At 60.9% G+C, this 57,671-nt stretch carries 53 protein-coding genes, 1 pseudogene and 1 riboswitch (2 of these 55 cut by a window edge); of the genes and pseudogenes, 19 read left to right on the top strand and 35 right to left on the bottom strand.

The window, feature by feature from the left end; all coding sequences use genetic code 11:
* From ftsW to asnS, 9 genes are all read right to left on the bottom strand, one after another.
* Positions 1 to 873: the 5' portion of a putative lipid II flippase FtsW gene (gene ftsW, locus ACWHTU_RS03130; protein ID WP_447861573.1), read on the bottom strand. It extends 336 nt beyond the left edge of the window; only the first 873 of its 1,209 coding nucleotides appear in the window; its start codon is at positions 871 to 873; the stop codon falls past the left edge of the window.
* Positions 874 to 918: 45 nt separating this feature from the next.
* Positions 919 to 2,346 (bottom strand): UDP-N-acetylmuramoyl-L-alanine--D-glutamate ligase, encoded by a 1,428-nt coding sequence (murD, locus tag ACWHTU_RS03125; protein ID WP_447861571.1) that lies wholly within the window; start codon positions 2,344 to 2,346, stop codon positions 919 to 921.
* Positions 2,347 to 2,431: 85 nt separating this feature from the next.
* On the bottom strand, positions 2,432 to 3,508 hold the full coding sequence (gene mraY / locus ACWHTU_RS03120) for a phospho-N-acetylmuramoyl-pentapeptide-transferase (RefSeq protein WP_447861569.1): 1,077 nt from the start codon (positions 3,506 to 3,508) through the stop codon (positions 2,432 to 2,434).
* 12 nt (positions 3,509 to 3,520) lie between these two features.
* Positions 3,521 to 4,993: a UDP-N-acetylmuramoyl-tripeptide--D-alanyl-D-alanine ligase gene (locus ACWHTU_RS03115; RefSeq protein WP_447861567.1), complete on the bottom strand. Its 1,473-nt coding sequence runs from the start codon at positions 4,991 to 4,993 to the stop codon at positions 3,521 to 3,523.
* A 96-nt stretch (positions 4,994 to 5,089) separates the two neighbouring features.
* The gene (locus ACWHTU_RS03110; protein WP_447861566.1) at positions 5,090 to 6,604 is read right to left on the bottom strand and encodes a UDP-N-acetylmuramoyl-L-alanyl-D-glutamate--2,6-diaminopimelate ligase; all 1,515 of its coding nucleotides are present in this window, start codon (positions 6,602 to 6,604) and stop codon (positions 5,090 to 5,092) included.
* 36 nt (positions 6,605 to 6,640) lie between these two features.
* Positions 6,641 to 8,353, bottom strand: coding sequence for a peptidoglycan D,D-transpeptidase FtsI family protein (locus ACWHTU_RS03105; protein WP_447861564.1), 1,713 nt, complete (start codon positions 8,351 to 8,353; stop codon positions 6,641 to 6,643).
* Positions 8,354 to 8,686 (bottom strand): cell division protein FtsL, encoded by a 333-nt coding sequence (gene ftsL / locus ACWHTU_RS03100; RefSeq protein WP_447861562.1) that lies wholly within the window; start codon positions 8,684 to 8,686, stop codon positions 8,354 to 8,356. It abuts the gene before it with no gap.
* A 12-nt stretch (positions 8,687 to 8,698) separates the two neighbouring features.
* A complete protein-coding gene (rsmH, locus tag ACWHTU_RS03095; RefSeq protein WP_447861560.1) occupies positions 8,699 to 9,715 on the bottom strand; it encodes a 16S rRNA (cytosine(1402)-N(4))-methyltransferase RsmH in 1,017 nt (338 codons plus the stop codon).
* 285 nt (positions 9,716 to 10,000) lie between these two features.
* Positions 10,001 to 11,293 (bottom strand): asparagine--tRNA ligase, encoded by a 1,293-nt coding sequence (gene asnS, locus ACWHTU_RS03090; protein ID WP_447861559.1) that lies wholly within the window; start codon positions 11,291 to 11,293, stop codon positions 10,001 to 10,003.
* 231 nt (positions 11,294 to 11,524) lie between these two features.
* Between asnS and ACWHTU_RS03085 the strand changes: the two genes are divergently transcribed.
* Positions 11,525 to 12,517, top strand: a complete 993-nt coding sequence (locus ACWHTU_RS03085) for a hypothetical protein (RefSeq protein WP_447861558.1) — start codon at positions 11,525 to 11,527, stop codon at positions 12,515 to 12,517.
* A 47-nt stretch (positions 12,518 to 12,564) separates the two neighbouring features.
* Here ACWHTU_RS03085 and ACWHTU_RS03080 read toward each other — a convergent pair whose 3' ends face one another.
* The 9 genes from ACWHTU_RS03080 to ACWHTU_RS03040 form a co-directional block, all read right to left on the bottom strand.
* Entirely contained in the window at positions 12,565 to 13,650 is a 1,086-nt protein-coding gene (locus ACWHTU_RS03080; RefSeq protein WP_447861557.1) for a WD40/YVTN/BNR-like repeat-containing protein, read from the bottom strand.
* Positions 13,651 to 13,739: 89 nt separating this feature from the next.
* Positions 13,740 to 14,237 carry a YajQ family cyclic di-GMP-binding protein gene (locus tag ACWHTU_RS03075; protein WP_447861555.1) on the bottom strand — a complete coding sequence of 166 codons (498 nt, stop codon included), beginning with the start codon at positions 14,235 to 14,237 and terminating at the stop codon, positions 13,740 to 13,742.
* Positions 14,238 to 14,269: 32 nt separating this feature from the next.
* Complete coding sequence (locus ACWHTU_RS03070; RefSeq protein ID WP_447861551.1) at positions 14,270 to 16,261, bottom strand: carbon starvation CstA family protein; 1,992 nt, start codon at positions 16,259 to 16,261, stop codon at positions 14,270 to 14,272.
* A gap of 124 nt (positions 16,262 to 16,385) precedes the next feature.
* Positions 16,386 to 17,381, bottom strand: coding sequence for a lysylphosphatidylglycerol synthase transmembrane domain-containing protein (locus ACWHTU_RS03065; RefSeq protein ID WP_447861549.1), 996 nt, complete (start codon positions 17,379 to 17,381; stop codon positions 16,386 to 16,388).
* The gene (locus tag ACWHTU_RS03060) at positions 17,374 to 18,843 is read right to left on the bottom strand and encodes a CDP-alcohol phosphatidyltransferase family protein (RefSeq protein ID WP_447861547.1); all 1,470 of its coding nucleotides are present in this window, start codon (positions 18,841 to 18,843) and stop codon (positions 17,374 to 17,376) included. Before ACWHTU_RS03060 ends, ACWHTU_RS03065 begins: the two co-directional genes overlap by 8 nt.
* A gap of 97 nt (positions 18,844 to 18,940) precedes the next feature.
* Positions 18,941 to 19,663 (bottom strand): phosphocholine cytidylyltransferase family protein, encoded by a 723-nt coding sequence (locus ACWHTU_RS03055; protein ID WP_447861545.1) that lies wholly within the window; start codon positions 19,661 to 19,663, stop codon positions 18,941 to 18,943.
* Positions 19,660 to 20,754, bottom strand: a complete 1,095-nt coding sequence (locus tag ACWHTU_RS03050) for a pyridoxal-phosphate-dependent aminotransferase family protein (RefSeq protein WP_447861543.1) — start codon at positions 20,752 to 20,754, stop codon at positions 19,660 to 19,662. The genes ACWHTU_RS03055 and ACWHTU_RS03050 overlap by 4 nt, the downstream gene beginning before the upstream one ends.
* Positions 20,755 to 20,848: 94 nt before the next feature.
* Positions 20,849 to 21,427, bottom strand: a complete 579-nt coding sequence (locus tag ACWHTU_RS03045; RefSeq protein ID WP_447861542.1) for a thiamine pyrophosphate-dependent enzyme — start codon at positions 21,425 to 21,427, stop codon at positions 20,849 to 20,851.
* An 83-nt stretch (positions 21,428 to 21,510) separates the two neighbouring features.
* The gene (locus tag ACWHTU_RS03040) at positions 21,511 to 22,014 is read right to left on the bottom strand and encodes a thiamine pyrophosphate-binding protein (RefSeq protein ID WP_447861541.1); all 504 of its coding nucleotides are present in this window, start codon (positions 22,012 to 22,014) and stop codon (positions 21,511 to 21,513) included.
* Positions 22,015 to 22,136: 122 nt separating this feature from the next.
* On the opposite strand from ACWHTU_RS03040, the gene ACWHTU_RS03035 reads away from it, so the two are divergent.
* From ACWHTU_RS03035 to ACWHTU_RS03005, 7 genes are all read left to right on the top strand, one after another.
* On the top strand, positions 22,137 to 22,703 hold the full coding sequence (locus tag ACWHTU_RS03035) for a hypothetical protein (protein ID WP_447861540.1): 567 nt from the start codon (positions 22,137 to 22,139) through the stop codon (positions 22,701 to 22,703).
* A 162-nt stretch (positions 22,704 to 22,865) separates the two neighbouring features.
* A complete protein-coding gene (locus ACWHTU_RS03030; RefSeq protein WP_447861538.1) occupies positions 22,866 to 23,468 on the top strand; it encodes a hypothetical protein in 603 nt (200 codons plus the stop codon).
* Positions 23,469 to 23,501: 33 nt separating this feature from the next.
* Complete coding sequence (locus tag ACWHTU_RS03025) at positions 23,502 to 24,086, top strand: hypothetical protein (RefSeq protein ID WP_447861537.1); 585 nt, start codon at positions 23,502 to 23,504, stop codon at positions 24,084 to 24,086.
* A gap of 76 nt (positions 24,087 to 24,162) precedes the next feature.
* Positions 24,163 to 25,842, top strand: coding sequence for an isocitrate lyase/phosphoenolpyruvate mutase family protein (locus tag ACWHTU_RS03020; protein WP_447861535.1), 1,680 nt, complete (start codon positions 24,163 to 24,165; stop codon positions 25,840 to 25,842).
* A gap of 133 nt (positions 25,843 to 25,975) precedes the next feature.
* On the top strand, positions 25,976 to 26,623 hold the full coding sequence (locus ACWHTU_RS03015; RefSeq protein WP_447861534.1) for a TetR/AcrR family transcriptional regulator: 648 nt from the start codon (positions 25,976 to 25,978) through the stop codon (positions 26,621 to 26,623).
* Positions 26,620 to 27,810 carry an efflux RND transporter periplasmic adaptor subunit gene (locus ACWHTU_RS03010; protein ID WP_447861533.1) on the top strand — a complete coding sequence of 397 codons (1,191 nt, stop codon included), beginning with the start codon at positions 26,620 to 26,622 and terminating at the stop codon, positions 27,808 to 27,810. The genes ACWHTU_RS03015 and ACWHTU_RS03010 overlap by 4 nt, the downstream gene beginning before the upstream one ends.
* A 121-nt stretch (positions 27,811 to 27,931) precedes the next feature.
* Positions 27,932 to 31,135, top strand: coding sequence for an efflux RND transporter permease subunit (locus ACWHTU_RS03005; protein ID WP_447861532.1), 3,204 nt, complete (start codon positions 27,932 to 27,934; stop codon positions 31,133 to 31,135).
* Between the two features lie 6 nt (positions 31,136 to 31,141).
* On the opposite strand, the gene ACWHTU_RS03000 is transcribed toward ACWHTU_RS03005, so the two are convergent.
* Positions 31,142 to 31,477, bottom strand: a complete 336-nt coding sequence (locus tag ACWHTU_RS03000) for an SCP2 sterol-binding domain-containing protein (protein WP_447861531.1) — start codon at positions 31,475 to 31,477, stop codon at positions 31,142 to 31,144.
* A 573-nt stretch (positions 31,478 to 32,050) separates the two neighbouring features.
* Here ACWHTU_RS03000 and ACWHTU_RS02995 point away from each other — a divergent pair.
* A complete protein-coding gene (locus ACWHTU_RS02995) occupies positions 32,051 to 32,416 on the top strand; it encodes a PilZ domain-containing protein (protein WP_447861529.1) in 366 nt (121 codons plus the stop codon).
* 170 nt (positions 32,417 to 32,586) lie between these two features.
* Here the strand turns inward: ACWHTU_RS02995 and ACWHTU_RS02990 are convergent, their stop codons facing one another.
* From ACWHTU_RS02990 to ACWHTU_RS02955, 8 genes are all read right to left on the bottom strand, one after another.
* Positions 32,587 to 33,054, bottom strand: a complete 468-nt coding sequence (locus ACWHTU_RS02990) for a hypothetical protein (RefSeq protein ID WP_447861527.1) — start codon at positions 33,052 to 33,054, stop codon at positions 32,587 to 32,589.
* Between the two features lie 430 nt (positions 33,055 to 33,484).
* A complete protein-coding gene (locus ACWHTU_RS02985) occupies positions 33,485 to 34,606 on the bottom strand; it encodes a DUF2914 domain-containing protein (protein ID WP_447863300.1) in 1,122 nt (373 codons plus the stop codon).
* Positions 34,607 to 34,706: 100 nt separating this feature from the next.
* Complete coding sequence (locus tag ACWHTU_RS02980) at positions 34,707 to 35,768, bottom strand: hypothetical protein (protein ID WP_447861525.1); 1,062 nt, start codon at positions 35,766 to 35,768, stop codon at positions 34,707 to 34,709.
* A 37-nt stretch (positions 35,769 to 35,805) separates the two neighbouring features.
* Positions 35,806 to 36,444, bottom strand: a complete 639-nt coding sequence (locus tag ACWHTU_RS02975) for a hypothetical protein (protein WP_447861524.1) — start codon at positions 36,442 to 36,444, stop codon at positions 35,806 to 35,808.
* Positions 36,445 to 36,541: 97 nt separating this feature from the next.
* Complete coding sequence (locus ACWHTU_RS02970) at positions 36,542 to 37,192, bottom strand: hypothetical protein (protein ID WP_447861523.1); 651 nt, start codon at positions 37,190 to 37,192, stop codon at positions 36,542 to 36,544.
* Positions 37,189 to 37,620, bottom strand: coding sequence for a hypothetical protein (locus ACWHTU_RS02965; RefSeq protein WP_447861522.1), 432 nt, complete (start codon positions 37,618 to 37,620; stop codon positions 37,189 to 37,191). Before ACWHTU_RS02965 ends, ACWHTU_RS02970 begins: the two co-directional genes overlap by 4 nt.
* A gap of 33 nt (positions 37,621 to 37,653) precedes the next feature.
* Positions 37,654 to 37,998: a hypothetical protein gene (locus tag ACWHTU_RS02960; RefSeq protein ID WP_447861520.1), complete on the bottom strand. Its 345-nt coding sequence runs from the start codon at positions 37,996 to 37,998 to the stop codon at positions 37,654 to 37,656.
* Positions 37,995 to 38,294, bottom strand: a complete 300-nt coding sequence (locus ACWHTU_RS02955) for a hypothetical protein (protein ID WP_447861518.1) — start codon at positions 38,292 to 38,294, stop codon at positions 37,995 to 37,997. The genes ACWHTU_RS02960 and ACWHTU_RS02955 overlap by 4 nt, the downstream gene beginning before the upstream one ends.
* A gap of 178 nt (positions 38,295 to 38,472) precedes the next feature.
* Between ACWHTU_RS02955 and ACWHTU_RS02950 the strand changes: the two genes are divergently transcribed.
* From ACWHTU_RS02950 to ACWHTU_RS02915, 8 genes are all read left to right on the top strand, one after another.
* Positions 38,473 to 39,363, top strand: a complete 891-nt coding sequence (locus ACWHTU_RS02950) for a polyprenyl synthetase family protein (protein ID WP_447861517.1) — start codon at positions 38,473 to 38,475, stop codon at positions 39,361 to 39,363.
* Between the two features lie 103 nt (positions 39,364 to 39,466).
* Positions 39,467 to 40,450 carry a hopanoid-associated sugar epimerase gene (gene hpnA, locus ACWHTU_RS02945; RefSeq protein ID WP_447861515.1) on the top strand — a complete coding sequence of 328 codons (984 nt, stop codon included), beginning with the start codon at positions 39,467 to 39,469 and terminating at the stop codon, positions 40,448 to 40,450.
* An 86-nt stretch (positions 40,451 to 40,536) separates the two neighbouring features.
* Complete coding sequence (locus ACWHTU_RS02940; protein WP_447861514.1) at positions 40,537 to 41,376, top strand: carotenoid biosynthesis protein; 840 nt, start codon at positions 40,537 to 40,539, stop codon at positions 41,374 to 41,376.
* A 42-nt stretch (positions 41,377 to 41,418) separates the two neighbouring features.
* On the top strand, positions 41,419 to 42,039 hold the full coding sequence (locus ACWHTU_RS02935) for a c-type cytochrome (protein ID WP_447861513.1): 621 nt from the start codon (positions 41,419 to 41,421) through the stop codon (positions 42,037 to 42,039).
* Between the two features lie 23 nt (positions 42,040 to 42,062).
* Positions 42,063 to 42,374, top strand: coding sequence for a DUF5666 domain-containing protein (locus ACWHTU_RS02930; protein WP_447861511.1), 312 nt, complete (start codon positions 42,063 to 42,065; stop codon positions 42,372 to 42,374).
* A 19-nt stretch (positions 42,375 to 42,393) separates the two neighbouring features.
* Positions 42,394 to 42,795 carry a phage holin family protein gene (locus ACWHTU_RS02925; protein ID WP_447861510.1) on the top strand — a complete coding sequence of 134 codons (402 nt, stop codon included), beginning with the start codon at positions 42,394 to 42,396 and terminating at the stop codon, positions 42,793 to 42,795.
* Positions 42,796 to 42,844: 49 nt separating this feature from the next.
* Positions 42,845 to 44,668, top strand: a complete 1,824-nt coding sequence (locus tag ACWHTU_RS02920; protein ID WP_447861508.1) for an ATP-binding protein — start codon at positions 42,845 to 42,847, stop codon at positions 44,666 to 44,668.
* Between the two features lie 133 nt (positions 44,669 to 44,801).
* Positions 44,802 to 45,170, top strand: a complete 369-nt coding sequence (locus tag ACWHTU_RS02915; RefSeq protein WP_447861506.1) for a hypothetical protein — start codon at positions 44,802 to 44,804, stop codon at positions 45,168 to 45,170.
* A 59-nt stretch (positions 45,171 to 45,229) separates the two neighbouring features.
* On the opposite strand, the pseudogene ACWHTU_RS02910 reads toward ACWHTU_RS02915, so the two are convergent.
* The 4 genes and pseudogenes from ACWHTU_RS02910 to nikR all read right to left on the bottom strand — a co-directional run bounded on the left by ACWHTU_RS02910 (position 45,230) and on the right by nikR (position 48,801).
* A pseudogene (locus ACWHTU_RS02910) lies at positions 45,230 to 45,681 on the bottom strand (DNA-3-methyladenine glycosylase).
* A gap of 86 nt (positions 45,682 to 45,767) precedes the next feature.
* Positions 45,768 to 47,828 carry a TonB-dependent receptor gene (locus tag ACWHTU_RS02905; protein ID WP_447861504.1) on the bottom strand — a complete coding sequence of 687 codons (2,061 nt, stop codon included), beginning with the start codon at positions 47,826 to 47,828 and terminating at the stop codon, positions 45,768 to 45,770.
* Positions 47,829 to 47,955: 127 nt separating this feature from the next.
* The gene (locus tag ACWHTU_RS02900; protein ID WP_447861502.1) at positions 47,956 to 48,381 is read right to left on the bottom strand and encodes a DUF3842 family protein; all 426 of its coding nucleotides are present in this window, start codon (positions 48,379 to 48,381) and stop codon (positions 47,956 to 47,958) included.
* A 3-nt stretch (positions 48,382 to 48,384) separates the two neighbouring features.
* Positions 48,385 to 48,801, bottom strand: a complete 417-nt coding sequence (gene nikR, locus ACWHTU_RS02895; protein ID WP_447861501.1) for a nickel-responsive transcriptional regulator NikR — start codon at positions 48,799 to 48,801, stop codon at positions 48,385 to 48,387.
* Between the two features lie 493 nt (positions 48,802 to 49,294).
* A riboswitch (SAM riboswitch) is annotated at positions 49,295 to 49,399 on the top strand.
* Positions 49,400 to 50,343: 944 nt separating this feature from the next.
* Between nikR and ACWHTU_RS02890 the strand changes: the two genes are divergently transcribed.
* Positions 50,344 to 50,709 carry a hypothetical protein gene (locus ACWHTU_RS02890; protein WP_447861500.1) on the top strand — a complete coding sequence of 122 codons (366 nt, stop codon included), beginning with the start codon at positions 50,344 to 50,346 and terminating at the stop codon, positions 50,707 to 50,709.
* Positions 50,710 to 51,473: 764 nt separating this feature from the next.
* Here ACWHTU_RS02890 and ACWHTU_RS02885 read toward each other — a convergent pair.
* From ACWHTU_RS02885 to ACWHTU_RS02875, 3 genes are read right to left on the bottom strand one after another with little or no spacing between them, the layout of a single operon-like run.
* Positions 51,474 to 52,910, bottom strand: coding sequence for a Do family serine endopeptidase (locus ACWHTU_RS02885; protein ID WP_447861499.1), 1,437 nt, complete (start codon positions 52,908 to 52,910; stop codon positions 51,474 to 51,476).
* An 11-nt stretch (positions 52,911 to 52,921) separates the two neighbouring features.
* Positions 52,922 to 55,579, bottom strand: coding sequence for a heavy metal translocating P-type ATPase (locus ACWHTU_RS02880; protein ID WP_447861498.1), 2,658 nt, complete (start codon positions 55,577 to 55,579; stop codon positions 52,922 to 52,924).
* A 47-nt stretch (positions 55,580 to 55,626) separates the two neighbouring features.
* A complete protein-coding gene (locus ACWHTU_RS02875; protein WP_447861496.1) occupies positions 55,627 to 56,274 on the bottom strand; it encodes a DsbA family protein in 648 nt (215 codons plus the stop codon).
* Between the two features lie 47 nt (positions 56,275 to 56,321).
* Here ACWHTU_RS02875 and ACWHTU_RS02870 point away from each other — a divergent pair, with 47 nt between their 5' ends.
* On the top strand, positions 56,322 to 56,909 hold the full coding sequence (locus tag ACWHTU_RS02870) for a Slp family lipoprotein (RefSeq protein WP_447861494.1): 588 nt from the start codon (positions 56,322 to 56,324) through the stop codon (positions 56,907 to 56,909).
* A gap of 40 nt (positions 56,910 to 56,949) precedes the next feature.
* Here the strand turns inward: ACWHTU_RS02870 and ACWHTU_RS02865 are convergent, their stop codons facing one another.
* Positions 56,950 to 57,671, bottom strand: the final stretch of a protein-coding gene (locus ACWHTU_RS02865; RefSeq protein WP_447861492.1) for a TonB-dependent receptor family protein. It continues 1,573 nt past the right edge of the window; only the last 722 of its 2,295 coding nucleotides appear in the window; its start codon lies off the right edge, out of view — the gene reads right to left on this strand; the stop codon is at positions 56,950 to 56,952.

Raw genomic sequence — 57,671 nt, 5'->3', positions numbered from 1 at the left:
CAATTCCTCGCCGACCAACGCCAGCACAAAATCCGTATGGGCTTCCGGAAGAAAGAAGAGTTTCTGCTTGCCCTCTCCCAGCCCGACGCCGAATGGACCGCCGCTGCCGAAGGCAAGAAACGATTGTGTCATCTGAAAGCCGGTATCGGAGGCGTCCTTCCATGGAGAGAGAAACGTCAGCAGCCGTTGTCGCCGATAACTTGACTTCAGCATCAACGCCAAGCCAATCGGCAGGGCGCAGAGAGCTAAGCCCATCAAATGCGTCAGCCGCGCTCCACCCAGAAACAACATGACCGCCGTCATCAGCCCCAGCACGACCACGGTCCCCAGATCCGGCTGCAACAGCACCAGCCCGCTCAGCACTCCGACGACGACGAGGGGCGGCAGAACCCCCTTGGCGAAGAGGCGAATCCTATCCTCCTTCTTCGCTAAATACGCCGCCAGATAGATCACCGAAACTAGTTTGACGATCTCCGCCGGCTGCACCGAAATCGGCCCCAGCCGCAGCCATCGCCTCGCACCCTTGGCTGCCACGCCGAGCGAAGGAATCAACACCAATATCAAAAGCACCGCGGTGAGCCCCAGCATCGGTAGGGCCAGCTTCCGCCACACCGGGTAGTCGATGCGCGAAGCCACATGCAGCAGCACAAAGCCGCAGGCCAGCCAAGCCACCTGCCGCTTTAGGAAATAGCCGGGATCCTGAAACCGGTTTCCCGCCACCACCGCGCTCGCGCTGAACACCATCACGAGTCCGAGCAGCGCGAGCACCGCCGTAATGACCAATAGAGTGCGATCCACGGGTACCCGCTTGCGGGCTTTGCGACCGGATGATGGCCAGGGAAGCGCCAGTGTGCCGGTTGTTTTCTGCGACATTCATGCGCCTCTTAACACATCATGCGCCACGCGTAACACGACCGGTCACGGCAAGGCAGTGACCAACGCCTTGAACTGCCGGCCGCGGTCTTGGTAGTCGGTGAACATGTCGAAGCTCGCACAGGCCGGCGACAGCAGCACGACGTCTCCCGGACTCGCTTCCCGCGCGGCCATCTCCACGGCCTCGCGCAGCGAGGCGGCGCGGCGCACGCGGTCGTATTCCCCCAACGCCTCCTGGATCCGCGGCGCCGCTTCGCCGATCAGAATCACCTGTTTGGCGCGCGCCTGGACGGGATGCCGGAGTTTCGAAAAGTCGGCGCCCTTGTCTCGCCCGCCGGCGATGAGCCAGATTGGTTGGTCCAGGCTTTCGAGCGCCTTCACTGTTGCATCGACATTGGTCCCCTTCGAATCGTTCACGAACCGGACGCCGCCGCGCTCGCGCACGAACTCCAACGCATGTTCGAGTCCGGGAAAGGTCTTGAGCACACGCCGAACGGCGTCCAGCGGGCAACCGCAGAGCAGCGCGAAGCTGACAGCCGCGAGCGCATTCTCGAGATTGTGCGCGCCGAGCAGTTTCAGCTCGGTCCGCCGGCAGACTTCCTGCCTGTGCCCTGTGACCGTCGACACGATCAGATCGCCCTCCAGAAACGTTCCGCCGCTGAACTCATGGCCGATTGTCCCGGTTCGGCTGAAGCCGAGCGCCGCAGCGCGAGTCCGAGCCCGCAGACGCATCACGCGCTCGTCATCCAGGTTGAACAGCGAGTAGTCGCCGGCCGTTTGATTGTCGAGTATTCTAGCCTTGGCGGCGACATATTCTTCCATCGACTCGTAACGGTCCATGTGGTCCGACGTGATATTCAGCAATGCGGCCGCCCAGGGATGAAAACGCTCCACGGTTTCCAATTGAAAGCTGGAGACCTCCACGACCAGATAGTCGTACGGCGAAGACGCCCCGCCCGCTTGATACGTTGCGAGCGCAGCCTCGCTCAAAGCCGTCCCGATATTGCCTCCCACGAACACCCGTTTGCCGCTTTCGGCCAGCAACTTCCCGATCAACGTGACCGTGGTGCTTTTTCCGTTCGTTCCCGTCACAGCCAGGACAGGCGCCGCGACAAAACGAGCGGCCAGTTCGAGTTCACCGATCACCTGCACGCCGCGGGCGCGGGCTCGCTGCAATTCGTCGGCGCGGGACGGCACGCCGGGGCTGATCACGATCAGCTCGGGGGACTCGAACGCCGATCCATAATCTGCTCCCACTCGGACCGTGATTGAGCCGGCATCCAGTTCGGCCAGCGCGCGTTCTAGCTCGCTCCGTTCCTTCCGGTCCGCGATAGTCACCCGCGCTCCGGCGGCCAAGAGCAACCGAGCCGCCGCGACCCCGCTCCTGGCCAGCCCGACCACCGTGACCCGTTTCCCGGCGAGGGCCTGCACTGCGGTCGCGGTGTTTGTGACAGTTGGCTTTGCGTCTTGCATTCTGGTCTATCTGGTCTGCCTGGTTCATTTGGTTGGTCCGGTTCTCCGGTTCAACCAAAGAAACAAATAGACCCGACTAACGTCGTCACCGTAACTTCAACGTACTCAGGCTCAACAGCGCGAGCAGGATCGCGATGATCCAGAGCCGAACGACGACCTTCGGCTCCTCCCAGCCCTTCATCTCGAAATGGTGGTGAATCGGCGCCATCAGAAAAATCCGTTTCCCTCTCGACTTGTAGGAGAGGACCTGAAAAATCACCGAAATGGCCTCGATGACGAACACGCCGCCGACCAGGAGCAAGAGCAACTCGTGCTTGCTGATCACCGCCACGGTCCCCAGCGCCGCGCCGAGCGGCAGCGAGCCGACGTCCCCCATGAAGACCGACGCCGGATACGTATTGAACCAGAGAAACCCCAGGCTGGCTCCCAGGATTGCGGCCGTGAACACGGCGATTTCCCCCGCGCCCTCGATGTACGGAATGAGCAGATATTCCGACATGATCCGGTTGCCGGTCACGTAGGCGACGATCGTGTAGGCCATTGCGGCGATCATCACGGGACCGATGGCCAAACCATCCAAACCATCAGTGAGATTGACGGCATTGGAGGCGCCCACGATGACCAGGATCGCAAAGGGGACATACAGCCAGCCCAAGTCCGGCGAGAAGTTCTTGAAAAACGGCACGCTGAGCTTGGTGGTGTAGCTCGGCAGGGAGTACAGGAACAGGCTGATGCCCAAGGCGACCAGAATCTGCGAGGCGAACTTTTGCGCGGCGGTCAGCCCCTTGGACCGGGCCTTGACGAATTTGAGGTAATCGTCCACGAAGCCGACCGCGCCGAAACCGATCGTGGCGATGATGACCAACCACACGTACCGGTTGGTGAGATCGGCCCAGAGCAGGGTGGAAAGGACCACGGCGAACAGGATCAAGAGGCCGCCCATGGTCGGGGTCCCGCTCTTGGCCAGGTGTCGCTTGGGCCCGTCGTCCCTCACCTGTTGTCCCAATTTGAGTTCCTGCAGCTTGCGGATAAGCCAGGGCGCCAGCACGAACGCGATCAGGAACGCCGTCACCGCCGCATAGATGATGCGGAAGCTGAGGTAGCGGAAGACGTTCAGGAAGGAAAATTCCGTGTGCAGGGGATACAGCCAGTTATACAGCATGGGAACTCGGCGCTACCTCACCGCCTGACGATGTCCTCTCAGCCTCTGTCCGGATCCTGCCAAAGCCTCGACGACCTGCTCCATCCTCATGCCCCGTGAGGCTTTCACCAGCACCACGTCGCCCTTCCTGACCAGAGATTTCACGGCGACCGCCGCGGCGCCGGCGTCCGGCACCTCCAGAATCCGGTCCGCTGCCATTCCGCCCCGCCTGGCGCCCTCCGCGAGACTCTCTCCGAGCGCACCGCAGGCGACAAGCAGTGAAATGTTCCGCTGTGCCAGAAAGGCCCCGACGTCCTCGTGCAATGCCCGAGCTTCCGGACCCAATTCGAGCATGTCACCCAGCACGGCAATTGTCCGCTTGGAGGAGCCCAGTTCTGCCAATAATTCAATGGCCGCCTTCATTGACGCCGGATTGGCGTTGTAACAGTCGTCGATGACCCGCATGCCGCGGTGGTCGGCAACCCGAGACCGCATCGCCGCCGGGCGGAACCGCGCCAACCCCTGCGCAATCGCCGCGCCGCCCAGCGACAGCACATGCCCCACCGCCGCCGCCGCCAAGGCATTCAAGACATTGTGCGCCCCATGGACTCGAAGCGCGACCGCCGTGGAGCGGGCCTTGCCCGGCAGCGCCAACCGAAACGCAGCGCCCGTGCGGGCATCCGTCCGCACGTCCAGCGCCCGCACATCTGCCTTGGGTGAAAGCCCGAAAGACACGACCCGGCACTGGGCCCGCGAAGCGAGGTAATCGAAGTACGGATCGTCGGCGTTCAGCACGATCGCGCCGTCTTGCGACATCTGATCGAGCAACTCCGCTTTGGCTTGGGCAGAAGCCTCTATGCTGCCGAAGAACTCCAGATGGTCAGGGCCAATATTTGTGATCAGCCCGATCGTCGGCCGTACGATCTCGCACAGCCTGGTAGTCTGTCCCTTCTGATCGACGCCCAGTTCGACCACCGCGGCCTGATGCCGCGGCGTCAATCGGAACACAGTCTGCGGAACTCCGATGCGGTTGTTCAGATTGCCTTCGGTTTTGAGCACCGTCCAGCGCTGAGCCAGGACGCTGGCAACCATTTCCTTGGTGGTGGTCTTGCCGTTGCTGCCGGTGACCGCGACGACGGGAATCGTAAAACGGCTGCGATGGTGGGCGGCCAGTTGCTGATAGGCGAACAGGGTGTCCCGGACGCCGAACAGGAGCGGCTCTGTCCTTTTGGTCCCCTGCTTGTTGGAGCTCGTGAGGCTCGCGGCCGGAGGGCGATACTGGTCCTCGACGATCGCCCCGATCGCACCCAGTCGGAGCGCGGCTACCACAAACTGATGACCGTCGAACTGCTCTCCCTTTAAGGCGACAAAGAGATCGCCACGACGGACTGAGCGGGAGTCGGTGCAGAGTCGGGCAATGCGCCGTTTGAGCCAACCGTCGCAGCGCCCGGCGAGCACTTTCACGCTGATCACTTCGAGCAATTCTTCGACGGTAAAAAGCGACATGGTAAGGTTCGCGCTCGGATGGGTGATCCATGATCGGCGCCAATGAGAAATGACCTCTGATGAATGCGCCGCTCCTCACGGATTATCCGTCATTCATCACCCATCCCTCATCACACCTCTGTTCAGGATGGCCTCTCTCGCCACCTCGCGATCGTCAAAATGAAACTTGGTGGTGCCGATGATCTGGTAATTTTCATGCCCCTTCCCGGCAATCAGTACCATGTCCCCCGGCCGAGCCTCGCGGACAGCCGCCTCAATGGCCTGTCGGCGGTCCGCGATCATCTCGTACCGGACATTGGATTTGGCCGCCAGCGCCTCTCGGACGCCGGCCTCCACCTCCCGCAGGATCGCCATCGGATCTTCGGTACGGGGATTGTCGGAGGTCAGCACCACCACATCGCTGTACCGGACGGCCGCGCGCCCCATCTTGGGACGTTTTCCGCGATCCCGGTCGCCGCCGCAACCGAAGACCGTGATGATCCGGCCGGTCTTGAGCGACTGTGCCGTCGTCAGGAGCCGCACCAGCGCATCTTCCGTATGCGCATAGTCCACAACGACCGTGAAGTCCTGTCCGGCCTCCACGCGCTCGAACCGGCCGGGAACATCGCGCACCTGCTCGAGGCCACTGCGCACCTCGTCCGGCGACAACCCTTCCTGCAGAGCAACCCCGATGGCTGCTAACACGTTGTACACATTGTGCTCTCCGACCAATCGACTTTCGACCGGAAACCTACCAGCCGGCGTGACAGCCGTGAATCGCGTACCGTCCAGGGAGAGGTGCACGTCCTCGGCGCGGATATCCGCCCGGTTTCGGATGGAATAGGTCCAGACCGGCACGGCACAGGCGGCGCGGACCAGTTCCCCGCGCGGATCATCCGCGTTGACCACGGCCCGCTTGGACATTCCTTTGGTCCCGCTGACCGAGAGGCCGACGAAGAGCTTCAATTTGGCCTGAAAGTAGTCATCCATGTCTCTATGGAAGTCGAGATGGTCCTGCGTCAGGTTGGTGAAGACTGCGACGTCAAACTCGCAGCCGACGGTGCGATCGAGCGCCAGCGCGTGCGAGGACACTTCCATTACCGCGGAGTCCACCCCGGCGCAGACCATGCGGGCCAACAGCGCCTGCAAGTCCAACGCGCCGGGCGTCGTATGGGAGGCGGGGATCACCTCGGTTCCAATCAGGTACGCCACCGTGCCGACCAGCCCGACCCGCCGGCCGATCGCTTCCAGAAGAGCCTTGCAGACATAGGTGACGGTCGTCTTGCCGTTCGTTCCGGTCACCCCGATCATGCGAAGCCGGGAAGACGGGTTCCCATAAAACCGGCTTCCGAGCAAGCCTAATGCCAGGCGAGAATCCTTCACGCGAATCAACGGGATCTCGCAATCGACCACCTCGCTCTGAACCACCACGGCGCCAGCGCCGGACCGAATCGCCGATCCAATGTAGGCATGACCGTCCGCTCGTTCGCCCCGGACGGCAACAAACAAGGCCCCCGGCTTCACGCGTCGCGAATCGTCGGTCACATCGGCGATCGGCACCTGAAGATCGCCTCTCCGCTCGACGATCTGGAGTCGATCTTTCAACGGCTCGATCAGTTCGTCCAGCGTCATGGTCCTTTATCCCAACGAGGATCCGGCTTGCGCCGTTCACATCGCCATCGCCAACTTGACCGTTTCGTTGGACGTCACCCCGAGATATGGGAGCACCTGTTCGGCGACCCGACGGAAGACGGGAGCGGCCACCGCGCCGCCCCAGGCCTCCGTCTGCGGCTCATCGATGACCACGATCATCGCCAGCCGTGGATCTTCGGCCGGCACATACCCGACGAACGAGCCGACGAACTGCGTCGGCGAATATGCGCCGGTTCGTGGATCGATTTTCTGTGCCGTACCTGTTTTCCCCGCGACGCGGAATCCAGGAACCGCCGCTTTGGTCCCCGTCCCCTCCGTCACCACTCCTTCGAGGATACGGGTCAGCGTCCTGGCCGTCTGCGCAGAGATAATCCGGCGTTTGACCTGCGGGACGGACTGCTTGACCAGTCGCCCTCCGGCGTCACGGATCTCGGATACGATGTACGGCTTCATCAGGAGGCCCTCATTGGCCACCGCCGACACTGCGGTGATCAGTTGCAACGGCGTCACACCGACCTCCTGACCCATCGCGATGGATGCGAGCGAGCGGCGTCCCCAGCTACGCGGATTCTTCAGGAGGCCAGTCGCTTCGCCGGGCAGGTCGATGTCCGTGCGCTCACCGAACCCGAAGGCTTGCAGGTACCGGTAGAAGCGGTCCGGCCCCAAGGCCATGGCCGCCTTCGCAGCCCCGATATTGCTTGACCGTTGAATGACCTGGGCAAAAGTCATCCAGCCCGACTTCTCATGATCGTGGATGACCGTGTTCGCGACCGTCATCCGCCCATATTCGCCGAACACCAGGGTCCCGGGCGTCATGACGTGTTCTTCGAGTGCCGCGGCGGCGACAATCACTTTCATCGTTGAGCCCGGCTCGTAGGCGTCGGTCAGCGCCTTGTTGCGCCAGCGATCAGGAGACAGCGCCGCTACCGCGTTCGGGTCGAAGCGAGGACTGACGGCGAGGGCCAGTATCGCGCCGGTCCGCGGTTCCATGGCAACGAGAATGCCCGACTTCGCGTGGGCGGTATTGACGGCTGCTTCCAGCTCCTTCTCCGCCACATACTGAATGACTTCGTCGATCGTCAGTGTCAGACTGTGCCCGGGGGCCGGAGTCTGTTCCCTCAGATCTTTCGGAAACACGGTGCGCCCCAGCGCATCGCGCTGCAGCACGACCATCCGTTTTTCTCCGTGCAGATAGGTTTCGTACCGACGTTCCAACCCCTCCAACCCCTGCCCGTCCATTCCGGCGAACCCCAGGACATGCGAAAGCAACGGACCTTTGGGATAAAAGCGACGACCCTCCATAACGAGCCCGATACCATCGAGGGGCATTTGTTCCAGCCTTCTCCCCTGATCCGGATCCAGCTTGCGCGCCAACCAAACAAAGCTGCGGTCCTGTTTGAGCTTTTTTTCGATTTCAGCGGCCCGGACGTGCAGAACAGGAGACAGGTGGCGGGCTACCCCGCTCGGGTCGTCCAGCAAGGTCGGCATACCGAAGACCGACGGCACTTCGACATTGATAGCCAGTACCTTCCCGTGTCGGTCGTAAATGGCACCCCTCGGTCCTTCCAGCGTGACCGTCTTGCTGTGCTGCCGATCCGCCTTCACGGTCAGCTCGGCCGCCTGCAGCACTTGCAGGGTGAACAACCGGATCAGGACGGCGGCAAAGCCGGCTATGAACACCAGCGCGACCGCGAACCGCCGCCCCCGATAGGAAAAAGCATCCGCCATTTACCGCACCTTCCTCGACACGTCGTGCTTAGCCAGTTTGATTTCGAACTCCGCCAGTGAAGTGGGTGACGGCGCCTCAGGCTCCAAGCGGACCACCACCACCTGATCCTGCCGAGGCGGAACCATACCCAATTTTTCCGTTGCCACCTTCGCGATCCGCGCCGGCGACGTGAGCGACGAGACTTTGACCCGCAATTCATCCCGCTCCCGTTCGAGGCGAACCTTGTCCGATTTAAGCCGCTCGATTCGGTAGCCGAGTCTCACCATGTCGACCCGTTCCCAGACAAATGCGAGCAGGAGCGACATGGTCATCAGGAGCGTCAACGTTTTCATCGGCGCATCCCCTTATGGCAGGCGTTCGGCCGCGCGCAGCTTTGCGCTGCGGGACCGCGGGTTCCGACTTCTTTCTTCTTCGGTCGCCGTTCGCGGCTTTTTGGTCAGAACGGCCAACCGAGCGTCCGGTCCCCGCGATAACGACCGGAACGCCTCCTTCACAACGCGGTCCTCCAGCGAATGGAATGAAATCACGCACAGTCGACCCTTGGGGGCCAGCACATCGACGGCGTCGCGGATCGCGGGGCCGAGCACGGCCAGCTCTTGATTCACGGCGATCCGCAACGCCTGGAACGTGCGTGTCGCGCAATGAATGCGCCCATGAGCGTACGAAGCCGGCACGGCTTGCTGGATCACACCGACCAACTCGGACGTGGTGCGAAACGGTTTTCTTTCACGAGCCTGCACCACCGCTCTCGCGATCCGCCGCGCGTACCGCTCTTCGCCGTAGCGATAAATCACATCCGCCAGATCGCGTTCAGGCAGACGGTTGACAAGCTCTTCCGCCGTTGCCCCGCGTGTTCGATCCATCCGCATGTCCAGGGGACCGTCGGCCATAAAGCTGAATCCTCGCTCAGGCTGATTGAGTTGAGCCGAGGAAACGCCGAGGTCGAACACCACTCCGTCGACCTGTTCGATGGCCAGTGAACGCAGGCAGTGCTTCAGGTCGCTGAAGTTCGCCTTCATCAGGCGCACCCTGTCTTCGAAGAGGCGGAGTCTACGCCGTGCGGCCGCAACCGCGTCGTCATCCCGATCTATTCCGATCACCATTCCATCCGGTCCGCAACGCTCGAGGATCGCAGCCGCGAATCCTCCCTGTCCCACGGTGCAGTCGAGGTATCGTCCTCCGGGACGACACGCCAGGTAGGCCAACACCTCTTGCAGCATGACCGGAACATGGCTGTAATTCTGTTCGCTTATAGTCTTTCCACTATCATCCACTTTTTCCCACTGCGGGTTGGAGTATACACTCCGGAAAAGACTTGTCAATAGAAATTTCATAGACTTGGAAACATCTTTGAGATCCAAATTTTCCGCTCGACCGCGTGCCAGTGCCTGAAGATTTCAGTTTAGAGTTTTTCTTGCCTTATCCATGCATGGACTCCTCCCGACGCGCCGTGATGTTGGCCAAGATTCCGGCACTGCAAGACCACCGGCTCCTGTGGGAAGCGTCGGCTTCTTGTGCCCGAGAGGGGATGAGCGAAAGAATGGTCCGGGCGCGCGGGACAATTCAGCTCGTACAAGAACGAGGAGGAAACCAGGTCCATAACCGCGACCCCGCTGTTCAGGGACATCGCGAAGAGAGAATCTCCTTCAGGGGTAGAGCTTGTACAACAAGCGGGGGAAAGGAATCGTCTCGCGCACGTGGTCGAGGCCGCAGATCCAGGCGACCACGCGCTCGATCCCCATACCAAATCCGGCGTGGGGCACGGAACCAAAGCGCCGCAGGTCGAGATACCATCGAAAGGCGTCTTCCGGCAGCTTATGCTCTCGAATGCGAGCGAGAAGCTTGTCGTATTCGTGGATGCGCTGTCCGCCGCCGATGATTTCACCGTACCCTTCCGGCGCCAACACATCCATGCAAAGCGCCAATTCAGGCTTGACGGGATCGTTCTGCATGTAGAAGGCTTTCAATGCGGTGGGGTAGCGGTGGACAATGACCGGACGATCGAATTCGTTCGATAACAGGGTCTCCTCGTCTCCGCCGAAGTCGTCTCCATGCTGAATCGGATTGCCCTTTCTTCGCAGGAATGAGACGGCTTCTTCGTAGGTGATGCGGGGAAATGGACGCTTCACCCGTTCAAGTTTGCCGACATCGCGCTCCAATGTCGCCAGTTCGGCACGTCGAGCGGAGAGAACCCGCTCCACAATGTACACGAGGAACTCTTCGGCCAGATCCATCATGTCCGGCAGTTCCGCAAAGGCGACCTCCGGTTCGACCATCCAGAATTCCATCAGATGACGGCGTGTCTTCGATTTTTCCGCCCGAAACGTCGGCCCAAAGCAGTACACCTTGCCGAACGCTGCAGCGGCCGCTTCACTGTAAAGCTGCCCGCTCTGGGTGAGATAGGCCGTCTCGTCGAAATACTGGGTCCGGAACAGCGTGGTGGTGCCCTCGCACGCATTCGGCGTGAAGATCGGCGCATCGATGAGCACGAAGCCCCGCTGGTCAAAAAAGTTGCGGCAGGCGCGTATGATTTCGTGCCGAATTCTCAGAATGGCATGTTGGCGGCTGGACCGGAGCCAGAGATGCCGATGTTCCATCAGGAACCCGACGCCGTGCTCCTTGGGCTGAATCGGAAAGGGTTCGGCAATCTGGATCGGCTCGATGCGCGAAACCTCCAATTCGTACCCGCCGGGCGCCCGCGAGTCCTGCCGCAATCGGCCGGTCACCATCACCGAGGATTCCTGGGTCAGTCGGGCGGAGACGCTGAACTGCTCCTCTCCCACACTCCCTCTGCTGACGACAGCCTGCAGGTCTCCAGTTCCATCCCGAATGATCAGGAAGTGCAGCTTACCGCTCTCGCGGCGATGCCTCAGCCACCCGCGGATGGTGACTTCCTGACCGGCATAGCGAGCCACATCTTCAATGTAGACCACCGCCATCTCGTCTCGTGAGCCCTTGATTTTCCAGGATCTTTGCGGCGCTGGCAGCCTATCTGATTCCGGCCAAGCTTTTCAAGGCTGCTCAAAGCGCTTCTTTCGTTGACATTTCGTTGAGCTGGAGATGACAATGACACCGTGTCGGATCGCGTACCATGCCGCCTCACGCTACCGCTACGGGGTCGTGTTCTCGTAGCCTTCGCGATTGCCGCCCATGGGGCATCTCTAGAGCTCGTGCTGGCCAAAGAGTTCAAGCTCGATAACCCGTTGAATGCGCCTCCCTCTGTCTACTGGTGTCCGAACCGGACACCCGATCAGCAAATCGCTGTAAAACCGGAACCTGGCTGCAAGCCGTTGTACGACGAGCAGGAAGAGGTACGGTTTAGGAAACAGGCGGAGCAGAGGGGAAAAGAATTCCAGGACCGCGAACTCCTTAAAGTGGTCGAAATCCAGAATGCTGCCTCGGCCTTCGCTAAGCAATACCGGGACTTTCTGACATGCTGCGCTACCAGGGTCGCTTCCGTTGAAGAGATCGATGACTTGATTGACGAAGCGAATTACATATTGAAGTCGGTCCAGCAAAAGGGCATTTTTAATTCAACAGGGTTTGGAATCGGCTTGGGAAGCGATGGCCTGGGGGGTGGCCCTGGAGAAAGTCCCAAGCTAGGTACGTTCGCCCGACAATGGACGCTCAGCGAGATTATCGGCACAGTCGCCCGCGCGCGAGACGATCTCTCCAAGCTTCAGGTTAGGTTGCAACAACTCGGCGAAGCGAAGGAGAAAGTTGAAACGCTAGATTTTGAATCCGCCGGGCGTGAACGATACAGAATTCAGCAGGAGGAGGAGGCCATCGGAAAAGAGTTTCGGGCCAAACGGCCACCTCCTGCCGCCGCAACCGGTATGGAGATTCAAGATACAACACTGCCGACACGGATTGGCGGCGACATCGAAGACACGACCCTTAACCCGAACTTTGGAGCCGATATCGGTTACACCGTCTCACCTTATAGCAACGTTGGAGAATCCTTGAAGCCGAGAAGGGGCGAGGATGTTCAAGACACAAACTTACCGAACCGTTTCGGCCCAAGCACGCAAGACACGACCTTGCCCTACAGTTTTGGTTTCGAAATCGATAAGGCCCAGAACCCTGAGGGATCCTCGACCGTTCCCCTGCGCGGCATTGGGCCAGCCATCGGCGATTCAAGCCTGAACGACAAGCGCAAGTAACCTCAAACTTTCTCACCTTCGTCAGTCACTTCCTGATGAGAGACTGATCACGGGGGTATCTCTCCGGTCTCCTTCACCGGCGGCATCGGCTCCCATGTCTCGCCGCCGTCGCGGCTGCGATACAGACCACTTCCGTTGGTTCCCACAAAAAAGGTCTTTGGATCGAGCGGACTTTGGGCGATCGAGCGGACGTTTAGCGTCGCCAAACCGGTGTTGAGCGCTTTCCATGTTGCGCCGCGATCCTCACTCCGAAACACTCCTTCTCGGCCGATCACGTACAGTACACCGGCGCGGGCTCGGTCGAGCAGTAGAGAAATGATCATCTGGTCCGGCAACGACTCCCCGATACGAGTCCACGATCGAGCCGCGTCGGTCGATCGGTAAAGCCCGCTCAACGTGGCAGCGTACACCGTATTCGGTTCGTAAGGATCCACTTGAATCGCCGTCACATTCAATGCGCGGGAAGATTTCACCATTTCCGGCGGCACCAGGCCGTTGTTGACCTTTTCCCAATGCGCCGCTCCATCGACCGATTTATACACGCCGCCACTCGTCCCCGCGTACAGGATCGACGGACGGTTCGGATCGAGGCAGAGGCTGACGACCATTAGCACTTCCTTCATCCCCTCCATCCGCTTCTCCCAACTCTCCCCGCCGTTTTTCGATTCGAACACCCCCATCGTCGTGGCCACAAAGAGATGGGTGTTATCGGACGGGTCGAACACGAACTGATTCACCACGGACGTGATCGTCGCATCGTCCAGCCCCGCCCGTAGGGACGTCCACCGCTGTCCCCCGTCGTAGCTCTTATACACCGCGTCGCCTTTGGTCCCGGCGTAGACCGTCGCCGGATAGGCCGGATCGACGGCCATCGAGATGACGCGGGAATGACTCATGCCCTTGGAGATGTTCCGCCAGGTCCGCCCGCTATCCCTGGTCTTATAGATATAGTCGTTCGTCGCGACGTACATGATGTTGGGATTCGTCGGATGAAGCTGAATGACGACGATCGGATCGCTCCGACTGCAGCCGGTCAGCACGATGACGGAGCAGCACAAGACCGCGACCGCCCACCTGCGGAAGAAATTGCGGGCGGCAGTCGCCGGCGCCGCAAAAGGCCAGAACGCGTGCACGTTCGAACGCCACGGCGTCCGCCGCCGTCTTACGGCAAAGGGAGGGAAGCAACCGGGGACACGGTTGGGGGCCGTTCCAGCATACCGGTTCAGCGGTAATTCACGAACTGGAGATCGATGCCGAAGTCTTTCTGCTTGAGCAACGCGATCGTCGCTTGCAGTTCGTCTTTGCTCTTGCTCAAGACCCGAACTTGATCGCCCTGGATCTGTGTCTGGACCTTGAGCTTGGCGTCGCGAATCTCTTTGGAGATCTCCTTGGCTGTTTCCGAGGGAATTCCACTTTGGATCGTGATCACCTGCCGCACAGTTCCGCCCAGCGCCTCCTCGACCTTTCCATAGTTCAACGCCTTCAGCGAGACATTGCGCTTGACGCATTTGGTTTTCAGGATATCCAGGACCGCCTTGAGCCTGTATTCGTCATCGGACACCACGGTCAGCTTCTTGTCTTTTTCCTCCAGCGTTAACTCGGTCTTGGAGTGCTTGAAGTCGAATCGCTGCCGAATCTCCTTCAGGGTTTGATCCACCACGTTCTTCATTTCCTGCATATCCACGCGCGACACAACATCGAATGAGAACTGATCCGCCACCGGAACGCCTCCCCGTCAACACCACGATCGATCTAACAGCAGCCGTTGATGGGAAACTGCGATCCTCCGCACGCTGTCGGATGCGCCCGCGCGGCCGACCCGCCCCCCATCACGACCACTTCGCTGCTGGTGAAGGGCCGCTTCAAGACCAGGTACCCGTACCATTGCACCGCGCTATCCGCCAGCGCGATGACCGCCAATGACGCCACGGCTGCGACCAGCCCGGCGTCCAGATAAAGCGCAACCGCTTCTCCCGCCTCGCGGGCCATAGCCGCCTTCCCCAGAAACAGACCAAACATCTCATAGCAGCCGGTCAGCGTGATTGCGCCGACGAAGACCATCGGCACTGATGTCACCCACAAGAATCGCCATTTCCGCATCTTAATCAGCACCGTCGTCCCGATACACAGCGCCAATGTCCCCAGCAACTGATTCGCCGCGCCGAACATCGGCCAGATTGTCGAGATGCTCCCAGTCGCGATGAGATATCCCCACGCCACGACGACTGCGGCGCTGCTGGCGATCACCCCGGGCCACCAACCGATGTGCCCCAACGGCGCATAGACCCGCCCGCCCAACTCCTGGATCAGATACCGCGCCACGCGGGTGCCGGTGTCGATGGTCGTCAAGATGAACAACGCTTCAAACACCAGCGCGAACTGATACCAATACGCCATCAGGCCGGCCATACCGGGCAAGGCCGCGAAGATGGACGCCATGCCAACTGCCAGCGACACGGCGCCACCGGGCCGACCGGCCACCTCGACCTCGACCAGCCGCGAGAGGTCCTGAAGACGTGCAACGGGAAACCCCATCGCCGCCAGCGCATCGGCGGACAGCGTCGTGTTGATCGCCAGGTAGTCGCCGGGGATCAACACCGATGCCGCGATCAACGCCATCACTCCGACGAAACTCTCGAGCAACATCGCGCCGTAGCCTATCGGCGCATGCGACTCGCGTTCGATCATTTTCGGTGTCGTGCCGGATGAGACAAGCGAATGAAAGCCGGAGATCGCCCCGCATGCGATCGTGATGAAGAGAAATGGGAATAACGCGCCGGGAATGATCGGCCCGCCGCCGTGGGCGAACGCCGTGAGGCGAGGCATTTCCACCGTCGGAGCCATCGCGATCACGCCTAGGGCGAGCAACGCCACGACGCCCAGCTTCATGAACGTCGACAGATAGCCCCTGGGGACCAGCAGCATCCACCCTGGCAGAACCGAGGCGAGAAACCCGTACCCGGCCAGCAACCATACCAGCGTGGATCGTTTATATTCGAACCAGTGTGCAACGGATGATTGCGCCACAACCCGCCCCAAGATCACCGAGGCGATTAACAGCACTACGCCCAGCGCCGACACCTCGCCCACCCGACCGGGTCGGAATTTCTGGAGATAAGAGCCCATGAGGAAGCCGATCGGGATCGTCATCGCGATGGTGAAGGTCCCCCACGCATTACGATGCAAGGCGTTCACCACCGCAAATCCCAGACCGGCCAACGCCACGATGACGATAAACAGCACGGCCGCCGCCGTCGCGGTACCGGTCACGGTCCCCAACTCGTCGCGCGCGATCTCCGGCAACGAGCGGCCGTTTCGCCGCATGGAGGCGACCAGAATAACGAAGTCCTGGACCGCGCCAGCCAGCACGGCGCCGATCACCAGCCAGAGAAACCCGGGCAGATAACCGAACTGGGCCGCCAGCACCGGACCCAGCAGCGGCCCCGCTCCGGCGATCGCCGCGAAGTGATGACCGAACAAAATGTACCTGTTGGTGGGATGAAAGTTGACGCCATCGTTCAGGCGGTGCGCCGGGGTGATGCGCAGATCATTCAGTTCGACCACCCGGCGTGCCAGCCAACGACCGTAGAACCGAAACGCCAACACATAGAAGCAGGCCGCCGCGACAACCAGCCACAGGCCGTTCACCCGTTCGCCGGGGTTCACGATACCGGCGACGAAGCCGAATGCCACGGCGCACACCGTCGCGGTCAAAACCCAGACGAACGCCTTCAACGCCTTCATGCGGCGTATCCTAACAAGGCGTCAGATACCTGTAAATGGGAGCCGACGTCCGGCGACTCAGACCCTCCGGCACGATGAAACGAGCGGGCAAGTGCTCTCGCCCTCTCCAACCGGCGATCAGTGATCATGGCCCGACCCGAACCGGTTCCCTCCGGTATCCCAACGCGGCGAGGCACAGCAATCCGATCGCAATCCACACCAACTCCCGAAATCGTCGCAACAGCGCGAAGGTGATGCCCGTGACTTCGCTGTACCCGAAAGCGGTGAGGAGCAGCAGATTGCCGCCGTCCTGGGCGCCCAAGCTGCCGGGGATGAAGAACGTCCCGCCTTTAATGAAAACGGCAAGCGCTCCGATGGAGACAGCCGACAGAAGCTCAGCCGGCCCGCCCAAATAATAAATCATGACGTACACCTCCAACGCTTCGGCCAGCCATCCCAGGAAGAACATGCCTGTCGAGGAATAAAACCCGCGCCGATTGCGCGTATAAAATTCGAGGATCGTCTTGTCCAGGGACCGCAGTTTGTCCTCTCGCGCCTCAAGATAGGCGACATTGACGCCCAGTGCGCGCAGTCTCGTCAGCAGCCATGTAAAAATGCCCCGGCGCTGCACCATAATGAATGCCGCCGCCCCGAACGCGAGCAGGCCGACACTCACGAAAGCCGCCAGAACGGTCTGCCCCGATGAGCTCGCTCCCTCGAGCGACCAAAAAGCGAGCGCCACGCCGAGGAGGATAAAGCACACCTGGGCAACCGTCATCGTCGTCTTGGCGATCACAACCGATGCAAGCCCCTCCACCATCGGGATCCGATGCCGCTTAAGCAGATAGGCCTTGAGCGGCTCGCCGCCGAGGTACGCCGTCGGCGTGGTCATGTTCACGACCTCGCCGGCCGTTCGGATCACCAGCAAGCGCCAGAACGGCACGGCAGCCGCACCGGGACCCAGCGTCAGCCGCCAGCCGTAGGCTTCCAACACATACATCGCCGCCGACGGAAGGAGCATGACGCTTAGTGCCCCGGGGCCGAGCCGCGCCGCCGCGTCATAGATTCGACCTGGCCCGATATGCCAAACGAGCGCGACGAGCGTGAGAAGCCCGAGGAGCAGGAGAAAGAGTTTAACCACGCGAGCCCAGCGAAGGGCGGATGACCCACAGCAGAATCATCCAGAACGCCGTCGACCCGATCGCCGCCAGCCACAAGAACCAGTCGAGCTTGCCGAGCAGCGCAAAGAGCAGCACGACGACCGAGAAATCGCGGCTGGCCACATTCTTGAGCAAGAAATTCGACCAGGCCGCCTGGACGGGATTGTTCCAACCGCGGATTGTACGGATCCGTTGGACACGGCGCACGAGCCAGAACGAGCAAGCGTTCCCCAATATCGCGGCCGCGCCCAGAGCCAACGGGATCCACGCACCGTGGCCCTCACCATGTTGGGTATACGCCCCCCAAGCGATGCCGGCGAAGATCGCCATATGGACGACGTTGTCGGCGGTGATGTCCAGCCAAGCGCCGAGCGGCGACTCGGCGAAGGTCAGCCGAGCTACTTCGCCGTCGCAGCAATCGATGACCGCCGCCAGTTGAAACAGCAGCGCGGCGCCCACGCCGGCCGCGTAGCCGCCGACGGCGAACCCCGCCGCCGCCGTCAAACCGACGACCGTGGAGACGACCGTCACAACGTTGGGGGAAAACCGCAGCGCAAGAAACAGCTTGGTGAAGAGCTTCGAGACCTTCCGGTTGAAATGGCGATCCACGAAGCCTTCGAACTCGCCTTTCAAGGACTGGAACAAGGTCCGCTCGGCCGCTTTCACGCCGGACGCATCCCGCACATCCTGATACCACTGTCCGGATCCCGCTTGCGCGGGCACGACTTTAACCCGGCCGTCAAGGACGGCCTGCTCCAGAATGCGCCTGATCGGATGGGACGTGGACGGTCTTGCGACAGCCGCCAGACTCGAGCGGGAACTCGACGACGGATCCGGCTGGAGCGCAGTGCCGAGCCGGCCGGCCGACACAACCAGAAGATCGGCTGCGATGCACCCCCCGGTCTGTTCCTGAGAAACGGCCAGCGAGACCAGGCGATCCGCCTCATACCGAACGAGAGGGTTGCCGGGGTTCCCCTGTCGCCACGAGTCTGCGGCGCTATACACGACCAGCGCAGCTTCCCCCTCCTGCAGCCCATCGCACAGCCGCTCGATCAATCCCTTGGAGAAAACCGCCTGCACGCTCGCAATCAGGCAGAACCCTTTCACGTCCTCGGCCAACGCCTCCCAGGTTCGCGGATCATCCGGCGGAAATTCGCGGATTGGTCTCCATCGCACCGGAACGGTCACCGTCGGGCCTTGACGCAATGTCCGCCTAAGGGCTTCCTCCTCGCAGCCGGCCAGGACGATCACTTGATTGATCCCCGCACGCTCAAGCGTTAAGACCGCGCGCTGAAACAACGTGAGCCCTCCGACCTTGGTCAGCGGACCGATGTTTTCGGACAGGCTCCTTCTTCTATCGGCGAACAGGCCCGTCGTCGTCAGCAGGATCGCCGTGGTCAGCCCCTGTATATCCGTTCGCTTCTGAACCGCGCTTCCACCCATGCTTCACGCAACGTCGTCCGTCAAACGTCACTCGCGCGGAGATGCACAGGACGCCCTCGCTTGGCGATCGACGGTCGATGATCCCGCCGCCCTGTTTCTATTCCAGCTTCGGTAAGATGTCCCGCTCCGCCCGCACGACATCTTCGGGAAAATCGATCTCGATCCACGGCAGGCCGCCGATTTTCTCGCACCCCACCGTGACGTCCCGAAAGAATTCCAATAGGCCGTCTTCATACTCCATGTCCCACAGACCCCGATCCACATAGCCTTTGAGGGAGTTCACCAGGTGTTGCGCGTCACGGTGCCGGACTTTCAGGAATCCCACCCCCTCGCCCGCATAATCATACTGCAAGGGCATCTGCTTGGTCAGCGCGATCACCCGCCCCCCGCGCACTACGACCATGCATTCCTCTCCCCGCTGCAAGACCGTCTCGTCCATCAGCAACGCGTTGGGCCACGGCGAGCGGACCAGCCGCCGAAGGATCTCCCGATGAAACAGCACGTCCGCGTCCATGATGAGCGCGTCGTCGTCCAGTTCTGTCCGGGCCAGCCACAGAGACGAGATGCTGCCGCGATGGTACTGCTCGTTGACGAGATAGGTGATGCGAACGCCGCAACAAGCCGTTCCCGCAACAGCCCTGATCATGTCTTGCTTATATCCGACCACAATCGTCGCTCGCCTGACGCCCGAGCTTCCCAGGGCATCCAGAGACCGCAGAAGGAGCGAGCGCCCGCCGAATTCGATGAGGCACTTCGGGCGATGCTGCGTAATGGACCACAGCCGTTTACCGACTCCGGCTGCGAGGATGACGGCTTTCATGTGCGAACGGCCGCGCTCTCCAGAACACGCTCAAAGGCCTGCAGAAACTCTTCGATCTGCTGAGGCGCCAGGGCGCCCATATTCGCGACGCGGAAGATCTTGCCTTCCAGTTGCCCCTGGCCGGCGTAGATGACGTAGCCCTGCTCCTTCAGCCGATCGTGCAGGGTCTGGTAGGCCAACCCCGTGGGGAGATAGTAGGACGTGACTGTGTTGGATTGCAGCTCTGGCGGGAGCACCGGCTTGATACCTAGCGCGCTCATCCGCCGGCGGATGAGTGCCGCCGCCTTCGCGTACCGTTGAATCCGGTTCGCCACCCCCTCTTCCAACAGTTCGTTCAACGCCTCATCGAACGCATAGTACAACTGAACCGCTGGCGTGAAGGGAATCGCCTCCCTGCCTTCCTCGTCGAAATAATGGGTGAGATGGAGGTACCAGGAGCGTTTCGGATAACCCTTCATCCGTTCCATAAATCCCCGTCGGACCAAAACAAACGACACCCCGGGAAACCCCTGGATGCACTTTCCCGCCGTTCCGGCCACCATATAGATATGCGATCCGGCGATGTTCAACGGTTCGCCCGCCAGACCGCTCACGGAATCCAGAATGAAGACCCGATTCTGGCCGTCCACCACGTCCGCGATCTCTTTGACCGGGTTGATCAAGCCGGTCGTCGTTTCGTGATGCACCATGGCAACCGCGTGGACCTCGGGATGCTGCCGGAGCGCCACCCGGAGCTTTTCTGGATCAGGCCGCGTTCCCCATTCCAATTTGAACTCCGACACGCCGAGGCGGTGGAGCCCCACTATGTTGGAAATTCGTTCGCCGTATACCCCGTTGTTGACGACCAGGATCCGCTTCCCGTGGGGAATCGAGGAGAGGACCGCGGATTCGACCGCAGCCGTGCCTGATCCTGTCAGGATGATCGCCGCATATTCGGACTCGGCCCCCGGCACGAACGCCTTCAGGAGTTTCTGGCGGATGCCGCGTAGCAAGTCCGCGAACTCGGATTCGCGATGGCAGATATCCGGGCGGCTAAGCGCCTGCCGCACCCGCTCAGACACGTTGACGGGACCAGGATTCAGCAAAATCATAAAAGCCTCTGGCACCAGGCGATGGGTGGAAGGCTATGGGCAGAGGGAACATCCGTCCTTCAGCTTATAGCCTATAGCCCTTAGCCCATGATATTCATGCAATCGCCTTCATAAACCGCCTGGTGATCTCGGGCGGCTCCAGCATCACGCGGCCCGCGTCTTCCGCCATCTCATTGACCTTCACGAGCAGGAAACTCGGGCCGTCTTTCTCCAGCATGTCTTTGAACTCGTACACCAGATCTTCGCGTTCGCGCACCCGTTCGACGTTCACATACCCGGCCGCTTTCGCCACTAGGTCCAGCCGCACGACATTCGAGATCGTCGGCTGGTTACCCGTACTGCCGTAGACTTCGTTGTCGAAGACGATGTGCACAAAGTTCTTAGGACGCAGCGCCCCGACCGTCGCCAACGTCCCCAGACCCATCAGGACATTCCCGTCGCCGTCGAAGATCACAACCTTTTTATTCGGCTTTGCCAAGGCCACGCCCAATCCAATGGCCGGCGCCATCCCCATCGATCCGATCATGTAGAAATGCGTCGGGCGATCAGCGATTTTGAACGCTTCACGGGACGGAAAGCCGTTGCAGATGATCACCGGTTGATCGGTGAGCAACTCCAACGCCGCCGCGATCGCCTGAGCCCGGCTGATAAGCGTGCCTTGTTCCGGTCTCATTCGAATTCCCTTTGTCAACCGTCAACCGGCAATCACCCTCCGATGATCGACGATTGACGAATGGCCACTGACGCACGGTGCCTTCACGGCTGCAGCCCCCTTACCACACCCTTCTTGATCAGCAGGGCCACCGGAATGCTCTGTTGCATAAGGGTTTCCGCTACCCACTTCAGATCATTCATGACCGCCTGTTCCGACAGCGTCCGATGCGGGATCCGCACTGTGTCCAGCAATTGCGTCATGGTCTGCCCCATAACCAAGTGTTCCGGCGCGTCTTTGCCTTGGAAACCCCGCCACGAGACGATTAAGAGACAGGGCTGGCGGTAAATCAGATTGAGCGAGATCAGGGTGTTCAGCGAGGTGCCCAGCCCGGAGTTTTGCATCAACACCGCCGGGATCTTGCCCGCCATATAGGCGCCGGCCGCCATGGCGACGGCCTCGTCTTCCCGCACCGCTGGCACATAAAGGCGCCGCTCCAGGAGTTCGGCGATAATTCCGCCCAGGATGGAATCCGGCACGCCGGTGAAAAAATTGACCCCCATATCCTGGAGCGCCTGAACGAACGTATCGCTTTCGATCACATCCACCCCGCCAGAGAGGCCTCGTGCAAGTCCGCAAAAAAGCGGGTCGCATTATAGCCAAGCATCGGGTCATTCTCAACCAAGGGGGAGTTGCGTTGCCGTCACGCCCATGGTAGCGTGCTCCTGCAATGCAGGAACGTGGCTGCACGGTTTTGATCCGACACCTTCACATCAGCGTCGCGCTCGCCTGCGGACTGATCGCCGTCGGGTGGCTCGTTCCGCAGTTCGGCCTTCTACCGGCCCACGCCGTCGTTACAATGGTGAACGACCCCAAAGGCTTTCACGACATTCCCTGGGGCCTCCCACTCGCTAGCATCCCCAGCCTCACGCTGACCCACGCCGGCATGCTGATCCAAGATTATGAATGGAAGAACGGTCCGCCCAAGCTCGGTGACACGCCCGTCGACAGCATGCGATTCTCCGCCGTCGAGGGGAAGTTCGCGCGGGTCATGATCCGTTACCGCGGGCAGAAAACCCATGAGCAAGTGCTAACCTATCTGCAAACCCGCTTTGGTCGCATCGAGCGCATTCCGGGGCAGATGCTGCGCGGTTTGAGCCAGCAATACACCTGGCGGGGCACGGATACCGAGATCAATCTGATCTATGAGGCCAACGGCGAGCGTGGCTTCGTCTTTTTCGAGAGCCGCACGCTGGCGCCACGGTTCAACGAAGGAATGTCGGAAACCGGCGAATGAATCGCCTGCGACGGAACCGACAGCGGACTTCTGAAACTGGCCGAGAAGAGACGAGAAGAGAATAGCGGAAGGCCGGTGACAAGTTGCGCATCGCTCTGGGCATATGGCGCGCGTGAAGCCCGTCCCGGAGCAGGATCGAACGCAACCGACAAGGGTGCAGACATGGATGCTTTCTTGACGCATCGCCCGATCCAGCACCTGATCCCCCCCTCCGGCCCGGCTCGGCTCTCCTCTACAGCCGTCGTCTTCTTATCAATCTTCTTCTTCGCGGGATTTTTGCTCACCGCATCGCCCGCCAGCGCCGTACCCATGACCAACGATCCCAACGGGTTCGAAGGTATCCCTTGGGGGGCCGTCTTTTCCGAGACCGCCAACTTTGTGGTGGCCGAGGAAGCGGGGCGCATCAAGGGCTATGAACTCAAGGGCGGACCCCCGCCGTTAGGCCCCATCGTCATCGACTCCATGCGGTTCATGACCGTCGACGGGAAATTCGCACGGGTCATCGTCAAGTATCATGGAAGCGACACCCATCAGAGAGTCGTCGAGTATCTCCAGGCGAGGTTCGGTCCTCTCGATGCGACACCGGGACAAATCGCCGGCGGCGCGTTTCAGGAGTATGCATGGCAGGGCGACGAAAGTCAGATCAGTTTGACCTACAACAAGCGACGAGACCTTGGGGTCATCTTCTTTGAAAGTCGGGCCCTGGCATCCTCTTTCGCCGAAGGGATGATGCCGATCCCCGATCTCGGCGGCGCGACGTATTAATCATCGAATTGCGTGCACACACGAGGTAGCGCTATGAACACCTTCTTGCTTCCGCGGCCTTCGCTTTACGCGCACGCCATCCTCGACCGGACCACGCGTGCGCGGACAACCAGTCCTTTGTTCCTGCTCCTCGCCGGGCTTGCGTCATTTCTTCTTGAATCACCGGCCGGGGCCGTGCCCATGACCACCGATCCCAAAGGATTCGAAGGCATCCCCTGGGGCGCGACATTCTCGGAGACGGCCACATTTGTGAAAGTCGAAGAAAGCGGGCGATTCCAGACTTACGAATTGAAAGCGGGAGTGCCGCCGCTTGGCGGGGTCTCGGTGGACTCGATGCGGTTTACGACCGTGGACGGAAAATTCGCCCGCGTCACGGTCCGCTACCATGGTCAGGCCGAGCACGACCGAATCATAGCGTACCTCGAATCCCAGTACGGTCCCCTGGATCGGACACCCGGTCAGATCGCGGCCGGGGCCGTGCAACTTTTCTCCTGGAGCGGACCGATGACCGAGGTCACGCTCCGCTACCGAGGGCGGGAGAGTCAGGGTATTATTTTCTTCGAGAGCCAGTCGCTGCGCTCCTCATTCACCGAAGGCGCTTCCTCCACCGCGCAGTGATGGAAGCGCACTGCAGTGCGGACCCGACGAAACTTTTCATTGACAAGCGGCGAGCGTTTTCGCAAGATGCGTCCCCATGCATAACGCCACGAAGCTCCGCCGTCTCCTGCAACGCCCGGGTATCATCAAAGCCGTCGGCGCCCACGATGCACTCAGTGCGAAGCTGATCGAGCGCGCCGGCTTCGACGCTGTTTGGGCCAGCGGGTTCGCCATCTCCGCCTCCCTCAAGTGCCTCCCCGACGCGAGCTTCATCACCTCAACCGAACAGCTCGAGGTCGAGCGCAATATGGCCGAGGCCGTCACCATTCCGATCATCGCCGACTGCGACACGGGCTACGGAAACGCGCTGAACGTGATGCGGACCGTCACCGACCGGGAACGGGCCGGCGTGGCGGCTATCTGCATCGAGGACAACGTGTATCCGAAACGGTGCAGCTTCTACGCCGGTGTCCGCCGCGAGCTGGTCCCGATCGAAGAACACTGTGGAAAGATCAAGGCCGCCAAGGCGGCGCAGACGGTGCCCGACTTCGTGGTGATCGCCCGGACCGAAGCGTTGATCGCCGGGTGGGGACGGGAGGAGGCGCTGAAGCGGGCCGAGGCTTACGCGGAAGCGGGGGCCGATGCGGTGCTCATCCACTCGAAGTCGCCGACCTTCGACGAACTCAAAGCAGTCGCGAAAGCCTGGTCCGGCCGCATTCCGCTGGTCGTCGTGCCAACGATCTTCGATCAAGTGACCGCCGCCGAACTCGAAGACGCCGGGTTTAAGATCGTGATCTATGCCAACCAACTGGTCCGGGCCAGCATCAGGGCGATGCAAGACGCGCTCGACCTCATCAAACGGGACACGCGGCCGGGATCCGTTAACGACCGGATCGTCGCGCTCAAGGACGTGTACGAGATCGTCGGCGTGCCGCAGATGGAAGAGGACGAGCGGCGCTTCTTGCCGGTCGGCGGCGAGAGGATCACGGCCATCATCGCAGCCGCCGGCTTCGAGAAACAATTGCTGCCGCTGATCGAGGACAAGCCGAAGTGTCTCCTGGACATCAAGGGCAAGACGATTCTCGAACGGCAGATCGCCGCCTTGAACGAGTGCAACATCAAGGACATTGTTTTGATCAGGGGCTATAAGAAGGAAGCCATCGCCCTGCCCAATATCCGGTATTACGACAACGATCGCTACGAAGAGACGGGCGAGCTGTATTCGCTCTTCTGTGCCGAGAACGAGATGAAGGGCCGCACGATCGTTCTGTACGGCGACATCATCTTCGAAACCGCGGTGCTGGAGAAATTGCTGAAAAGCCCGGCGGACATTACGCTGGTGGTGGACCTGGCGTGGCACGACGAGACACAGCGGGGAAGGCCACCGATCCACCTCAATCCGGACCTGGTCATGCTCCAAGACCCGCCGGGGAAAAGCTACCTGTACCGCTACGTTATGCCGGACGAACAGAATCGCGTCATCAAAATCGGCCGGCACCTGCCGCCGGACCAGGCGCACGCGGAGTTCATCGGTATGGCGATGTTCTCGGAAAACGGCATCAAGGCCTTCACCGAGTGCTACCGCCAGGCGATGGGCAAGTACCGGAGCAGGGGCTTCCACGAGTCTGGCAGTTTCCTCAAAGCCTCCCTGACCGATTTGATTCAGGAACTCATCGACACCGGCCACACGGTCAACTGCGTCCCCATCTTTAAAGGCTGGATGGAAGTAGACTCCTTTGAAGAGTACCAGAAAGCCTGGGCCAAACTGCGGCAGTAAGCTTCGTTCGGCTGCCCGCCGGTACGCGCCTCCTCACCGATTGGATCGACATCCCAATAGTCGCGCCGCTTGTTGGGCGCGGGAATCCTGTGATAGCATGCCAAGTGAGTAAACACTTACTCACTTGACCGGTATGGCACGCAACTCCAACGGGGCCCGCGCCTCATCCCGCGAACGGCAGGCCAGCTTGATCGCCGCCGCGGCCTCGCTCTTTGCCGCCAAAGGCTTCAAGGGAACGACGACTAAGGAAATCGCCAGGGCCGCTGGGGTGAGCGAAGCGCTGGTGTTCAAGTACTTTCCCAACAAGCGCGCGCTCTACGCCGCGATTCTGGCCGAAAAGGCAAGCCTCTCCGAGCTGCTCGAAGCGGTGGAGGAGGCGGCGCGGAAGCGCGACGATGTCAGGGTCTTCACGCTGATCGCCGGCTACCGTATCCGGCCCGGCGCCGACCCGACCTTGATGCGGCTGCTTCTCTTCAGCGCGCTGGAGGGTCACGAGTTGTCAGACATGTTTTTTCGCAAGCACCATCGCGTCTTTTACGACTACCTGGCGGGCTACATCAAACAACGGATCAGAGACGGCGAGTTCCGCAGCGTGAATCCACTCCTGGCCGCGCGGGCGTTCATCGGCATGATCGTGTACCATCGCCTGCTGCACGAACTCTTTCATGTTCCCGTCCAACACCCGCACGATGAAATCGTCTCCACCTACGTCACGCTGTTCCTAGACGGGCTGAGGGTCCGCCGATCGAACGGCAGGGCATTGCGACGCAGGGTACCATGAATCGCGTCAGACAACATCCCATTTTGACCCTCGCGGCGCTGCTGGTCGCGGTCGTCGCAGGGCTGGTTGTCTTCCGGTTGACCACCAGCAGCGCAAAGGGCGACGGCCGGAAGGGCCGCGTGATCACGGTCGGAACGGTCACGCCGATCCGGCAGGATTTGGATGTGCGGCTCACGTACACGGCGGACCTCACGCCCAACCAGGTGGTGAACCTGTTCTCGCGCGTGGACGGCTATATCTCTAAGATTCACGTGGACAAGGGCGATTTCGTCAAAGCCGACCAGTTGCTGGTCGAAATCGACCACACCGATTTCATCCACGCGGTCAACCAGGCCAAGGCCAACCTGGCGGCGGCTCGTGCGCGGGTCGCGCAACAGGAGGCCACTCTCCGGAACGCCAAACTGACCCTCGACCGCATGCAAGCCCTCATCAAGGACCAGTTCGTCTCTCAGCAGGATTTGGACAACGCGCAGGTCAATTACGACGCGGCCGTCGCACAGATGGACACGTTTCGCGCACAAGTCCGGCAGATGGAGGTCGCACTGGCCCAGGCCCAGACCAACTTAACGTATTCCTATATCCGGGCACCCTTCGCCGGATACGTGGCCGAGCGCAACCTGGACCCCGGGGCGTATGTCAGCGGGGCGACCGCGAGTACCAGCACCTTTTCGCGGGGAATTCTTAGTCTGCATGATATTGAGACCGTGCGCACGTTGATCGAAGTGGTCGAAAAAGACGTGCCGCTCGTAAAGATCGGGCAGAAAGCGGAGATCAGAGCCGAGGCGTATCCGGATCGGATCTTTGAGGGGACCGTCACCCGAGTGGTCCAGGCGCTGAACCGCGCGACGCGCACGATGACCGTGGAAGTCGACCTGCCCAATCCCGACCACGCGCTCAAAGGCGGGATGTTCGCCCGCGTCGAAGTGATCGTCGGCACGCATCCGAACGCGGTGCAGATTCCGCTGGACGCGCTGACCCGTCTCGAAGACCTTCAGTACGTCTACGTTGTCCGCGAAGGGAAAGCCCGCCGCGTTCCAGTTGAGGTCGGAAATCGGGTCGAGAACCGCATCGAGGTGACGAAAGGCCTGTCAGGCGACGAGGAGATCATCGTCTCGGGGAAGGACCTGGTCACGGACGGCACCGCGGTCCAGACCAGACCGCTTGATACCGAGAAACGTGAGACGTGATGCGGTACGTGCAAACGAGGCGCGAGAACATGCTCGCGAAGCCATCCACCACCTATGACGCATCACCGGGACCCTTTGCATTCCGCCGCGCAATAGGCGCCCTGCGTCACGCCTTCGAATTATGTGGCTGACCCTTCTCGCGCTCAGAAATCGCATCGGGATTTTGATGCTGTCGCTGGCGATGGTCGTGTTGGGCGCGACCTCCCTGGAACGGTTGCCCGTCGACCTGTTTCCTAACATCCAGGTCCCGGTGGCCTTCGTCGGCGTCATCTACAAAGGCGCGCCGCCGATCGACATCGAACAGAGCGTCGTCTATCCCATCGAGAAAGCCGTCAGCTCCGCCTCCAACGTCGAGCATGTCGAATCGTTTTCCAAGCAAGGCATCGGAGCGGTGCAGATTTGGTTCAACTGGGGAGCCGACATCAACGTCGGTCAGATGGAAGTAATGCAGCGCGTCACGCAGATTCTGAATCAACTGCCGCCCGGCATTCTGCAGCCGTTCATCGTCAAGTTCGATGTGTCCAACATCCCCGTGGCATTCGTGACGGTCTCCGGCGGCAACCTGGACGAACGCGCACTGTACGACCTCGCTTATAACACCATCGCCCCGCAGATCGAACAGATCGCCAACGTCGCCGCGGCGACGGTCGAGGGCGGCAAGATCCGCCAGATCAACATTAACCTCGACCCAGCTCTCCTGCAAGCCCGGGGGTTGTCGATTCTCGACGTCGTCAAGGCCGTCAAAGCAGCGAACCTCATCCTGCCCTCGGGCGACATCAAAGCCGGTAATCTGGACTACAACGTCTTCACCAATACTCAGTTCAAGACCATCGAGCCGATCGCGGACGTGGTCGTCAAGGTCAACCAGCAGGGAAATCCGGTGCGGGTGCGCGATCTCGGCGTTGTCACGGACTCATCGGACATTCAGACCAACATCGTGCGCACGGACGGCCAGCGGTCGGTCTACCTCCGGGTGAACAAGCAGCCGGTGGCCAACACGGTCGAGGTCGTCGACGCGCTCCGGCGGGCGATTCCGAAGATGGTAGGCATTCCGCCCGGCGTGAAGCTGGGCATCTCCTTTGATCAGTCCGTGTACATCCGGCAATCGATCAAGAACCTTGGCGAACAGGCCCTGCACGGCTCCGTGCTCGCCGCCGCCGTGATTCTGGTGTTTCTCCGCAACCTGACCAGCACGCTGATCATTTTCGTCGCGATCCCGCTCTCAATCATGGTGACGTTCATCGTGCTCTACTTCACGGGGCAGACGCTCAACGTCTTCACGCTGGGCGGGCTCGCCCTGGGCGTCGGGCGTCTGGTGGACGATTCGATCGTGGAACTGGAGAACATCCAACGCCACCTCAACGCCAATCCCCGTCGGTGGGAGGCCATTCTCGACGCCGCGCGCGAGGTGGCCATGCCGATTTTCGCCTCCACCGTCACGACCGTCGTCGTTTTTCTTCCCATCTTTTTCGTCGTGGGCATCGCCAAGCTGCTGCTGATTCCCCTGACGTTCACGATCGCCGTCGCGCTGTTCACCTCGTTCTTTGTCTCGCGGACCGTCACCCCCGCGCTCTGCTACAAGTTCCTCAAACCGGAACGCGAAGCGCACCGCGCCATGCCCGCGTGGTTCGTCCGCGTCATGGACTGGAGCCGTAGCCGGTATGAAGCGTTGGATCAGGGCTATGAACGGAGCTTGCGGTGGGTTCTGGCCCACCGCCGCACGCTGATCGCCACGATCGTCCTGTTGTTTTTCGGTTCGCTGGCCTTGCTGCCTCACATCGGAACCGAATTTCTTCCCGTGACGGACGAGAGCCAATTTCGGATCGTGCTGCGCGCACCAGTGGGTCAACGGGTCGAGAAGACGGAGCGACAGGTGGCGGAGGTCGAACGGGTCTTGCGGGAAAACATCCCGCCCGACGAACTGGAGACCATCGTGTCCAGCACCGGCGTGCTGGCGCAGGGCCGGTCGTCGCTTTTCAACCCCAACACCGGCCCGCACACTTCGATCATCCAGGTCTATCTGAAGCCTCCGGACAGGCGAAAGCGCAGCCAGATTCAAATCATGAACGACGTGCGGCCCAAAGTGGTGTCGCTCTTCCCCGGCGTCGCCATGTTTTTTGACCCTGGTGGGTTGGTGAAGCGGGTGACCAGCTTTGGCTCGCAGAAGGCCGTGGACGTGGAAATCTACGGGTATGAGTTGGACAAGGCGCGGGACGTCATCCGGCAGGTCGAGGCGATCATGCACCAAACGCCCGGCCTCGCGGATATCGAAGTCAGCCGGGAAGAAAACTATCCCGAGGTGAACGTCCTTGTGGATCGCGAGAAGGCCGCGCTGCTCGGCATCAGCGAAACCGATGTGGCGAATGCCGTGCTGTTTTCTTTGAACGGGAACGGCCAGACCGACCCGATCATCTACACCGACCCACAAAACGGCAACGAATACTACATCAGCGCCTGGCTCGCCGAGGAATACCGGAAGGACCTGACCGATCTGGAAAACATCGTCCTGACGACCAAGAACGGCGAACCGGTCCTGCTGAAGAACGTAGCGTCGCTGAAGCTCAACGCGGGACCCGTGAAGATCGACCGCAAATACTTCCAGCGGGTGGTGCACATCACGGCCAACCCGGTCAACCGCGACCTCGGTTCGATCGCCGCCGATCTGGAGACGGCCTTCGCCGCGCTGCAGTTGCCACCGGGCTTCAGCATCCGGTTGGCCGGCCAGATCCAACAGCAACGGGAGACCTTCGAAGGCCTGATCTTCGCCAGCGCCCTGGCGTTGATCTTGGTCTATATGGTGATGGCCGCCCAGTTCAAATCCCTACTTGACCCCTTCATCATCATGTTTTCAGTCCCCATGGGCTTCCCCGGCGTCATTCTGATCCTGTTCCTCACAAACACCACGCTGTCCACCACCTCCATGATGGGCGTCATCATGATGCTGGGCATCGTGGTGTCGAACGGCGTCCTGCTGGTGGACTACACCAACGTCCTGCGCCGGCGGGGCACTTCGCTGCGCGACGCGGTCGTCCTCGCTGCCCGCACCAGGTTGCGGCCGATCCTCATGACCTCGCTGGCGACGGTCTTCGGCCTCCTGCCGATGGCCATCGGACTCGGCACGGGCGGCGAGACTAACGCGCCGCTTGCCCGCGCCGTCGTCGGCGGGCTCAGCGTCTCGACCGTTCTGACGCTCTTTCTGATTCCGACGTTGTACCTGATTTTGGAGGAGCGTTTCCCCCGCAGGCTGGAGGAAGACCTGTCCGACACGAGCGGAAACGGACGATCGCTCCAACCAGCCGAACTGCCTACGCCGGTCCTTCGTTGACGGGAATTACCGCACGGTGGGAAACAAGGCTTTGAGATGGAGTACTAAGCCGATGTCGCCGCTGATCCGCAAGCGCCCGGACATCGCGACCGAAGCGCCGTCAAGCTGGCCGTTTAAGATCTGAAGACAATCTTCGCCGGACATGGAGAAGATGACGTGCGGATCGGGATGGACGCCCGGACGCACCGCGCAGGCGCCGTCGTGAATCTCCACATAGTACTGCCCGCCCTGAGGTCCGCTCAAATCGAACTGATAGACAGCTGCCAGCCCCTCCGCCGCTTCGGCATCGAACTTGCCCGGCAGCGCATCGAAGAACTCCTTGACCGTTTGCGGCTTCATCATCCCCAGATCCTTGGACAAGACAGAACGCGTTTAGCTTGTGCGGCTCGCCGAGCGAGCCGCAGATGGGGCGGCACTATAAAGCAGCCCCCAGACCATGTCCAGATTTTCACAGGATCGGTCGTTGACAAATTCTCGACCCCTTCGCGAGAATGCCTGTTATGCTCGAAACTCCGTCCGACCAGCCGGGCGAGCCGACTGGCTCGCCCGTCGATCTTCCCGATCGACTCTGCACCTGGTGCAGGGTTCCCATGCGAAAGCGCCTCGTCGGCAAAGGGAGGTTCATCCATTACGTGTGCCCCCGGTGCGTATTCCAGCATACGACCAAGCGCACCGCCTCCGAGAACGCGTAATCGCGGGACGGGTTTCCCCTTCGAGTTCCTCTTCGCGGAGACATGCACACGGCGGAACGCCGTCGGTTACGCACAGAGGAGACCAGCCGGTGTTCCTCTCGCACGCGATTCACGCAACATGCCGTAGGTGTAGACTGCCAGATTCATAAATTGATAGGATAGATGATGTTAGAGAACCCGCTGATCCCGGCAAGGGGATCCGGAGCAGATTTGAGGGCTTGTTGTGGCGGACTCGGACACACGTCGAGACGCTGGCGAATCGTCCCCGCCGTCGTATCGAAGACAATGGCCGCGCGGCGCGCTCGTGACGTCCTGTTCTTATTTCCTGACCGATACGAGCAATCCCGGCTCCGTCCGATACTTGCAAGGCAATGCGCTCTCAATCAACGTGAGTTCCGGTGGCATGTTGTTGCTCGTAGGCCATCCCGCACAAGAACGCCAGATCCTGGAAATCCGCGTGCCGACACCGGCCGGCACGACGATCCCGACGCTCGCCGAAGTCCGCTGGTCCAAATCAATCCCTGTTGAGGAAGGCGAAAGTCTCTGGCTGGCGGGCGTCCGGTTTCTTTTCGCCTCCGCTCGCCCGTAAACGACGACGCGTCCGGTTCCGAAGGCGGTGCGAGCGGAACTACCCGGATACGCCGTCTGCGGTAGTCGGCCCGGAGCACGCAACAACGCTGCAGGAGCCCCTTGTCAGGACCGAGCGGTCGAAACCAAAAAGACAGCGGGGTCAGAAGACGATCTGTCCCGTCGTCGGACTCACGCCACGTCCCGCATGGGCATGGATTGATCGATAAAGAGGTCTCCGTCGTCGCCGTGATTCAACGGCGCATCGCGGAGTTCATCCAGTACGATCACGATGCGCGAGTGCGGGAAGGACAACCGGTTCGGCAATCCGAACGCGTGAATGTGAACGCGCCGCCCGAATTCACCGACCACCCGCCTGTATTCGAACGGTTCGGACCAGCAAGACTCGGCTCGGGCCTCCAAGCCGGTTCGCACGATTGCGCAGACTTCGGCGACGACCGGAGGAAGCGCACGATCGGTTGAGTCCCACAGGGCAACCTGACTGAGCCGACCCGCGAGTTCGCAAGCCCGGCGGTTAATGTACAAGATTTTCATCGTCGGAGCGAGCACCAGAATGCCCGGGCTCCCGTTCTCGCGCGTCAACCGGCTGTTTTGAGCCGTTGCAGGAAACGCATAATTGATGTTGCCCACGGTTTTCATGGTGACCTCCCGTATGACAGGACCGTTATCGCACCGATGAAAGCGATGTGCGACGATGACTCTTCCGAAGAGGCGATGCCAGGCGCCCAACGACTCGAACGCCGTCATGAAAGCTGAAAAGAAGGGTGTCGGAACGGAACGGTCCGAAGGTGTTCATAACCTGAGGAAGGACTGTCGACAGGAGGGTAACGGTAACAATTCGGGTCTCACTGTACAATGCTACGTAAGCGTCAGCCTTCCCTCCAAAGGGTTACGTATTTGCCGGTCACCACAATGAAAGGATTTTCCCGCCAAAAGAGAAGCAGCGAGTACCTCTTAATAATGAAGAGAGTTCGGCGCCGTTCGTCGCAAGCCGCAGGCGTGGTCCAAGAATCCGTTGTCTTCTCAATGCGACAAGTTGAAAAGAGAAGCGTTCCGCTCGGGTGAACAATCAATACGTGATGGTTTTCAACTCCAGCGCTTCTCCCGTCGTCGGCTCCACCCGGAAATTGACCCGCCCGATGATCCGGCCGTCCGCAGCTTCCACATCGACCCGCCATTCACCCGGCGTCAGACGTTGCTTGACGGTGTAGGCACGGTATCCCGCCTCTCGGCCGCCGGAGATGCTGATCGGGATACGATCCGCGGTCACGAACGATCGTTTGCCTCTGGCGCCAGTCGGTCGATATTGCCAGTGATGATAGATAGTCGTCTTGAGATCGACCGGCGCAAAGACGGCGGTAAAGCAGTACGCCGGCTCTTCTCCGCGGAACGGATCGTCCGAGCGTTTCCAGATCTGAAACCACCGGCCCCGCTCAAACGACAGCTCGTACGCATCCGCGACCTTCGTCACGTTGTGGTAGATTCCGCCAAATTTCATGGAGAGCGGGACCGGCGGAATCCAGTTCAGAAAATAGAACCCCACCAAGACGACGATCAGCACGATGGGCGGCAGACTGGTGAGGACGACGTCGCGTCTCGTGTCACGCGGCCTGCCGCGATAGACCAGCGCCACGAGACGCAGCGTCACGAGCCCGGAGAGCACGGCGCCGAGCAGGAAGACGAACGTGTTCATCATCCGGGTGACGACGGGTAAAAAAAACGTGAAGAATCCGAAGCAGACGAGCGCGTATAAGCTGACCAGCAGCCGCAGGTTTGTGAGTCGGTCGCGCAAGAATTCGTTGGCGACCAGCAAGGCGACCAACAGGCCGAAAAACACTGCGGTGCCCGTCAGTGAGGCGCTCCGCGAATAGAAGATCGTGTAGGCGCTGAACAATCCGCCGAAGAAAAACTGAATCGCCATCGGGTAATAGGGCCTGGCGCGGAGGAGCGCGCCGGGAAGGTGCCAGTTAGGGACGCTGTCTGCCTCCTCCAGATCCCTGGTCATCCCGATGCGCCCGACCAACACGATCAGAACGCCAAGCAGCGCGAGATACAGCAGCAGGATCAAATTGTCGAGCAGCCGGTCGATGCGGGTCAGCGTCACGATGTCGTAGGTCACACCGGCGAAAAAAAACACGACCGGCAGAAACGGCTTCGCGAGCGTGGCGCGGATCTTGGCGGCGGGAAGCATCAAGGGCGTTTCTCGCGGAAGTCGTTGGACACTGAATCTCTGTAAGAATAGCAGAACCGCGCAAGAGGGCGGGCGACCGAAGGGAGAGACGACCTCGTTTTCAGGCAAAAGGTGGGAGCGGCGCGTATGTAACGGGCATCCCCAGCAGCCGTTCCAGCCAGCCGGGCATGAGGTCTTCCCGCAACGGCGCCCGGTTCAGACGGACTTCCATCTGAAAGCCCTCATCAGTCCCAATGAGACCGACGACGGCCGACGCATCCTCTCCCTCAGGAAGCAATTTCTGGGTGTGGAACTCGCACAGGGTGGCGTAAAGACGGCCGTACGGCCGAATCGCATCGAGCATTTCCGGCACCTCGTCCAAGGGACAATGGGCGGAGCAGCGGTAGGCCAATCGTGCGTCGGGTAGGATCGCGTGAAATGCTCCCAAGGCTTCCTCAGAAAAACCGGTCAAATAGGCGCGGATATCGGCCGGCTTGCCGCCGTATGTCGCGGCCAACCTGCTGGCGGGCACCAGAAACTCATACGGATCGGCGGTGTTGTATTCGAACTGGCAGGGCCCGAAGGCGTCGGGCCAGGAACAAAAGAACGGCACAGTCTGATCCGCAACCTGCAACACGACGTCGCCCTTTTCGACCGTCGTGCGAATCGGCAGGTCCAGGAGGGTCACGGCTTCCAGGAAAGCCGCGCGGCGTTCCTCGATCCACCGCTCGCGCCGGTCGTCAGATCGGGTCTCGCCCGGTGTGACCACTTCGACCGTGTTCAGACGAACCCGGATGAACGCATGCAGGTGACGGAATCCCAGCCAGAACATGCTTCGTTGATGGTGTAATTCAAGCGGTTCTCGGATCCTCCAGGGATGGCTGATCGAACAGTACGTGCCGACCGCCTGGAATCGCTGATAGACGGAGTGGTATCGGCCGGCCAGGAGGAAAAAATCGCCCTGCCAGCCCTCGCGCACATGAACGAGCGTCACGTCTTCGGTCGACCACGGGTCCAGCCGGTCGAAGTCTTCGAGCGAATCGACCGTCCATTCCTCGATGTAGCAGATGACGTCCTTGGCTGGCGCCGCCGGTTTCAGCCCCAGCGCCGCCAGCCGTTCTCCGATTTCCAGCACCTCGCTGAACGTCAGCTTCGAACGGGTTTCCCAGCGCCGTTCCCGCACCGACTCCACCCCCTTGTCGTCCCAACTCGCGACCCCGTCATTTCAATCGCCAGGCCCGATTCTCGATTTTCGTATCCGCCATGAGCCGATCCAAGCTTTCTTTCAGTGTCTCGTTCAGGAGACGTTGGACATCCCCCAGATCGAACCAGAAGACGGTTTCTGACCGGGAACCGTCCAGGTTCATCGTGGTCGTGCTGCCATCGACCGCGTTGCGCGCGCGGATGACAAACCTCGTTCCCGCGGTGATGGCCGTGGAGAAAAAGCGACTCTTGGCGTTGGCGGAGAACTCCATGACTTGTCCGGTGAGGAGAATGTCCGGTTCACCTTCAGCGGTCGTCACACCCGGCGTCCTGACGCCGACCTTCCAGCCTCGCAGTCTCAGGTAGTCGGCCAGCGCCTGCGCCGCGACTTCTCCCGGCCTGCCGCCCGGGACATTGAAGTAAGTCACCCCGCCCCAGAGATGCGTCCGAAGCCCCAGCTTGCTCTTGTCCGCCCGCTTGTCTTCGAACGTCTCCACGACAATCTTCAGCGGCTCCGTATCGACCGGCTGCACGTCCGTCGGTTTGAACCGCACGTCCAAATGCACCACCTCGCCCGTGCCGGCACAACCGGCCAGCCAGAGGAAGCCGCCCATGACCACGAGTCTGAGTCCCCCTCGCATCGCGTCGCCTTTCACGTGCACCTCCTTGTCCTTAAGGGTTGATGCTCGCTGATAGGGGCTCAGTCTACCCAACTCGCCGCAACGATGACAATTCCACCTGAAGCGACAGAAATCAGGATGACACGATCGGGAGGATCGCTTGAAAGGTCTCTCGACTGATCCGGGGGAGCATCCCTTGCACAACGGCGGGGTCGGCGGGAGGAACGAAACGGAGGATCTTGAAGAACGACCGCTCGGCCAGGACCGCCGCGACCTGGGCCTTCCGGTCATGAGTGATCGGAAGCGTATACCCTTCTCCGCGCTTCCATTCCCACAAAGTCGGCGCCAGCGAAAGGTGGAGCTCACGCCCCGCGACGTGATGAAACCGATCGAGGAGGTTCCGCTTATACTGTCCCACCGCTCTGCCCTCCAGGATCAAGGCAAAGGCGAAGTGGTGCCCCCACCAAAACAGCGAACGGAAGGTGAAGGCTTCGCCGCCGACGAAATGCTTGGGGTAGTCCAGGTACTGATACGGAAAGTCTTCCAGATGTTCGCCTTTGACGAACTGGTACTTGTGCGGATCAAACCCTGGCGGCACTAGCAGTGAGGCCTTGGTCATTTCCTCCCGCAACTCCTCGTGCACAGTTTCCAGCAGCCTCCGCACCTTGCGCGCGATCTCAGCCTTGGCGTGAAAAAAATGCACGTCGGCGATCAACGCGACTTCCTCGATCGTGAATTGCAGGGACGCGGCTGCTCCTTGCTCGACGCGTTTCCCGTCGCTCATTGCTGCCGGGTTTCAAAGGCGGAGACGCTGAGATTGTACAGTCGGCGACAGGCCGCGCACCGCAGACCGACCGAATCCTGGAGGACGTCCATTTCGTGGACCATCAGCGCCGTCGGATGCACGGCAACACAGGCGCCCACACAGGCGACCGGGAGACATTCCTCCCGAGCTCGCGGGAGGTCGGCCGCCTGACTCGCCGCCGGCGTGCGCACGGTCACGACACTGATCGTCAATCGGTGGACCATGTTGCACGAGTCGCAGGTCAGAACGAGGTGTTCCTGCTCTTCAAGACGTGTGAGCGACAGGCAGCGCGGGTGTATGGCGAAACACTGCTGTAAAAAGGCGCCGCTTTTGAAGATGGGAGCCATCGGGAGACTCGTCCCGGAGACGAAGAACGACCAGGTGATCGGCGGCCGGGCGGTTCCCATGCGAAACACCCCGATCGCGCGGGCTGTGATGATTCAACCGGCGGCAAACCGGGCCAATCCCAACAAGAGCAGAACCCCGGCCGTATAGGGTAGGACACACGAGTAAAGCACGGCGCTCAGGGCGTGCTCCGGCGCGGCCGACCGCGACCGCAGTTCTTGATAGACGAACTCGTAGGACAGCACGATAACCGTAACGGTCAGCACCAGGACCCGGCTGGTCTGCGGCCAGGTGTACTGACCGCTCAGCAGGAAATTCGCGGTAAAAAACCCGCTGGACAGCAGGACCACAGGAGCGAGAACGAACCGGACCGTTGCGGCGAACAAGGTCTGCCTCCCCGAGCGGGACAGCGCGCGTCTCCAATCCGAGGAAAACATCATGATCCAACTATCACCTGCGCCTTGGTCTCGACCGCGCGGGAAGAGGCTTCGGCCGTCTCATCCTTTTGCGTCGCCCGGCAAAGCTTGCAGACTCGCGGCCGCAACTTGAAAAACTTCACTTTGCCGCTGGCCAGGCAACTATAGTGGACGAACTCGTCGCAGACCGTGCACCTCGACCACCCGCCGCGGAACAGCGTCTTGTCTCGGTAGAGGTCTTGATGGCAGACTTTGCAGGAACGGGGCTGAATCCCCAGCAGGAGAGGTTCCCATTCTCCGCCTGCTTTGCGGATGCTCATGGCGGCGCAGTATACCGAAGGCATCCGCGAAATGACAAGCCGCCTCTTGGCCGTTTGACAGCCTCACAGCCATTTGTTACTCTCTGCGCGGCCCGAACGTCCGCGAAGGCGACAGATACGCCGTCCGCCGGCGAGCTGGTCTCACCGGCACCCGCTCGCACGGCAGGCTCCACGGCACATGGACATCCGGCACTACCTCGAGCAGAAGCGCGAGGAAATCGATCGGTTCCTCGATTCCGTCATCCCCAGTGCGCAGACCGACCCCAAGACGCTCCACGAAAGCATGCGGTACAGTGTCTTTGCGGGAGGGAAACGCATCCGCCCGATTCTCGCGATCGCGGCCGCCGAAGCCGTCGGCAATCCGCCCAACGCCGTTCTTCGAATCGCCGCCTCCCTGGAATTGATCCATACCTATTCCCTGATTCATGATGATCTGCCCGCCATGGACAACGACGATTATCGGCGCGGGAAACCGACCAACCACAAGGTCTACGGCGAGGCCATGGCGATCCTTGCCGGCGACGCGCTGTTGACGCTGGCGTTCGCGCTCTGTAGCCGTCCGGACCCCGATGACGGGCTCGAGCCGGCACAGCAGGTCCAGTTGATCCACGAATTGGCGCTCGGCGCGGGCAACTTCGGCATGGTCGGCGGCCAGGTACTGGACATCCAGGCGGAAAACAGGGACATCGACCTGGCCATGCTGCGTTCCATCCACAAGCACAAGACCGGCATGCTTATCCGCGCGGCCGTGCGCATGGGGGCCATCGCCGCGGCCGCGACATCGGCGCAACTGGACGACTTGACCGCTTACGCCGACGATGTCGGATTGGCATTCCAAATCGCCGACGACGTGCTGAATGTGACGGGCACCCGGGAGGAACTCGGGAAGAACCCCAACACCGACGCCCAACGCGGCAAGAAGACATATCCCGCCTTTTACGGCGTCGAAGGCGCCCTCGCGTTAGCTAACGAATGCGTGGACCGCGCGACCAAACGCCTGGCCTCTTTTGGTCCATCCGCCGAGCCGCTCAGGGAGATCGCGCGGTATATCACAGCGCGCAAGAACTGACCGTCGTTCGTGAAACGTATCTCGTGAAGCGCATCATCGCTCATCTCGACAATTACTCCCGATCCAGGCGCTTCACGCTTCACGTTTCACGCTTCACGTATTTATGAAGGCTCTCGTCACCGGAGCGACCGGATTCGTCGGAGCGGCTGTGGTCCGCGCGCTGTTGGCGGCCGGTGTCGAGGTCCGGGTCCTGGCCCGACGCGGGAGCGATTTCACCAACCTCCGCCGATTCAAGCTCGAACACGTGTATGGTGACCTGCGGGACCGGGAGTCCCTCCTCCGTGCTCTGTCCGGCTGCCAACAGCTCTACCACGTCGCCGCCCATTATGCGCTCTGGGCCAAGGATCCGTCGATCTTCTATGAGGTCAACGTTGCCGGCACCCGCAACCTGCTGGAAGCGGCCCGCGAGATCGGAACTGAGCGCATCGTGTACACCAGTACCATTGGCGCCATCGGGTTGCCGATCGGAGGAGGAATGGGAACGGAGGACACACCGGTGTCGCTCGACCAGATGGCGGGCCATTACAAGCGATCCAAGTACCTGGCCGAACAAGAAGCGCTCGCGTTCGCCCGCCAAGGGCTGCCGGTGGTCATCGTCAACCCCAGCGCGCCGGTCGGCGAAGGAGACGTCAAACCGACCCCGACGGGCCAAATCATCGTGGATTTCATGAAGGGCCGCATGTGGGCCTACATCGAGACCGGCATGAACCTCATCGACGTGGACGACGTCGCCGCCGGACACCTGTTGGCGATGGAGCGCGGTCGCGTCGGTGAACGCTATATTCTCGGCAACCGAAACCTGACGCTGCGCGACGTGTTCGACATGCTCGCGAAGATCACCGGCGTCCGCGCTCCGTCGGTCAAATTGCCCCGCGGCGTCGTGCTGCCGCTGGCCTACTTGAATCTCGGGTTCTCCTACTTGAGCGGCGTGCCGCCCCGCATCCCCCTCGACGGCGTCAAGATGGCCAAGTACAAGATGTACTATGATTGCGGCAAGGCGATCCGCGAGCTGGGCCTTCCGCAGACGCCCGTTGAGGTCGCCTTGGAAAAGGCGGTGAGGTGGTTTCGCGATCATGGCTACGCCTAGCGCAAAGCGCGCTGTTTTAAACCCTGAGTTCTGAGTGTTGAGTTTTGCTCGAAGAGTTTCCACCTCAGAACTCAGCGCCCGGAACTATGGACACCCTGACCCTTCTGATCAAGACCGTCGAGCTCAGGCCGTACGTCTTCCTCTTTCTCGTCATCTTTTTTTTCTCAGCCAAGGCGCTGATCGGCGTGAAGCGGACGGGGTTGTTTTTCGGCGTCACCTGGGCCACCGCGTTCGCCTGCGAATTCAGTTCGACGCGGATCGGCGTTCCGTTCGGCCGATACTCCTACACAGGCGCGACAGTCGGCCAGGAGCTGTATCTCGCGGACATTCCCTTTATGGATTCGCTGTCCTTCACCTTCCTTCTCTACGCCAGTTATTGCCTTGCGCTGCTCTTTCTGCTGCCGACGCACCAGGGGAACCGGACCGGAAAGACCGCCGCGACCAAGCGGATCTTGCCCCCCCTCGTGTTCGACCCGATCGTTCGATCGAGTTGGCCCACGCGCCTGCTCACCGCCCTGTTCTTCGCCTTCATCGACGTCGTGATCGATCCGGTGGCGTTGAGAGGGGACCGCTGGTTTCTGGGCAAGATCTATGACTACCCCGACGCCGGCATTCACTTCGGCGTGCCGATCGCCAACTACATCGGTTGGATGATCGTCGGACTTATCGCGCTGTCATTGTTCGTTTCGTGCGAGCGCGGGCTTCCCCCGCCGCCCGTTCGTCGGGACGAATCGGTGACGCTTAAGCTGTTAGGAGGCTGCGGGCTTTATTATGGAGTACTAGCCTTCAACTTGTCGGTGACCTTCTGGATCGGCGAACCGTTGCTGGGCGTGACGGGCGTCTTGATCCATGTTCCGACCACCGTCTTGTTGCTCCTGCGTCTGTTCGGGCGAGCCCCCGCTACGCTGTCTCATGAGTGGCGGTAGCACCTCAGAGCTTGTATACTGCGGAAGAAGCGCGGAGGTGCGATGAAGACGCGATCTAAACTGCTCGTGATCCTGTTCCTCTTCGTCGCCACGCTGGCGGGTGTGCTGGGCTGGGTTGGATACCGGTCGTTCAAGACCGGCTTCAGCGCGAAGGCCGAGCCCCATGCGCTGGAAGTCTTGTTGGCCCGCCAGATTCGGCGCCTGGCCATCCCCATCGAGCAACGCCACGCACCCAATCCGGTGCCGCCCAGCCCGGAGGCACTAGCCGAGGCGCGCGCGCATTTCGCGGATCATTGCGCCACCTGTCACGCGAATGACGGCAGCGGGAAGACCCCGATCGGACAGAACGTGTACCCCAAGGCCCCAGACCTGCGTTTGAAGGAGACGCAATCCTTGTCCGACGGCGAGTTGTTTTTCATCATCCACAACGGGATTCGGTTTACCGCCATGCCGGCATGGGGTTCGGGCGATCCTGATAAGGACCTCGACAGTTGGAAGCTGGTTCATTTCATCCGGCACCTGCCGGACCTCACACCCGAGGAATTGCAAGAGATGAAGGCGTTGAACCCAAAGACGAAAAAAGAACTGGAGCAAGAGGCGGCCTTCGACCGTTTTCTGGAAGGCGAGGACGCGCCCGCGCCGGCCTCCTCGCATCGCCATTGACGTGCTCTGGAAGGAGGTGCCCGTTGGCGAAGTTGATCATCGGCCTGCTGGTGTCGTACCTGGCTGTCGCAGGGGTCAAGGCCTGGGCCCATGGGGGCGGCGAGCATGTGCTCGGAACGGTAACCGCGATCGACGGCGGCCGCATCGAGGTTAAGACTCCCAAAGGCAGCACAGTGTCGGTGCGCCTGACCGACAAGACTCAATATCGGACCAAGGGTCAGGCTGGCGCCCAGGAAAGGCCTCAAGTGGGCGACCGGGTCGTGATCGAAACCATCGGGGACGGCCAGGCACTGACGGCGACGGAAGTGCGGTTCGCCAGGCAGAAGGGTAAATAAGCCACTTAACCGAGGCGGAATGAGGGCGTTGCTGATCCGTTTCCTCGTCACCGGTGTCGCGGTGTTTTTGGCCATCACGATCGTACCGGGCATCGACGCGCAGAGTCTTTCCGCCGGTCTCGCCGCGATCCTCCTGCTGTCGCTGCTGAACGCGGCGGTCAGACCCGTCCTTTATCTGTTTTCGCTTCCGCTTATTATCCTCTCGCTCGGCCTCTTCATGGTGATCATCAACGCACTCCTCCTGCAATTGGTGGGATGGCTGGTGAAAGGGTTCGTCGTGGAGGGATTCTGGGCGTCGGTGTGGGGCGCCCTGCTGATCAGTATCGTCAGCTTTATTCTGAACCTCTGGATCAACGAGCAGGGGAGCGTCGAGTTGGTGATTCATCGGTCCCGACCGCCGCGCATCGTGAACCCGGACTAGCAATGGACGGTCCCCGCTGCTACAATGCGGCTCCCATCTCGAGAGACCTGTGGTGGTGACGCCGTCGGCCGAACAGACCAAAGTCTCGCAAGAGACCCATCTCCAGCGAACCTTGACGTCGGTCCTTAACGACTTGCCGGTGGACGCAGCGTTGGCCGCGATTTTTCACCGCGAGAAAGGCCCGCTCGTGGCCCAAGTCTATCGAGGATTCACGCCGCGGGACGTTCAAGCCATCATCAGGACCCTCTCCGTGCCGGAGACCTCGTTCCCACAGCCCTCGTCTCCTGAAGAACCGGACGGCTCCCGAACCATTCGCCTCCGGTTGATCACCCCCGGCGCCAAGTCCTTGCTGGCTGCACCGCTGCGTTACCGCCAGCGGACGTACGGCTATTTGGTCATCGGACGGAAAGAGAGCGTGTCTTTCGCCAAAAAAGAAAAATCGCTCATCGAGACCGCCAGCGAGGAGATCACCAAAGCGCTGGAGCGCGAAGTCCTCTTCGACAACTCCGTGGTCCTGAGCCGACCGCTCGTCGCTCAGGAACCGCTGACCGCCCCGGCAGGAGCCGACCTGCTGGCAGCCTCGCCCTCGCGCGCCACGCCGGAGATGCAGGAACAAGTGGGCGCGGTGCTGGGAGAGATAGCGCCGCTGCTGCCATACGATCGCGCCTGGGTCTGTTGCTATGATCCGCTGGTGGGCAGCGTGGAAGTCATCGCCATCGCCGGAGATCAGAAAGGGGAACATAAGAAGGATCTCCGGCCCGGCCAGCGGCTCGCGCTCGACGCGTCGGCGGCCGGGTGGGCTGTGCGCCACCGCAAACCGCGCGTGGATCACGACCTAGCCTCCACGCAGGGTCGTTTTGTCGACCACAAGCACCTCTATAAGGACCGGTTTCGCTCCTCGTTGGTCGTGCCCTTCTTCGTCCGCGGGCAGGTCGGGGGCACCCTGACGCTCGCTTCCAAAGAATCGGCCGTCTATTCCGTCGCTGATGCTTGCGTGCTCGAACCCGCCATGCTGAAGTTGATCGAGATCTTTCAACACCCGCCGGCCAGCCAACTGGCCAAACCGCAGGAAGCGGCTTCGGGGGATGGTCAGATCGCCGCCCCAGCCGCACCGGCTCCTTCCGAACCCATGATCCGGAAACAAGAGCGGCAAGCGGCGATCGGCGAGTTCAGCGCCTTCCTGGCGACGGAAATACGAGAACCTTTGGCCTCTATCCGAGCCCAACTTGAAGAAGTGACAAGCGAGGGTGTTCTGGATTTCGATCCGCAGACGCGGGTGGAGAACGCCATGCGCGATCTTATCCGGATCGAAGCCATTCTGAACGAGATCCTGGATTTCGCCAAGCCGTTGGAGTTAAACCGGCGGCTCTGCCGCGTGCCGGAAATCATCGAAAACGCGCTGACCGTGGTAGCCACGGAACTGGAAGTCACCCGCATTCACGTCACCAAGGACTATGCGTCCCACGTTAGCCCGGTCCGGTGCGATGAAGCCAAAATGCAGCAGGTATTTCTGAGCATCTTCAAGAACGCCCTCGAAGCCATGACGCCCGGCGGCCACTTGGAGATCCAGGTGGCGAATCAGCGGGCCGGTCGCCATCAGGAGGTTCAGATCCTGATCAAGAACGACGGCGCTCCGATCCCGACGGAACACGTTGGCAAGGTCTTCGAACCCTTTTTCACCACCAAACGGTCGGGAACTGGACTCGGGTTGGCGACGGTCAAGAAAATCGTCGAGGAACATCAGGGACACATTTCTATCGCCAGCGGGCCCGGGCAGGGCACCACCGTCATTATCCGGCTCCCGGCCGCCGGAAGAACCGGTGCTTATCGCCACCGAGGCCGGGGCCGGCGGCCCTCCCGGCGAGCTCATTAAACCAACACGTCCGCGAAGCCGCCGTGGCCTCCTCTTGACACGATCAGGGTGAGACGCTATGATGCCCGCCGCTTGATCGGTTCTTATGCGCTACATGTCGTTCAGCCACCTTCTTCAAAAAAGGAGTAGGGGTATGAAGCTCTTAATCGGCACTGTTGCTGCGCTGTCGGGTGTCCTGTTCGTGCTGTCGTTGGCTTCTGCCAATCCGGCGCTGCTGCCCAAGCATCCCGGATATCCGGCAAAGGAGGCTGTGAGCCCGGTGACTGGCCAACCGTTGGCCAATGACCCGGGCCAGACCAACGCAACGGGTGAGAAGGCGGTCCTCGAATCGGCGGCGTTCGACGATAAGCACGTGAAACAAAACCTGCAGGATCCAAACAACCAGCGGATCACGAAGAAGGAAGGCGCCGGTCGACTCCCGGCGGTCCAGGGTCCGCAGATTAAGATTGAGCCCCCAGTGCAGTCGGCTACCAAGATCGGGGCCGATCGCCAAATTCCGTAACCATCGTTTCCAATTTGCAAGCGGGGCCCTGTCGACCGACAGGGCCCCGCTTTTTTTCGCTACCCGTTCGCTGCGAGCCGACTTCGGTCCCGCGTAGGCCACACCGATTCTCGGATAGGCCGCGATTCGGTCTCTCGACCATCGATCTCCTCGATCCAGAGCATCCGGCCTTGCGTGAGATCGAGCCGGTTGAAACGGCGGTCGATCCGCAGCGCGCGGCACACATGCCCAGGGCCGTCCACCAGACCGGTGTGCAATTCGATTGCCCGGATCAACACCGCAGCCGGATAGCCTTCCCGTTCGGTCACCACGTTCAGGCAGTGATGCAGACCGTAAATCAAGACATAGGCGACGCCCGATCCTCCGGCCCAACGTAGGCCTCCACCTCGACGATCTTCCCGGCAATCTTTCCCTCCTCGTTCTCTCGCACCAGATATTTGCCCAGGAGCGACCGGGCCACCTGCAACGTCGGGCGGTCGAAATAGGCGCAAGGAAGTATCGTGCGTACCATCTCCTTCACAAGGGCTCGAGCGGCGGCGACGCGCGTGAACAGTGTGATTGGTGACGGCTCGCGATGCTTCCCTTTCGCGCGTCGAACTAAAAATACCACGCCAGCCCACCCATCACGAAGCGAGGATTCCCCGGAACGAAATGGATGTCATGGACCGGCGCCGCTTCGTTCGGGAGCCGGGATTCGAACGCAAAAACCGCTTGTTCCCATTTCGTATTGAACAGATTCTGGACAAACAGAAACGCTTCCATCCGGCCGTACGGCAACTTGATGGGGAGTCGGTACCGTTCGCTCACGTCGAATACGAGCCACGACGGCGCCTTGACGCTGCGGTCTTCGATCAGCGGTCGGATGCCAAGATAGGTCGCCTGTACTTGCGACGTCAGGCCTTCTGGCCAGTGAAGCAGCACCGAGCCGTAGGCCGTGTATTCGGGAGCGAGAGGAATCGCATCGCCGTTCCGAAATTCGGCCTGAGTCCAAGTCACGCTGCCGTTGAAATACAGCGGACCCCACACTTGCCCGCGGGCCGCGGCCTCGATGCCATGGCGCCGCGTCGCGCCCCGGATTTCGGTCGTCCCCTCGTCGCCCACAAAGACCAACTCCTGCTTCAGATCCAGAGCCCAGGCCGTGGCGATCAGTTCTATCCCCTCAGGTCCCCAGGGCCTTGAGCGCAGCCCGACCTCATAGGTCTTGGCCCGCGCGAGCGGGGATGAAGCGGGAGCCACGGCCGACCGCGCGTCATTACTGTGAAAACCTTCTCCGTAGTTGACAAACAGTTCCGTAGCGAGCCAGGGTCCCAGAACAAGGTTGGCTTTCGGCAAGACCAGACCGGAGGTCGTCCGTCCCGCCGGTCGCTCGGAGCAATCGGGACAACGATTTCGGACGTTGAACGTAAAGACTTCGCTGCGCACCCCGCCTCCCAGGCGCAGCCACGGCGTCGGTTGAATGTCCGCTTTGACAAACGGTGCATAGGAAGCTTCCTGGATAGCGCTATCGACCGTATCGCCGAGTGGCGCCCGCCTGATCTGCCGCCCGAGCCGCGCGTGAATGGTGTCCACACGGCTTTGGATGCCGATCGTGGCGGCAGCAGGGACATCGAGCAGCGTTCCCGCTTGCCGGTATCCCACATCACCGCCGTAAAGGACCCGTCGGTCGGACTGCAGGATTCCGTCTCCGTTTACCGGATTATGTAAAAAGAACGTGAAGTTGCTATAAAGGTCGAATTTGTAATACTGGACATAGGCATTCGCGAAGAAGCGCCCCCCTGCGGTCGTATCGAAATGATAATTGAGCTGGGCGGTGCCGCGGATCGTTTTTCCCCCCTCGGAAGGATCGATCGCCCCAAAGCGATCGAGCGATCCATCCTGCACCGCTCGTAGGGGAATCTCCCCGGAGCCATTCCACTGCGCTTTATGGAAGGTGCCGGTCAGACTAAGTTCGTCCCGGCCAAGCGGATTCAACGTGGCCTTTCCCAGCAGATTTCCGCGGAAATACCGATTGTCATGGAGAAACGGTCCATTGGTATAGTAGGTCTCTCCCGCGAACAGGGTTCGGACCTTCTCCTTCGTCGGGGACAACATGAGCAAATGCCTCTGGGTATCGAACTGACCGCCAGCCAGTTGCACGACACCCTCCCTGACCACGTCCTTGGTTCTGAAATTCACCGCCCCGGCGGTTGCGAAATCTCCGAATTCGGGCAGGTAGGCACCCTTATAAACCTCCAGTCCCTCAATCGTTTCCGGAATAATGAAATTCAGGTCGGTATAGCCTTGGCCGTGCGCATGGCTCCGGAGGTTGATCGGCATCCCGTCGGTGAAAAAGGCGACATCCGTTCCATGGTCCGCATCGAAGCCGCGCAAAAAATATTGATCGGCCTTTCCTGCGCCGCCGGAATGCTCGACCGTGATGAAGCCGGGAATCAAGCGCAACACCTGCGCCGGCCGTCCTTGCGGCTGCAACAGATACTCTTTGTCGGGGATGAACTGTTGGGAGGAGGCAGCGATCGGTCGGTCGGTTATCACCGCCACTTCCGGCACGGTCACGTCCGGCGCATCGGGATCGTGCGCGAAGGATGAAATGGGGGAAAAGAGGCCGAGCGTCGCAGCCGCAACAGAAATTTGTGCTCGGTAAAGAATATGCTGGATCATCAGCCCACGCGCTCCTTTCATCAAACCGTGGGCTCGATGACGCCCACGACGATCGTGAACGGCCGTTATCTCGGCCGGCTCAGACCCTCGTGGCCTGGCTGTTCAGGGTGCAAAATGGAGATTCCGTTCAGATGCTTGCGGCAGCCCTCAGCACGGTTTGCACTCGGTCAATGGCATAATGGATCAGCTTCTCGAGTGTGAAGGCGTCCGTACCGACGACCTCGACCTTGCAGCCATTGACCGGGAGCAGCAGCTTCCTGGCCGTGGCGCGAAGAATCGCCTCGGCAATACCGGGGGTGATTTCCCCCAACATCGATCCGGGCAACACGACGTTCAGCGACGCCACAATCACACTAACCGCCGGAACAGTCCGCGCGATCGCACCCTCTCCGACATCGACTCGGCAACCTCCGGCGTGTCGCATCGCCGCTGCCGCAGCGCGATTCGTCGCCAGAGCGACGAGTTCATGTTCGCGACCGATGCGAGGTAGCAATCCCAGGATCAGCCGCCGACCGAGTCCGCCGCCACGCCCGTCAATCACGCATACGCGCATGGCTCAGCTCAGTCCTTTGCCAGTCGTCGTCATGGTCAGTTTCCCGTGCTTCACGCCCTTGACGCTGACCAGCGCATCGGAGACCTTCTTGATCTCGGACCCCTTCCCTTTCACCACCAGCACTTCCAGACAGTGATCGTGATCCAGGTGCACGTGCATGCCGGAGAGGATGAGCTTTTGGTACCGGTGCTGGATGTCGGTGAGTTTCCTGGTGAGATCGCGCACGTGGTGGTCGTACACGAACGTGACCGTGCCAACGGTCTCTTTATCCTCATCCCACTCCTGCCCGACTAAGTGATCCCGAATCAGATCCCGCAACGCCTCCGACCGGTTCGTATATTTCCGCCGTTGAATCAACCTATCAAAGTCATCCAGCAAATGATGATCCAACGACACTCCGAACCGGACAAGCTTCTTCATGACAGGCACTTATAAGTGCTACGAATGATCAATTCGTGGCACGCACTTTAGCCGGTATGAAAAGGGATGTCAACGGGCTTTCTGACGGACCAGAACCAGGTTGAACGCTTTGCGTTACAGCAAAGCCTACGACAAGAAAGGCTCAAACTGTACGCTGCACAGCTAGCGATGAGTTTTGGGATCTTCCGGTTTATGTGCGGGCACACAGTAACTCTCCTCGCTTGAGGATGGCTGCTCTTTCTGAGCGGGGGCTGGGTCGGCCTGCATTGCGCGCACCGCAGTTGCCCGCTAGGTCGCGGCTCCCGCGCCGCGGCGATTCGCGACGTAGACCGACCCAGGCCCTTGGTTGGACCTACATGAGTGCTCGAAGAGCGCCTTTCTGTTGTGCAGGAAGTCTGAGGAAGGGATAGCACCATAAAGTTAAGTATGGAACGCCGCTCAAAGAGACACTTGACATTCAGTTCAGGCAAGCGGACGGCGTAGAAGAAAGCATCGTTTATCCAGAGAGGCGCAGAGGGATCTGGCCCGATGAAGCGCCCGGCAACCTGGTGAAGCCGCCAAGGTGCCAACGCCAGCCCGGTGACGGGGACGATAGGGCTCAGGCCGAGCAACCAACGGCACGAGGCCCCTCGCTCCGAGGGGGTTTTTGTTTTCCTTCCCTCGCTTCATTCGGGCACGGCTGCCGGGTCCCTCCTCTCAAAGAATAAGAATAATAAGGAGGGGACTATGGCAATGACGAAGGACTTCTCCGACAACCTTTCCGGTTTTCCTCTCACGATCGCCTACCAAACGCCGGCGGAGTTTTGGGCTCTGGGTTGATAAGCCAGATAGGATGCTTGAACTGCTCCAGCACGCGCTGGACGCGGCTCTGTGCCCCGCCTCCCTAGCGAATCAACTCCGTCGTTTCGCGGTTTGGTGCGCACGATCCGCATGTCATCTAAATACGGCTGAGCCTTGCAAGGTTGCTCTGGAAACAGCAGAGCGTTTCCTTGCGGGGAAGGCAACCCCGGAGCAACTAGACCGATGCTGGAGCGAGAGTCACATGCCACAGCTCCAGCCGGATCGGTCTGATTGGCACACCAATGTCCGAACGCCGCAGCCGCGATCGCGCGCGCCCACTCGGCTATCCCAAGCCCAGCTGCTGCTGCCCAATGGGCAGCCTATTACGCCGCGACGGCGCAAGTCTGGGATCGCGTGAAGGTGCCGGAGGAATTCCGTTATCGGTCGGTGACGTTTGATTTGCATGGGGCTTGTGAGATTCAGGAGGCAGCCGTACAAGCAAATCCCAATCTGTACTCGGCTGCAGAGCATCAGGTACGGAGTGAGATAGAGGCTGCCCAAGCTCAGGAACTGAGACGCTTGATACCAAATCCGTTCGTCGAATTGACATGGGCGAGGTTGGTCGTAGCCACGGATCCAGGGCGGCACAGCGACGGAGGCGACATCAATGAAGAGTTGGGAAAAGAGACCGTCTCCCGCCCTTGTCCTTGGTATAGGAGAGGGTAGACAGCGGAACCCGGCGATCGGATTGTGTACGGCTGCGTGGATAATGGCTTGGTCTTCATCTCGGTAACACAGGCTGAACGGCTCGCAGGAATCTACGCGGCGTTAGGGTCTGCTCGCACGTGGGGTGAATTCAGGAAGATCCTTCCCAACAGGGTCTACTCAGAGATCATAAACATCCTGATCGAGAATGGACGAGGGTTCGACGAATTCTACTCCGATTGGATTGATGAGCATCCCGAAGGCACAAGGGAAGAGGCGTTTCGCGAGTATCAGGGGCTTCCGTTCCGTGAGCGGTTGCCGGACGAACGGGACCCTTTTGACAGCGCTGACATTCCGGGGTTCTGCGATGGCGACTGGCCGGATTGGCCCCAGCAGGAAATGCTGAACCGGTACCGACAGTGATTCAGAAGACCTATGGCCAGCGCCTGGACTCCACGTTTAACGTGGCCATTCCTCACCTTTCGAACCGAGGACGAGAAGGCCATCGTCGAAACGTTCACCGAATTGGGCTATCGATGTCGGAGGGATGACCACTTCGTCAGACGAGCTTGCGATCACAACGGCTGATTGCCGGCCCAACAGATGTTCGGTCAGCCAGTCTGATGCGGCTTACGGAGCTCGGAGTGAAAATTGGCGCTGGAGTGACCATCGAAGTAGTCTTCTTGATCGTGCAACCCGACAAGGAGAGTAATTATGGACCAGTCTTTGACACTCTTGGTCGTTCTCAGAACTATCGCAGTGGGAGCTTTCTTGACAGGTCTTTTAATTCGGGCTTCTCCGGAAATTGTGTGGGTCCAACCTGGGGCCGGGTCGGGCGACGTCGCGAATCGCGGAGGTGCAGGCATCGCGACTGGGCGGGCAGCGACGGTGCACGAAGCGCAAGCCGAGGACTGTTCGCCGCTGGGTTCGCGCCGGGACCCGTTGCAGCTTCGCTTGCAACGGGTGGAGGGACACCAGCAAGTTCCGCAGACCAGGAGAGGCCCGCTTCGTGCGGTCGCGCCGGAGCGTCTGAGCAGCGCAGGCCGGCCCGCCCCCTGTCAGAAACAGCAGATGCCACGAACCCCTGGTGACAACGGTGTACCCACACCGAATCCGGAAAAGCCTGGATAATGCGTTCTTGTGTGCGCGTTCTGCGAGCACAGGAGGCTGCCTGGCCACCCATGCCCTCATTCCCCTTGGATCGGCACATACAGCACCGTCCCCTGGCGGTTGACGAGGAGGAGAGTCACGTCGGTGGGCTTGATCGGCTCGGCGAGTCTTTGAAACGTGGCGAAGTTGGGGAGCGGTTGTCGGTTCAGCTCGAGGAGCACGTCACCGGGCATCAGGCCGGACGCCTCCGCCAGGCTGCCTTCTTCAACGTCGGTCACGACCACGCCCGAATTCACGGTCAACCCCATCTGCCGCGCCAACGCGGGCGTGACTTCGTCAACGAGCACCCCGGACAGCGGATGCACCATGGTTTCCGCGGGCGTCGTGGGTTGAGCACGGCGCACGCGCTCGCGCGGCGCCTCCTGAATGATCAGTTCTGTCTGTGCCAGCTTGCCGTCACGGATGACATCTAACCGATGCTTGCTCCCGATCGGCGCCGCAGCGATCAAGTTGCGCAGGTGGCCGCTATCCATCACGTCCTTGCCGTCGAAGCGCACCACCACATCGCCCCGGCGCAGGCCGGCCTTCTCCGCCGAACCTTTGGCCATCAAATCGGTGATGATGGCCCCCTTCACGTCCGGCAGCTTGAAAATCTTGCCCAGCAGTGGCGTCACATCCTGGGTGGAGGCACCGAGGAAGCCCCGGACGACGCGGCCGGTCTTGAGCAGGCTCTGCATCGCCGCCCGCGCCATGTTGCTCGGAATGGCGAACCCCACGCCTACGCTGCCGCCGGTCGGACTGGCGATGGCCGTGTTAATACCCACCAACTCGCCATGGATGTTGACCAGCGCGCCGCCCGAGTTGCCCGGATTGATCGGCGCATCGGTTTGGATGAAATCTTCGTAGTCGGCCACACCGACATCCGCCCGGCCCACCGCGCTCACGATCCCGAACGTTACCGTGCGGCTTAACCCCAATGGATTGCCGATGGCGAGCACGAAGTCTCCTACGGCCAGGGTGCCCGAATCGCCCCACGGCACTGTCGGCAAATTCGTCCCGCTGATCTTGACCACCGCCACATCGGTCTTCGGATCAGTGGCGACGACACGGCCCTTGAATTGCCGTCGATCGGCCAGGATCACTTCGACGTCCACGGCGTCCGCCACCACGTGGTTATTGGTGATGATGTACCCGTCGGGCGAGACGATCACGCCGGACCCCTGCCCGTACTGCCGACGCGACGGCGGTTCGCGAAAGAGTCCGAATGGCAGACCTTCGTCGCTGAAGGCTTGATCACGCACGACGACCGTGGAGGCAATGCTCACGACGGCCGGGATAACCTTGGCCGCCGTCGCTTTGACCTGCGCCTGCAGATCGAGGGCTCCGACGACCGGGATCAACCGCCCGGCCGCGAAGGCCTGGTGCAGCCCCGAGCCACCTCCCGCCATAAGCGCCAGCAGCGGGATACACCGCCACAGGACTCGTAGCACGGCCGCCGTGCGTTCAGAAGGCAAGGGACGGGCGCTCATAACTCGACATGTCGCAGCCTCAACGCATTGGAGATAACCGACACGGAGCTGAAGGTCATAGCCGCGCTGGCGATCATCGGGCTGAGCAACAGCCCCCAGATCGGATAGAGCACGCCGGCGGCGATGGGTACGCCGAGCGCGTTGTACAGAAACGCAAAGACCAGATTCTGCCGGATGTTGCGCATGGTCGCGCGACTGAGCCGCCGCGCGCGGACGATCCCGCGGAGATCTCCTTTCACCAGGGTGATCCCAGCGCTCTGCATCGCCACATCCGTGCCCGTGCCCATCGCAATCCCAACATCGGCCTGGGCCAGCGCCGGCGCATCGTTGACGCCGTCGCCAGCCATCGCGACGATGTGCCCCTCGGCCTGGAGCTGCTTCACGATCAGCCCCTTTTGATCCGGAAGCACCTCGGCCCTCACCTCATCGATGCCCAATTGCCTGGCCACCGCTTCTGCCGTGGACCGATGATCGCCGGTCACCATGATGAGCCTGAGACCCTCGGCATGCAGCAGCCTGATGGCTTCCCGCGTCGACGCCTTGATCGGATCGGCGACGACCAGCAAGCCGGCTGACTTGCCGTCCACAGCGACGAACACGACGGTCTGCCCCTCGCGGCGCAACCGCTCCGCATCCGCTTCGAGGTCGCGCAGGTCTTCCTGCGCGAGCCCCACCTCCTGCCGCAAAAAGGGGAGCGTGCCCAAGGTGACGACCCGGCCGTCCACAGTTCCCTTCACGCCTTTCCCGGTCACGGACCGGAACTCCTGAGCAAGTGAGAGTACCAAGCCCCTGGTTTCGGCTTCCGCGACGATGGCCGCGGCCAACGGGTGCTCGCTGCCTCGTTCGAGCCCGGCGGCCAGCCGCAGCAGATCGATCTCATGAATCCCCGGCACGGCCTTGATCGCCGTCAGTTTCGGTTTGCCCTCAGTGAGGGTACCGGTCTTGTCGAACACGAGGGTATCGACTTTTTCCAAAACCTCCAGCGCTTCCGCGTTCTTGATCAACACCCCGGCGGTCGCACCGCGTCCCGTGCCGACCATGATCGACATCGGCGTGGCTAACCCCAATGCGCAGGGGCAGGCGATGATCAGCACCGCCACGGCGTTCACCAGAGCATGGGCCAGCTTCGGCTCCGGTCCGAACAGGGCCCAGGCGAGCCCCGAGACGAGGGCGATCCCGACGACCAGCGGCACAAAATAACCGGCCACGACGTCCGCCAGCCGCTGGATCGGCGCGCGGCTGCGCTGCGCCTCGCTCACCATCCGCACAATCTGCGCCAGCAAAGTCTCCGCGCCGACCCGCTCGGCCCGCATGACGAAGGTGCCTGTACCGTTTACTGTCCCCGCTGTCACGCGATGGCCCTTGGCTTTTTCGACGGGGATTGGCTCGCCGGTGATCATCGATTCGTCCACCGCGCTGGCGCCTTCCACCACGATACCGTCCACCGGCACTTTCTCCCCGGGGCGGACGCGCAGCCGATCCCCTGGTTTCACCTGGTCCAGCGGAACATCTTCTTCCGTCCCGTCGTCCTGAAGCCGGCGCGCGGTCTTGGGCGTCAACCCCAATAGCGCCTTGATCGCACTGGTCGTCCGGCTGCGCGCCCGTAACTCCAGCACCTGACCGAGCAGAACCAACACCGTAATGACGGCTGCCGCTTCGAAATAGACGGCGACCGAGCCGTCGGATCGGCGGAACGAGGACGGCACCAGGCCAGGGAACAGCGTCACGAACGCGCTGTAGAGGTACGCGGTACCGGTGCCCATCGCAATCAACGTGAACATGTTGAGGCTGCGATTGAGAATCGAGCGCCATCCGCGCTCGAAGAAGGGCCACCCGGCCCAGAGCACCACCGGCGTCGTCAGCAAGAACTGCAGCCAACCGAGCGTGTCGTTCGACAGGATTCGCTGAATCGGCCGCCCCGGAATCATGTCGGCCATCGCCAGGACCAACACCGCCGCCGCCGGTCCCAGACTGATCCAGAACCGGCGGGTCATGTCGGTCAGCTCGGGATTCGTTTCCTCTTCAAGCGACACTGTGCGCGGCTCCAGCGCCATCCCGCACAGCGGACAGGTTCCTGGCTCGCTCTTGACGACCTCCGGATGCATCGGACAGACGTATTCGGTCTTGGTAGCAGACAGCACGACCATCGCCGGCTCCAGGGCCATGCCGCACTTGGGACAGGGGCCCGGCTTGTCCTGATGCACTTCCGGATCCATCGGGCAGGTGTAGTCGCGGGTGAGGTTACCGGCTAATGTCAACGCATGAGACTCTGGTTTCGCGCTCGGCTTGAGGTATTTGGCTGGGTCGGCCTGAAACTTGGTCAGGCAACCCTGGCAGCAGAAATAATAGGTCTTACCCTCGTACGCATACGAGGCGGCGGCCGTTGCAGGCTGCACGGCCATCCCGCAGACCGGATCGACTTCCCTGGACGCGCCTTGAACCGGCACGGTGGCAACCATCACCGGCAGCGTCTTCTTCACAGACGGCGCCTCAACCACCGTCAGCGGGACGGATTTCACGTATTGCGCCGGATCGGCGCGGAAGGTCTCCAGACACCGCCGGCTGCAGAAATAATACGTCTTGCCCCGGTATTCGTGGCTCCCCGCCGCCGCTTCGGGCTCCACCGTCATGCCGCAGATCGGATCAACGGCCATCGGTTCATCCTCTTGCCCACGATGTGTCCCATGTCACACATGACGAGTTAGCGCTTTTTATCCGCATCCAGAATGCTTTGGATGATTGTCTTCAGATTCTCGGGATCGATCTGCTCCACCTTGATGTTGCCGTCCAAGAGGATGGTGGGCGTCTGTTGCACTTTGATGCGCTCGCCCCATTTTCTCCCCTCTTCAAACGCTCTCGCCGGTTTGCCGCTGGCTAGACCGGCTTCGAACGCAACCGGATCGAGCCCCACTTCCTTGACCAATTTCTCTCGAATCAGACGATCGAAGATGTGCACGCGGTCCTGGTGAATGGTGCGGAAAATCGCCCGCTTCATCTCATTGCCTTTGCCCATGCTCTTGGCCTGTTCATACATGTCGAACACAGTCGGGAGTTTGCCTTGAATGACCGGAAAGCCCACCATGGTCACTTCCAACTTGCTGCCGAATTCCTTCTCCAAAATCGGCAACCCCTCCGCGTCGAACCGATGGCAATGAGGGCAATAGAAATCCAGGAATTCCACCAACTTCACCTTGCCCGGCGTATGGCTGGAGGGCTCGTTCAACTCTTCGTACTTTCCTTTCAACTGAAGTGTGCCGGCCGCACCGAGGGAAGGTGCCCCTCCCCACACCGGTACTACCAGAAGCAGCCAGACCATTATCGGCCAAGCGGCGTGTCGTCGATCCGTCATTTCGTCACTCCATTTGGGTACGCGTTCCAACGTGGCTATTATAATTCATGCGGCGGCGCAGCGTTTGCTTGTTATTTTTAGTTTATAATGAGCATATGAGAGACAGGTTCGCGTGGCCAGTTCTGTGGCTCCTCCTGCCGGCGCTCCTCTCCGGATGCGCATCCACCGCCCCTGAGCCGTATTCCGATCAAGCAGAACGCGTGTCGTTCACCGAGATCAAGGCCTCTCCGGAATCGCACAAAGGCCGGGTGGTCGTGTTGGGTGGAGAAGTGCTGGCGGCGAAACGGCTCAAAGAGGGAACGAGAATCGAAGTGTTGCAGCTTCCGCTCAACGGATCCAACGAGCCGGGAACCGACCTGACCAAGTCACAAGGACGATTCGTGGCGATTCAGCGGGACTTCCTCGACCCCGCGACCGTACCGCCGGGAACGCGGGTGACGATCACGGGCGAGGTAACCGGCTCCATCACGCTGCCGTTGGACGAAACGGAATACACCTATCCGGTGCTGGAAATCAAGAATTTGAAAGTCTGGCCCAGGACCGTGGACGGTCCCCTCCGCATCCGACCGCCCTACGGCCCCTATTGGGGGCCGCCTTATTGGGGCCCGTACTATTGGGGGCGATATCCCTACTAGTAATCGCCACTCTTCGTCGCCACGCCTTTGTTCTCGCTGTTCAGAACCTGTACTCGACCCCCGCGTAGCCGCTCACACCCTGCGCCGGATTGGCGAAACGAAAGAACGGGTCATTGACCACAACCGCGCCGGCGTAGGTCTTGTCGGTCAAGTTCCTGCCCTCGGCAAAGAACATCAGGCGGTCATTCACATTCCATCCGGACCGCAAATGCAGGACGAAATATGAAGGGGCCTTGACCGTGTTGAGGTAGTCCACATAGATGCCGGTCGGCACCCACTCGAAATTCGGGGCGATCCACCACCCGCGCGGATGATCGTAGCGAACCTCGTAGGCCAGGCTATGCTCCGGAGCACCGGCGACCCGATTGCCGCTCTTGGCGATCGGTACGTTGGCCGGACCGCCCGCCGCCACCGCTCCGACCACGTCATCCGTGAACTTGAAGAGCGACCAGGTATAGGCGGCACGCATGGTGACCTGATCAACCCTTCCTCCGGGTCCGCTGGCAAACATGCCGCGAGTGACGACGGCACTGGCCCCAGCCTCAATGCCCGTATGGCGCGTGCGGTTCGCGTTTCGGAAGGTATTCGTGTTGTTCACGATGTTGGTCAGAATTTCCTTTTCCATTTCCAGGTTGTACACCGTGAGATCCCATGTGTAGCGTCGATCAGTCGATGTCCCTCGATGCCCCAGTTCGAATTGCCACGCACGCTGAGCGTCGAGATTGAGAAATCCGGTGTTGCCGCTGCCATCGGCATTGAACG

Source organism: Nitrospira calida, assembly GCF_976986435.1.
Note: the sequence above shows the minus strand (reverse complement) of the source record. Positions and strands in the feature narration are given on the sequence as shown.

Coding starts and splice junctions, on each gene's coding strand:
- murD (WP_447861571.1), bottom strand. CDS start 2,346: ATGCAAGACGCAAAGCCAACTGTCACAAACACCGCGACCGCAGTGCAG.
- mraY (WP_447861569.1), bottom strand. CDS start 3,508: ATGCTGTATAACTGGCTGTATCCCCTGCACACGGAATTTTCCTTCCTG.
- ACWHTU_RS03115 (WP_447861567.1), bottom strand. CDS start 4,993: ATGTCGCTTTTTACCGTCGAAGAATTGCTCGAAGTGATCAGCGTGAAA.
- ACWHTU_RS03110 (WP_447861566.1), bottom strand. CDS start 6,604: ATGACGCTGGACGAACTGATCGAGCCGTTGAAAGATCGACTCCAGATC.
- ACWHTU_RS03105 (WP_447861564.1), bottom strand. CDS start 8,353: ATGGCGGATGCTTTTTCCTATCGGGGGCGGCGGTTCGCGGTCGCGCTG.
- ftsL (WP_447861562.1), bottom strand. CDS start 8,686: ATGAAAACGTTGACGCTCCTGATGACCATGTCGCTCCTGCTCGCATTT.
- asnS (WP_447861559.1), bottom strand. CDS start 11,293: ATGGCGGTGGTCTACATTGAAGATGTGGCTCGCTATGCCGGTCAGGAA.
- ACWHTU_RS03070 (WP_447861551.1), bottom strand. CDS start 16,261: ATGAAGGCGTTGAAGGCGTTCGTCTGGGTTTTGACCGCGACGGTGTGC.
- ACWHTU_RS03060 (WP_447861547.1), bottom strand. CDS start 18,843: ATGGGTGGAAGCGCGGTTCAGAAGCGAACGGATATACAGGGGCTGACC.
- ACWHTU_RS03055 (WP_447861545.1), bottom strand. CDS start 19,663: ATGAAAGCCGTCATCCTCGCAGCCGGAGTCGGTAAACGGCTGTGGTCC.
- ACWHTU_RS03050 (WP_447861543.1), bottom strand. CDS start 20,754: ATGATTTTGCTGAATCCTGGTCCCGTCAACGTGTCTGAGCGGGTGCGG.
- ACWHTU_RS03045 (WP_447861542.1), bottom strand. CDS start 21,427: ATGAGACCGGAACAAGGCACGCTTATCAGCCGGGCTCAGGCGATCGCG.
- ACWHTU_RS03035 (WP_447861540.1), top strand. CDS start 22,137: ATGCAGGAACGTGGCTGCACGGTTTTGATCCGACACCTTCACATCAGC.
- ACWHTU_RS03030 (WP_447861538.1), top strand. CDS start 22,866: ATGGATGCTTTCTTGACGCATCGCCCGATCCAGCACCTGATCCCCCCC.
- ACWHTU_RS03025 (WP_447861537.1), top strand. CDS start 23,502: ATGAACACCTTCTTGCTTCCGCGGCCTTCGCTTTACGCGCACGCCATC.
- ACWHTU_RS03020 (WP_447861535.1), top strand. CDS start 24,163: ATGCATAACGCCACGAAGCTCCGCCGTCTCCTGCAACGCCCGGGTATC.
- ACWHTU_RS03015 (WP_447861534.1), top strand. CDS start 25,976: ATGGCACGCAACTCCAACGGGGCCCGCGCCTCATCCCGCGAACGGCAG.
- ACWHTU_RS03010 (WP_447861533.1), top strand. CDS start 26,620: ATGAATCGCGTCAGACAACATCCCATTTTGACCCTCGCGGCGCTGCTG.
- ACWHTU_RS03005 (WP_447861532.1), top strand. CDS start 27,932: ATGTGGCTGACCCTTCTCGCGCTCAGAAATCGCATCGGGATTTTGATG.
- ACWHTU_RS03000 (WP_447861531.1), bottom strand. CDS start 31,477: ATGATGAAGCCGCAAACGGTCAAGGAGTTCTTCGATGCGCTGCCGGGC.
- ACWHTU_RS02990 (WP_447861527.1), bottom strand. CDS start 33,054: ATGAAAACCGTGGGCAACATCAATTATGCGTTTCCTGCAACGGCTCAA.
- ACWHTU_RS02985 (WP_447863300.1), bottom strand. CDS start 34,606: ATGCTTCCCGCCGCCAAGATCCGCGCCACGCTCGCGAAGCCGTTTCTG.
- ACWHTU_RS02970 (WP_447861523.1), bottom strand. CDS start 37,192: ATGAGCGACGGGAAACGCGTCGAGCAAGGAGCAGCCGCGTCCCTGCAA.
- ACWHTU_RS02965 (WP_447861522.1), bottom strand. CDS start 37,620: ATGGGAACCGCCCGGCCGCCGATCACCTGGTCGTTCTTCGTCTCCGGG.
- ACWHTU_RS02960 (WP_447861520.1), bottom strand. CDS start 37,998: ATGATGTTTTCCTCGGATTGGAGACGCGCGCTGTCCCGCTCGGGGAGG.
- ACWHTU_RS02955 (WP_447861518.1), bottom strand. CDS start 38,294: ATGAGCATCCGCAAAGCAGGCGGAGAATGGGAACCTCTCCTGCTGGGG.
- ACWHTU_RS02950 (WP_447861517.1), top strand. CDS start 38,473: ATGGACATCCGGCACTACCTCGAGCAGAAGCGCGAGGAAATCGATCGG.
- hpnA (WP_447861515.1), top strand. CDS start 39,467: ATGAAGGCTCTCGTCACCGGAGCGACCGGATTCGTCGGAGCGGCTGTG.
- ACWHTU_RS02940 (WP_447861514.1), top strand. CDS start 40,537: ATGGACACCCTGACCCTTCTGATCAAGACCGTCGAGCTCAGGCCGTAC.
- ACWHTU_RS02935 (WP_447861513.1), top strand. CDS start 41,419: ATGAAGACGCGATCTAAACTGCTCGTGATCCTGTTCCTCTTCGTCGCC.
- ACWHTU_RS02925 (WP_447861510.1), top strand. CDS start 42,394: ATGAGGGCGTTGCTGATCCGTTTCCTCGTCACCGGTGTCGCGGTGTTT.
- ACWHTU_RS02915 (WP_447861506.1), top strand. CDS start 44,802: ATGAAGCTCTTAATCGGCACTGTTGCTGCGCTGTCGGGTGTCCTGTTC.
- ACWHTU_RS02905 (WP_447861504.1), bottom strand. CDS start 47,828: ATGATCCAGCATATTCTTTACCGAGCACAAATTTCTGTTGCGGCTGCG.
- ACWHTU_RS02900 (WP_447861502.1), bottom strand. CDS start 48,381: ATGCGCGTATGCGTGATTGACGGGCGTGGCGGCGGACTCGGTCGGCGG.
- nikR (WP_447861501.1), bottom strand. CDS start 48,801: ATGAAGAAGCTTGTCCGGTTCGGAGTGTCGTTGGATCATCATTTGCTG.
- ACWHTU_RS02880 (WP_447861498.1), bottom strand. CDS start 55,579: ATGGCCGTTGATCCGATCTGCGGCATGACGGTGGAGCCCGAAGCGGCG.
- ACWHTU_RS02875 (WP_447861496.1), bottom strand. CDS start 56,274: ATGACGGATCGACGACACGCCGCTTGGCCGATAATGGTCTGGCTGCTT.
- ACWHTU_RS02870 (WP_447861494.1), top strand. CDS start 56,322: ATGCGGCGGCGCAGCGTTTGCTTGTTATTTTTAGTTTATAATGAGCAT.